Annotated in this window: 48 protein-coding genes (2 of these 48 cut by a window edge); 20 read left to right on the plus strand and 28 right to left on the minus strand. The window is 51.4% G+C overall.

Annotation, left to right across the window (positions count from 1 at the left end; genetic code table 11):
* From MKQ68_RS12265 to MKQ68_RS12295, 7 genes are all read right to left on the minus strand, one after another.
* A protein-coding gene (locus MKQ68_RS12265; protein WP_264283547.1) for a SusC/RagA family TonB-linked outer membrane protein crosses the window boundary here: on the minus strand, positions 1-893 show its 5' end (the start). Its footprint begins 2,344 nt before the window's first position; only the first 893 of its 3,237 coding nucleotides appear in the window; its start codon is at positions 891-893; the stop codon falls past the left edge of the window.
* A gap of 46 nt (positions 894-939) precedes the next feature.
* Positions 940-1,587 carry a FecR family protein gene (locus tag MKQ68_RS12270; RefSeq protein ID WP_264283548.1) on the minus strand — a complete coding sequence of 216 codons (648 nt, stop codon included), beginning with the start codon at positions 1,585-1,587 and terminating at the stop codon, positions 940-942.
* Positions 1,584-1,910: an anti-sigma factor gene (locus tag MKQ68_RS12275; protein ID WP_264283549.1), complete on the minus strand. Its 327-nt coding sequence runs from the start codon at positions 1,908-1,910 to the stop codon at positions 1,584-1,586. Before MKQ68_RS12275 ends, MKQ68_RS12270 begins: the two co-directional genes overlap by 4 nt.
* Positions 1,911-1,966: 56 nt before the next feature.
* Positions 1,967-2,533, minus strand: a complete 567-nt coding sequence (locus MKQ68_RS12280; protein ID WP_264283550.1) for an RNA polymerase sigma factor — start codon at positions 2,531-2,533, stop codon at positions 1,967-1,969.
* A 77-nt stretch (positions 2,534-2,610) separates the two neighbouring features.
* The gene (locus MKQ68_RS12285; RefSeq protein ID WP_264283551.1) at positions 2,611-5,508 is read right to left on the minus strand and encodes an exo-beta-1,4-galactosidase; all 2,898 of its coding nucleotides are present in this window, start codon (positions 5,506-5,508) and stop codon (positions 2,611-2,613) included.
* 186 nt (positions 5,509-5,694) lie between these two features.
* On the minus strand, positions 5,695-6,714 hold the full coding sequence (locus tag MKQ68_RS12290; protein WP_264283552.1) for an aldo/keto reductase: 1,020 nt from the start codon (positions 6,712-6,714) through the stop codon (positions 5,695-5,697).
* Positions 6,711-7,724: a zinc-binding alcohol dehydrogenase family protein gene (locus MKQ68_RS12295; protein ID WP_264283553.1), complete on the minus strand. Its 1,014-nt coding sequence runs from the start codon at positions 7,722-7,724 to the stop codon at positions 6,711-6,713. Before MKQ68_RS12295 ends, MKQ68_RS12290 begins: the two co-directional genes overlap by 4 nt.
* 246 nt (positions 7,725-7,970) lie before the next feature.
* Between MKQ68_RS12295 and MKQ68_RS12300 the strand changes: the two genes are divergently transcribed.
* Together MKQ68_RS12300 and MKQ68_RS12305 are read left to right on the plus strand one after the other, a co-directional pair.
* Positions 7,971-9,374, plus strand: a complete 1,404-nt coding sequence (locus tag MKQ68_RS12300) for an alkaline phosphatase (RefSeq protein ID WP_264283554.1) — start codon at positions 7,971-7,973, stop codon at positions 9,372-9,374.
* 142 nt (positions 9,375-9,516) lie between these two features.
* Complete coding sequence (locus MKQ68_RS12305) at positions 9,517-10,638, plus strand: glycoside hydrolase family 88/105 protein (RefSeq protein WP_264283555.1); 1,122 nt, start codon at positions 9,517-9,519, stop codon at positions 10,636-10,638.
* Between the two features lie 5 nt (positions 10,639-10,643).
* Here the strand turns inward: MKQ68_RS12305 and MKQ68_RS12310 are convergent, their stop codons facing one another.
* Together MKQ68_RS12310 and MKQ68_RS12315 are read right to left on the minus strand one after the other, a co-directional pair.
* The gene (locus MKQ68_RS12310) at positions 10,644-11,417 is read right to left on the minus strand and encodes a response regulator transcription factor (RefSeq protein ID WP_264283556.1); all 774 of its coding nucleotides are present in this window, start codon (positions 11,415-11,417) and stop codon (positions 10,644-10,646) included.
* Between the two features lie 10 nt (positions 11,418-11,427).
* On the minus strand, positions 11,428-14,562 hold the full coding sequence (locus MKQ68_RS12315; protein WP_264283557.1) for a ligand-binding sensor domain-containing protein: 3,135 nt from the start codon (positions 14,560-14,562) through the stop codon (positions 11,428-11,430).
* A gap of 417 nt (positions 14,563-14,979) precedes the next feature.
* Here MKQ68_RS12315 and MKQ68_RS12320 point away from each other — a divergent pair, with 417 nt between their 5' ends.
* The 6 genes from MKQ68_RS12320 to MKQ68_RS12345 all read left to right on the plus strand — a co-directional run bounded on the left by MKQ68_RS12320 (position 14,980) and on the right by MKQ68_RS12345 (position 25,078).
* Positions 14,980-16,071 (plus strand): TonB-dependent receptor plug domain-containing protein, encoded by a 1,092-nt coding sequence (locus MKQ68_RS12320; protein WP_264283558.1) that lies wholly within the window; start codon positions 14,980-14,982, stop codon positions 16,069-16,071.
* Positions 15,972-18,266, plus strand: a complete 2,295-nt coding sequence (locus MKQ68_RS12325) for a SusC/RagA family TonB-linked outer membrane protein (RefSeq protein WP_264283559.1) — start codon at positions 15,972-15,974, stop codon at positions 18,264-18,266. Before MKQ68_RS12320 ends, MKQ68_RS12325 begins: the two co-directional genes overlap by 100 nt.
* Before the next feature lie 11 nt (positions 18,267-18,277).
* Positions 18,278-20,206: a RagB/SusD family nutrient uptake outer membrane protein gene (locus MKQ68_RS12330; RefSeq protein WP_264283560.1), complete on the plus strand. Its 1,929-nt coding sequence runs from the start codon at positions 18,278-18,280 to the stop codon at positions 20,204-20,206.
* Positions 20,207-20,405: 199 nt separating this feature from the next.
* The gene (locus MKQ68_RS12335) at positions 20,406-23,090 is read left to right on the plus strand and encodes a glycoside hydrolase family 78 protein (protein ID WP_264283561.1); all 2,685 of its coding nucleotides are present in this window, start codon (positions 20,406-20,408) and stop codon (positions 23,088-23,090) included.
* A 214-nt stretch (positions 23,091-23,304) separates the two neighbouring features.
* On the plus strand, positions 23,305-24,084 hold the full coding sequence (gene dapF / locus MKQ68_RS12340; RefSeq protein WP_264283562.1) for a diaminopimelate epimerase: 780 nt from the start codon (positions 23,305-23,307) through the stop codon (positions 24,082-24,084).
* Positions 24,085-24,175: 91 nt separating this feature from the next.
* Positions 24,176-25,078, plus strand: a complete 903-nt coding sequence (locus MKQ68_RS12345) for a magnesium transporter CorA family protein (protein WP_264283563.1) — start codon at positions 24,176-24,178, stop codon at positions 25,076-25,078.
* On the opposite strand, the gene MKQ68_RS12350 is transcribed toward MKQ68_RS12345, so the two are convergent.
* Entirely contained in the window at positions 25,075-25,530 is a 456-nt protein-coding gene (locus MKQ68_RS12350) for an NUDIX hydrolase (protein WP_264283564.1), read from the minus strand. The two genes, MKQ68_RS12345 and MKQ68_RS12350, sit on opposite strands and share 4 nt — an antisense overlap.
* A gap of 7 nt (positions 25,531-25,537) precedes the next feature.
* On the minus strand, positions 25,538-26,311 hold the full coding sequence (locus MKQ68_RS12355) for a queuosine precursor transporter (RefSeq protein ID WP_264283565.1): 774 nt from the start codon (positions 26,309-26,311) through the stop codon (positions 25,538-25,540).
* 344 nt (positions 26,312-26,655) lie between these two features.
* Between MKQ68_RS12355 and MKQ68_RS12360 the strand changes: the two genes are divergently transcribed.
* A complete protein-coding gene (locus MKQ68_RS12360; protein ID WP_264283566.1) occupies positions 26,656-29,148 on the plus strand; it encodes a YfhO family protein in 2,493 nt (830 codons plus the stop codon).
* Positions 29,149-29,277: 129 nt separating this feature from the next.
* On the opposite strand, the gene MKQ68_RS12365 is transcribed toward MKQ68_RS12360, so the two are convergent.
* The 4 genes from MKQ68_RS12365 to MKQ68_RS12380 are packed head-to-tail and all read right to left on the minus strand — an operon-like array spanning position 29,278 to position 33,187.
* Positions 29,278-30,195 (minus strand): glycosyltransferase, encoded by a 918-nt coding sequence (locus tag MKQ68_RS12365; protein ID WP_264283567.1) that lies wholly within the window; start codon positions 30,193-30,195, stop codon positions 29,278-29,280.
* Between the two features lie 12 nt (positions 30,196-30,207).
* A complete protein-coding gene (locus MKQ68_RS12370; RefSeq protein ID WP_264283568.1) occupies positions 30,208-31,386 on the minus strand; it encodes a glycosyltransferase family 4 protein in 1,179 nt (392 codons plus the stop codon).
* Positions 31,387-31,391: 5 nt separating this feature from the next.
* A complete protein-coding gene (locus tag MKQ68_RS12375) occupies positions 31,392-32,327 on the minus strand; it encodes a glycosyltransferase family 2 protein (protein WP_264283569.1) in 936 nt (311 codons plus the stop codon).
* Complete coding sequence (locus tag MKQ68_RS12380; protein ID WP_264283570.1) at positions 32,327-33,187, minus strand: glycosyltransferase family protein; 861 nt, start codon at positions 33,185-33,187, stop codon at positions 32,327-32,329. The genes MKQ68_RS12375 and MKQ68_RS12380 overlap by 1 nt, the downstream gene beginning before the upstream one ends.
* 62 nt (positions 33,188-33,249) lie before the next feature.
* Between MKQ68_RS12380 and MKQ68_RS12385 the strand changes: the two genes are divergently transcribed.
* The gene (locus MKQ68_RS12385; protein WP_264283571.1) at positions 33,250-34,752 is read left to right on the plus strand and encodes a lipopolysaccharide biosynthesis protein; all 1,503 of its coding nucleotides are present in this window, start codon (positions 33,250-33,252) and stop codon (positions 34,750-34,752) included.
* Here MKQ68_RS12385 and MKQ68_RS12390 read toward each other — a convergent pair.
* From MKQ68_RS12390 to MKQ68_RS12405, 4 genes are read right to left on the minus strand one after another with little or no spacing between them, the layout of a single operon-like run.
* Positions 34,735-35,895 carry a glycosyltransferase family 4 protein gene (locus tag MKQ68_RS12390; protein WP_264283572.1) on the minus strand — a complete coding sequence of 387 codons (1,161 nt, stop codon included), beginning with the start codon at positions 35,893-35,895 and terminating at the stop codon, positions 34,735-34,737. The genes MKQ68_RS12385 and MKQ68_RS12390 overlap by 18 nt on opposite strands.
* On the minus strand, positions 35,896-36,597 hold the full coding sequence (locus MKQ68_RS12395) for a methyltransferase domain-containing protein (RefSeq protein ID WP_264283573.1): 702 nt from the start codon (positions 36,595-36,597) through the stop codon (positions 35,896-35,898).
* Positions 36,598-36,606: 9 nt separating this feature from the next.
* Entirely contained in the window at positions 36,607-37,515 is a 909-nt protein-coding gene (locus MKQ68_RS12400; protein ID WP_264283574.1) for a class I SAM-dependent methyltransferase, read from the minus strand.
* A gap of 56 nt (positions 37,516-37,571) precedes the next feature.
* Entirely contained in the window at positions 37,572-38,255 is a 684-nt protein-coding gene (locus MKQ68_RS12405) for a C40 family peptidase (RefSeq protein ID WP_264283575.1), read from the minus strand.
* On the opposite strand from MKQ68_RS12405, the gene MKQ68_RS12410 reads away from it, so the two are divergent.
* From MKQ68_RS12410 to MKQ68_RS12425, 4 genes are all read left to right on the plus strand, one after another.
* Positions 38,227-38,457 (plus strand): hypothetical protein, encoded by a 231-nt coding sequence (locus tag MKQ68_RS12410; protein ID WP_264283576.1) that lies wholly within the window; start codon positions 38,227-38,229, stop codon positions 38,455-38,457. The two genes, MKQ68_RS12405 and MKQ68_RS12410, sit on opposite strands and share 29 nt — an antisense overlap.
* 175 nt (positions 38,458-38,632) lie before the next feature.
* Positions 38,633-39,271 carry a (4Fe-4S)-binding protein gene (locus MKQ68_RS12415; RefSeq protein WP_264283577.1) on the plus strand — a complete coding sequence of 213 codons (639 nt, stop codon included), beginning with the start codon at positions 38,633-38,635 and terminating at the stop codon, positions 39,269-39,271.
* Between the two features lie 201 nt (positions 39,272-39,472).
* Positions 39,473-40,882 carry an alpha-L-fucosidase gene (locus MKQ68_RS12420; RefSeq protein WP_264283578.1) on the plus strand — a complete coding sequence of 470 codons (1,410 nt, stop codon included), beginning with the start codon at positions 39,473-39,475 and terminating at the stop codon, positions 40,880-40,882.
* A gap of 307 nt (positions 40,883-41,189) precedes the next feature.
* Positions 41,190-43,154: a PAS domain S-box protein gene (locus MKQ68_RS12425; RefSeq protein ID WP_264283579.1), complete on the plus strand. Its 1,965-nt coding sequence runs from the start codon at positions 41,190-41,192 to the stop codon at positions 43,152-43,154.
* Here the strand turns inward: MKQ68_RS12425 and MKQ68_RS12430 are convergent.
* Positions 43,151-43,570, minus strand: a complete 420-nt coding sequence (locus tag MKQ68_RS12430; protein ID WP_264283580.1) for a hypothetical protein — start codon at positions 43,568-43,570, stop codon at positions 43,151-43,153. The genes MKQ68_RS12425 and MKQ68_RS12430 overlap by 4 nt on opposite strands.
* Positions 43,571-43,670: 100 nt before the next feature.
* Here MKQ68_RS12430 and MKQ68_RS12435 point away from each other — a divergent pair, with 100 nt between their 5' ends.
* On the plus strand, positions 43,671-45,071 hold the full coding sequence (locus tag MKQ68_RS12435) for an aminopeptidase P family protein (protein WP_264283581.1): 1,401 nt from the start codon (positions 43,671-43,673) through the stop codon (positions 45,069-45,071).
* A 51-nt stretch (positions 45,072-45,122) separates the two neighbouring features.
* Here MKQ68_RS12435 and MKQ68_RS12440 read toward each other — a convergent pair whose 3' ends face one another.
* Entirely contained in the window at positions 45,123-45,485 is a 363-nt protein-coding gene (locus tag MKQ68_RS12440) for a hypothetical protein (RefSeq protein ID WP_264283582.1), read from the minus strand.
* A gap of 120 nt (positions 45,486-45,605) precedes the next feature.
* On the opposite strand from MKQ68_RS12440, the gene MKQ68_RS12445 reads away from it, so the two are divergent.
* Positions 45,606-46,109, plus strand: a complete 504-nt coding sequence (locus MKQ68_RS12445) for a hypothetical protein (protein WP_244845903.1) — start codon at positions 45,606-45,608, stop codon at positions 46,107-46,109.
* Here the strand turns inward: MKQ68_RS12445 and MKQ68_RS12450 are convergent.
* Genes MKQ68_RS12450 through MKQ68_RS12480 form a run of 7 tightly spaced genes read right to left on the minus strand, consistent with a single transcriptional unit; the run spans position 46,106 to position 54,620 of the window.
* Positions 46,106-47,377, minus strand: a complete 1,272-nt coding sequence (locus MKQ68_RS12450) for a sensor histidine kinase (protein ID WP_264283583.1) — start codon at positions 47,375-47,377, stop codon at positions 46,106-46,108. The two genes, MKQ68_RS12445 and MKQ68_RS12450, sit on opposite strands and share 4 nt — an antisense overlap.
* Positions 47,361-48,734, minus strand: coding sequence for a sigma-54-dependent transcriptional regulator (locus MKQ68_RS12455; protein WP_264283584.1), 1,374 nt, complete (start codon positions 48,732-48,734; stop codon positions 47,361-47,363). The genes MKQ68_RS12450 and MKQ68_RS12455 overlap by 17 nt, the downstream gene beginning before the upstream one ends.
* A gap of 22 nt (positions 48,735-48,756) precedes the next feature.
* Entirely contained in the window at positions 48,757-49,944 is a 1,188-nt protein-coding gene (locus tag MKQ68_RS12460) for an FtsX-like permease family protein (RefSeq protein ID WP_264283585.1), read from the minus strand.
* Between the two features lie 27 nt (positions 49,945-49,971).
* Positions 49,972-51,210: an ABC transporter permease gene (locus MKQ68_RS12465; RefSeq protein ID WP_264283586.1), complete on the minus strand. Its 1,239-nt coding sequence runs from the start codon at positions 51,208-51,210 to the stop codon at positions 49,972-49,974.
* A 23-nt stretch (positions 51,211-51,233) separates the two neighbouring features.
* The gene (locus MKQ68_RS12470) at positions 51,234-51,899 is read right to left on the minus strand and encodes an ABC transporter ATP-binding protein (RefSeq protein WP_244845908.1); all 666 of its coding nucleotides are present in this window, start codon (positions 51,897-51,899) and stop codon (positions 51,234-51,236) included.
* Between the two features lie 21 nt (positions 51,900-51,920).
* Positions 51,921-53,369, minus strand: coding sequence for a TolC family protein (locus tag MKQ68_RS12475; protein ID WP_264283587.1), 1,449 nt, complete (start codon positions 53,367-53,369; stop codon positions 51,921-51,923).
* 3 nt (positions 53,370-53,372) lie between these two features.
* Entirely contained in the window at positions 53,373-54,620 is a 1,248-nt protein-coding gene (locus MKQ68_RS12480; RefSeq protein ID WP_264283588.1) for an efflux RND transporter periplasmic adaptor subunit, read from the minus strand.
* A 222-nt stretch (positions 54,621-54,842) separates the two neighbouring features.
* Here MKQ68_RS12480 and MKQ68_RS12485 point away from each other — a divergent pair, with 222 nt between their 5' ends.
* From MKQ68_RS12485 to MKQ68_RS12500, 4 genes are all read left to right on the plus strand, one after another.
* Complete coding sequence (locus MKQ68_RS12485) at positions 54,843-55,373, plus strand: SRPBCC family protein (protein WP_264283589.1); 531 nt, start codon at positions 54,843-54,845, stop codon at positions 55,371-55,373.
* A gap of 36 nt (positions 55,374-55,409) precedes the next feature.
* The gene (locus tag MKQ68_RS12490; RefSeq protein ID WP_264283590.1) at positions 55,410-56,285 is read left to right on the plus strand and encodes a hypothetical protein; all 876 of its coding nucleotides are present in this window, start codon (positions 55,410-55,412) and stop codon (positions 56,283-56,285) included.
* Positions 56,286-56,398: 113 nt separating this feature from the next.
* The gene (locus MKQ68_RS12495) at positions 56,399-57,169 is read left to right on the plus strand and encodes a hypothetical protein (RefSeq protein ID WP_264283591.1); all 771 of its coding nucleotides are present in this window, start codon (positions 56,399-56,401) and stop codon (positions 57,167-57,169) included.
* A 16-nt stretch (positions 57,170-57,185) separates the two neighbouring features.
* A protein-coding gene (locus MKQ68_RS12500; protein ID WP_264283592.1) for a helix-turn-helix domain-containing protein crosses the window boundary here: on the plus strand, positions 57,186-57,671 show its 5' portion. 522 nt of this gene lie beyond the right edge of the window; 486 of the gene's 1,008 nt are visible here — the first part of the coding sequence; the start codon lies at positions 57,186-57,188; its stop codon lies off the right edge, out of view.

A 57,671-nucleotide genomic window follows, 5' to 3' on the forward strand; every position in this document is an offset into this window, starting at 1 on the left:
TCATCCGGCGCGATCAGTTTAAAGTCTGCACCGGGAATACCATCGATCACATAAAAAGGCTCTTGTGCAGCGCCGGTCCTTAAGGTAGACGGGCCGCGCAAACTAATAGAAGGCGCCGCATTCGGATCGCCGGAACGGCTCACTGTAAGACCGGCAACTTTACCCTGGAGCAATTGCGCAGGACTGTTCAAACCGCCGCGGTTAAAGGCTTCGCGGTTCACCGTACTCACGGAACCACTTAACAGTTTACGGCTTTGCGTACCGTAACCTACCACTACCACTTCTGTTAAAGCGCTGGAAGAAGCCGCCAGCAACACTTCGATGTTCAGCGTCTGATCGCCGGCCAATACTACACCCGTCATCTTCTGCGCCTGGAAAGACATGCAGCTGATCTCCAGGGTATACGTGCCCGCTGGTGCAGGCAGCACAAAGCGGCCTTCCGCATCGGATACCACGCCCTTATTCAGCGCGGCGATCTTCACCGTGGCGCCAGGTACGGGATTGTTATCTTTATCTTTAATTACACCGGTGATGCGACCCTGTGCCTGTACAGGCTTGTGGTACACCACGATGTTTTTTCCTTCTTCTTCGAACTTCAGTTGTTTCCTGCGCGCCAGTTCATCCAGCACGGTATTCAGGTTGCCTGCGATCTGTAAGTCCAGCCCTAACGCTTCGAAGTATGGACTGTCTTTATACACAAAACGGAATTGCGTTTGTTGTTCAATTTCTTTGAAGGCCAGCTTCAGACTGCTGTTACGCAGGTTCAGGCGTACAGGCGCATCCGTTACCGACTGTGCATCGGTGGCGGGATGGGCGGCCACGCTAAAGGTGGTGGCAAGTGATAATAGCAGCAGTATAAAACCGCATCGCTTAAATAATCCGGGCAGATTCATTATGCGTTATTTAATAATGTAAAAAAGTTAGCAGTAAATGGTTGGTCTAAGGACATGGTACGCCAGTGATGTAAACATCGCGGCCATTGATGCGATAAGAGAAATTGCCGTTCTTGCTTAACAGGCTTAGTACTTTTTCCAGCGGCAGGCGTTCAAATGCACCCGTGAAGCGGCAGTTGGCAGCGCCCTCTCCTTCCAGGTGTACCGTTACGTTGTACCAACGTTCCAAAGTATGGGCGATATCACCCAGGCGTTCGCTATCGAAAGCCAGCACCCCATCCTTCCAGGAGTAAGACTGTTCTACATGCGAAGGCTTGGTTACGTTGGCTGTGGCGGAGGACTTCACATAAGTAAGCGACTGCCCTGCAGCCAGCGTAGCGTTGGCCGCACCGGAGACTCTTACCCGTCCGGTAGCCACCGTTACCTTCATATCGGCGGCGGCACTGTAGGCATGAATGTTAAAAGAAGTACCCAACACTTCTGTGGTAAGCCCGCCATGTAATACTTTGAACGGCTTCTGCGGATCTTCGGTTACTTCAAAAAAAGCTTCCCCTTCAAGCGTTAACTCGCGACCGTCTTCATTGTATGCTTCGTCGTACGTAATACGGCTGCCTGCGTTCAGGTGTACGACAGACTGGTCGGGCATGGTGATCGTTTTACGCTCGCCGGCGCCGGCGGCAAATACATACGTCACGTGATCCCGTTTGCCGGGGAAGTGAGCCACCAGGCCGTGCCGGCGAGCAATAGCGTACAGGCGGCGGCCATCCAGTAGCGCAGTCGCACTACCTTTTTCGGTTGTAGTTTTTTCATTACCGCATCGATCCTCCGCTGGCTGTGATCATCAGCCGGGAAAGAAGCCTGCTGGTAACGCGTTTCCCAAAGCTCCGACCCCAGGCGGTCGGCCTCGTGGCGGGCTTCGGGCTGCGCCATCAGGGCAAGGAACTCCAGTTCCTCCGCTGCGGTTAATTGTTCGTCGACATACTTCCAGAAAAGTTGGTGCAGGCGTTGCTTGTTCATACTAATTAGACAATGCTAAAAAGCGGTATGGCCTATCCGCCTGTGTTAACTAAATATTAAGGCTGTAAAATGGGCGCGATCATCATGAGATAGATGAGCTCCGACATGAGCTGCCGGATGGTGCCGTAAGACTTGCCCAGCTGGTTCTTCACCGTGTGGGGAGAGAGATGTAATAAGGTGGCGATTTCTTCTACCGAAAGCCCATCGCGGGTTTTGAGCAGAAAGATTTCTTTTCGTTTAGGCGGCAGGTTGGCAATCAGATCGTTTAATATGCGCTGGTAATCGTTGAGCGTGATTTCCTGTTCCGGCGATACCTCCAGTGCTGCCATGCCGGCATACTGTTCCTCCCGCGCAAGACGGGCGGCTTTTTCTTTAATAACGTTGAGGGATTTGTTCTTACTTAAAGTGTGCAGCCAGGCACCGACAGCATCGATACTACCCAGGGTTTCGCGTGCTTCCCATAGTTTGATAAACACATCCTGCGTAATCTCTTCGGCCAGTTCCTGCGACTTTACCAGTTTAAAAATAAAATGGTAGATACGCGCTTCGTACCGCACCATTAACTCCCGGAAAGCCTGCAGGCTTCCTTCCGCGATCTTTGCTAACATTTCGGCTTCTGACATCTCCTGCATATTCATATCTTGAAAGCGACTGAGGAGCGTCAAAGTTAGGCTTGCATTGTTACCTTAATGTTATGTATCTATTTCTTCTGCCCCGAATTAGGCTTCAGTTCGTCAGGACTATCACGCGTATACTTATTGAACTGAATCTTTGAAGGACTCACCAGCAGATCGTTCACCAGCTCGTAGCTGACGTTGCCGGCAGGCTTAAAATCAGCAGAAGCCATGTACTTCATCAGGCTGTGATATAATTGTCTGGCCACCGGCTTCTCCGCAGGCAGTGCGTCATGCAGGTCGGCGCTGCACACCACGAGTTTACCTTTGCCTACCTGTGCTTCGAAGATGAGTCCCAGCGGGCGGTTTAGGAACCAGGTATCGATCGGGCGTACGATCGGGTTGAAGCCGGCCGGAAAATCCTCAAGGTTCATTACCTGCGACTTCTGCGCGATTTCCCACCATTGCAGGTCGCTGTGATAATCCGTGGGAAAATTTGCAAAGGCTTTATGTTTATCCTGTATGAGCAGGCCTGTTACATGCGGCGGCTTCATCTGGAACCAGGAGGTATTCCAGAATACAGGCTGGAAGTACATGGCCACCTCTTTGCCTTTAACTACTTTACCGGCAGCGTTGAAGAATACTTTGCCGCCTTTATCGAGGACTGCTTTGGTTTTGTCGTTCCATTCGGCGGTGTAATACACGTCAATTGCTACTTTGGGAACAGTAGCGGGGTAAACCCATATGTCCCAGTCATTGGCGTAGGGCGTGTTTTTGATGGCAACTTCGAGCGTCAGGCGCGTGGGTGTTTTGATCTGGGCGAGCGGCCATGCGAAACTGCCTACGGGAATGCCGTTGCCCAGTTCGATAGACGCGGGTTGCCAGGAGCCCTGCTGGAGTATTTGTCCGCGGCCGTCTTTGATCGTCCAGGTGAAGACCGACGCTGTTAAAGGCTTTGCGCTCCAATTCGCGACGGCGACGTCTACGGCTAATGTGTCATTGCTCGTGTAGACGAATTTGTCCAGCTTCGCCAGCGGCACTACGGTGTTGCAGAAACGCGAGAACTGTTGCGGCGTTACATAGCCTTTCGGTTGCCAGAAGGCGTTGAGTACGCCTACCAGCGCGGTGCCTTGTCCGGGGAAGTCTTGCAGGCCGAGCATCTGGAAGCCGCCGTAATCAGGTGTACGCAGCATCTTTTCGATTTCTGTTTTATAGGCCAGCACTTGCAACTTGCCCGAAGCTTTCAGGAAGTCCTTTGCATAGGCGGCCATGCCATGATCGGCGAGATCCTGCCGGAACAATTCGAAGTTCTTCGCGCGATATACGCCAGTGTATTTTTTGATCTCGGTAAAGTCGGGGAATACGCAGTACTGGCCGATTTCATGCGCGACGAACGGCACGTCGAACTTAGCGATGCCTGCGCTGAAGTCGGCGCGTGATTCGGGACGGGCGTCCCAGGCGAGGCCACGAACGCCGCCACGCACCTGGAACTGTGCGTTGGGTACTACCGGCCAGCTGCCGCCAACTGACATGCCGGTATAGACACGACGGTCATCGCGGGCTTTCCAGTAATCGACGAATGCGTTCAGGTAAGGCACCTGGTTGCCTGCTGGTTCGTTGCCGGCAGATAACATGCAAAACGACGGGTGATTACCGTAAGCCTCTACGATACGGCGGGTTTCGGCGTACAGGAAGCTGTCGATGAATTGTCCCAGGCCGATCTTTGGTCCGTGGTTGGGCCAGCTGGGGCCTTCGGGTTGCAGATACACCCCTTCCCTGTCGGCCGCTTCAAACGCTGCTTCCGGCGGACACCAGGAATGGAAACGCATATGGTTCAGGCCATGTGCTTTGATCGTTTTCATGACGTTCGTCCAGGCTTGTACATCCATGGCGGGATAGCCTGTAAGCGGGAACTCGCAATTATGCACCGTACCGCGCAGGAAGATGCGGCGGTCGTTGAGCATCATTGCCTTGCCTTGTATGTTGATCTGGCGCATACCGAAATCGGTTTGCTTCTCCGATAACGTACGGCCGTTATTCGTGAGTGATGCGGTGAGCTTATAGATGGCTGGCGTAAACTCGTCCCACAGCTGCACATTGTCGCCCATGGGAAGTGTTACGGTGATATCTGCGGTATTGTTTGCAGGTGCGTTAACTGCTACCTGTACGGGTGCTACGACATGTGATGTCTTTGTATTGAAACTATTTGCTTTGACGATGAGTTGTGATTGAAAAGCTTGTCCACTGGCATTTCTTATGCGCAACTTAACCTGTGCTTCTTTTTGTTTTATATCCGGATGCACGGCTACGGTTTCGATATACACCTTTTCCGTGGCGAGCAGCTGCATCTTACCAATAATACCATTCCAGTTGCCTTGCGTATGGTCTGTAACGCTGTGTGAATCCGGGCCTACCTTTATTTCATCGATGTGATTATCGATACGCATGGTAATGCGGTGCGCTCCAGGCGTCATGTAAGCAGAGAGATCGTATTCATGTGGCGCTACGAGGCTGTTCTGCGTACCCACTTCTTTATCATCTACCCAAATGCGCGTTTGAATATGTGCACGCTCCAGGTGCAGTACGATACGTTTGCCTTTCCAGCTCGCCGGGATGTTGACTTCCCGCTGGTACCAGGCAGCGCCTACATAATGTTTCGCAGGTGTAAGCCAGAAAGGGAAATGAATATTGCCAGGCTGCCTGTACTTCGCCAGGCGTGGATTAAAATAAAACGAGCTGTCATAAATACTGCCGGTCCATTTTGTCGCCAGCGTAATGTCATCCCCTTTTAGATTCTCGGCCATGGAGCCGGGAAGTTTGACCTGGTCGTTCAGTTTGCGGCTGAACCACTGCTCTTTGATGCCTTTATTTTCGGGATCTGTCTGGAATGACCAGGTGCCTTTCAACGCAATCACCGGGTCTTCGGTAAACGAAGCCATAACGAGGAACAGGGCCACCAGGGCCAGGGAGCGATAGATGTGCATAACGGCAAGGTATAGTGTTTCGGGCAGTTTTCATAGAGGAAGATGGGGTTAACCGATTAGGCAGAGCGAAGACTGGTGTGGAAGTTTGCTTCGCTCTGCTCCAATGACGATTGTGAGGAGCGTTTGTTTTTTATTTCGTCATTGCGAATGAAATGAAGCAACCTTCGTGCGTAGTCTTCGCTACGGTTAATACAGCCATCCTTCCACACCCGCATCTATCAAGCCTTCCGCCACCATGTCGCGCCAAAGCTGCTCCGGCACCACCACCTGCGTGGCTACTGCATTCGCGGCTACCCGCTTCGGATTCGTGGTATTTAAGGCCACACTTTTCACGCCGGGGGCGCGACGTCCGAAGGCAACACAGGCGGCTTCCGGGCGTACGTGGTGTAATGCGCACAGGCGGTACATGGCTGTACGCCATTCGTACAAGGCGGGATGCGTGTCCGGTGAGACGGGTCGATAATTGTAATAATCTAGTCCGGTAAGAAAACCGCCATTGAATACGGCGGAATTGATAACCGCAACTCCCTTCTCCGATAAGTGGCGCATGAAGGCGATCAGTTCCGGGGGATGGCTGTGTAAGGTCATACTGTTGGCGATCATCACCCAGTCGAGTTCAACCTCCTGCGCAACGTCGCGGATCACTTTCCAGCTTTTTGCGCCGATGCCGATGGCGGTTACTTTGCCCTGGCGTTTTAATTCGTGCAGGGCGCGATAGGCCTCCAGGATGTCCTGGTGGCGCTGCCTGCGGGCGGTTTCTGTTTGCGCGGCAGCTAAGTATTCATCGGGGTCGTGTACGGACACCCACTCGGCTTTATAACCATTCAACAATGCATTGCCTTGTTCATAGCAGGTGATAATACCATCGTAACTGATCTGCTGGATGGCATCATGCTTTAAATCCTTCCACACGCCGGGTTCAAAGGTGGGCTCGGGTGTGGTGAGGTCGGTGCGCAGCCAGCCTAATTTGTTGCTGACGATTACATCGTCCGGCTGCACCCCGGCGAGCTGTAATCCTTTACCAAGGCTTTCGAGCGACAGTCCCGCGCCGTACTTCCCGGCCGTATCAAAGACGAGCGGGCGCGGACCGTGTTGCACGCACTCGCGGAGAATCGTGTTCTTCACATCGTCGGGAAGCGCTACATAAAGGTTGCCCAGGCCGCTCGTACCGAATATCACTTCCGGCAGTTGTAATATCTTACTCATATCGTAATCATCGCTTTGATCACACCGTTCTTCGGATCGAGCCAGGAGGCAAACTGCGCCTGTACTTCGTCGAAGCCGACGCGGTGGGTAATGTAATTGGTTGGATCTACCTGGCCATTCTTCATCGATGCGATCACATGCTCGAAATCTTCGCGGGTCGCGTTACGGCTGCTCATCAGGGTCGATTCCCGTTTATGGAACTCGGGATGGCTCACGATCAGTTCTCCTTTTTGCAAGCCGACCAGTACATAGCGGCCGCCATGCGCGAGGTAAAGAAATCCGTTATTGATCGCACGCTGACTGCCGGTCGCATCTATCACTACCGTCGGGTAATCGCCGTTCGTGATGGCTTTCAGGGCCTCGTCTACGTTGTCGGTTGCAGCATTGATCGTATGGGGCACATTTAGTTTATGCTTACAGAAGTCAAGCCGCTGTGTATTAATATCCATCGCGATCACCTGCGCACCGGCGATCCTGGCAAATTCCATAATGCCTAAACCGATCGGCCCCGCCCCCATGACCAGGACAAATTCGCCTGGCTCCACGGCGGCGCGGCGTACACCATGTGCGCCAATGGCAAGTGGTTCTACCAATGCCAGTTCATCGAATGATAAGCCGTTACCGTGCACCAATGCGTACGATGGCACCTGCAGGTATTCTGCCATACCGCCATCGATATGCACACCACATACGGCGATCTGCGCACAGCAATTGGGTTTGCCACGGCGACAGGCAACACACTTGCCACAATTGAAATAAGGAATGAAGGTCACTGCCTCGCCGATCTCAAAGCCAGGCGCACCGTCTGCGGCCACCAATTCTCCCGCCAGTTCATGGCCCAATACACGGGGGTAATTAAAGAAAGGCTGCGAACCTTCGAAAGCATGCAAATCGGTGCCACAAATGCCTATACGGCGAATACGCAGCAGTGCATGGTATTTCTTCAGTTCCGGTTGCGGCGTGTCACTATAGGCCAGCGACCCGGGTGTAGTACAGGTAAGTATTTTCATAACGACTTCAAACCTAAAGGACATTTCCCGCGCAAACTTGCCTTAATCGGACTATTTTTTATACAAATCCGACTATTCTTCGACGGCATTTCGCGCCCGGCCGCATCTTCTTTCCAGTTCCGGCCTGGCGTAGAGTGACGGCGCACACCATGTATTCCCGGGCCGGACTTAACAATAGGATAATGTAAGAGCTGCGCTTCCGTGCCTAGATTTGCAACTTGGTTTTAAAAGATAAAGCACCTGCACATGAGAAGAAGAGACTTTTTCCGGAACGGTATGATCGGCGTACTGGGCACGCCACTGATAGCGCCATTCCGGTCCATCGCCCAACCGGGCCGCTTTGAGATCAATGGTAAATCCCAGGCTAAAAACATCATCTTCATGGTAAGCGACGGTATGAGTACCGGCACCCTGGCCATGGCCGATATGCTGCGCCTGCGTATGGACGGCCGCCGGTCTCACTGGATGTCGTTGTACGAACAAGGCAAAGCTACCCGTGCACTCATGGAAACTGCTTCTTCCAGCTCGCTTGTTACCGACTCTGCAGCGGCCAGCTCTTCCTGGGGTGGCGGTGCGCGTGTGCCGAACGGCAGCCTCAATGTAGGTGCTAACGGGGAAATATACACGCCCATCCTCCAGAAGTTTAAAGCAGCCGGCAAAGCGACCGGTTGCGTAACAACAGTGCCCATCACCCACGCCACGCCTGCCGGCTTTTGCGTAAACATGCGCTCGCGCGGCGACCAGGAAGACATTGCACTGGCCTATCTTCCGCTAAAGTTTGATGTGATGCTGGGCGGTGGCGACGCTTACTTCAACGGCAGCAAACGTAAAGATAAAAAGGACGTATACGCCGACTTCCGCAACGCGGGCTACGAGGTCGTAAATACCCGTACGCAATTAAATTCGGTATCACCCGGTAATACGAAGCCACTCCTCGGCGTATTTGCGGAGGATGGGCTGCCATATACCCTCGATGCGAAACAGACCAAAGAGGATGTTCCCACGCTCGCAGAAATGACTACACATGCCATCAATGCCCTCAACCGTAATAAGAAAGGTTTCGTGCTACAGGTAGAAGGCGGTAAAGTAGACTGGGGTGCACACTCCAACGACGCAGGCGCGATGCTGTACGATCAGGTGGCCTTCGACGATGCCATTGCCGCTGCGATCGCGTTCGCGGAGAAGGACGGCAATACGCTCGTTGTCATCACTACCGATCACGGCAACTCCAATCCAGGCTTGTTCTACAGCTCTAAAGCCAACGCAGGTTTCGATCGTTTGCAAAAGTTCAAATACACCAATGAATGGATATTGAAAGGACTGACGAATACGTCCACTGCGGCGCAGGTAATTGAGCGCATTGAGGCGGCACAAGGTTATGCCATCACGCATGACGAAGCGGCCGAACTGGTGAAACATTACCAGCAGCACAATGAAGACGGCGTATATAACAAAGCCAAACTGCCTTACAGGCCGTTAGCGCAAATCCAGACCAACTACATTTCGATTGGCTGGGGCAGTATGGACCACTCCGCCGACCATGTGGAACTGGCGATGTTTGGTCCGGGCAGCGCGCAACTAAAGCCATTTGTAAAGAACTACGAGCTGCACAACTTCATGTTAAATGTGACCGGGGTAGTGCGTAAATAAAAGAAATCAGCAAAGGCCGTCGATGTGACGGCCTTTTTCATTTGGCACTTTTTGCTGATTAATTGGTACGTGGTGTTGATAAAATGCCAGCCTTTCTGCCCATCTTCACCCCGAAGAACATTATAGCAAATCTGCCACGGAGATGAAGAACATACTAGTAAAATGCTTACTGGTGCTGATGCTGGCACCGTTGACGACTACTGCCCAACAAGATGAGGCCAACCGCGTAAAAGAGATCATCCATCGCGTAAATACGAACTGGCAATCGAGGCACAAGCCACAGGTGCGCTCCTTCTGGGACAATGCGGTTTACCATACAGGCAACATGGAAGCGTACTTTCTTACGAAAAACGAGCAGTACCGCCAGTATTCCGAAGACTGGGCCATACACAATGAATGGAAAGGTGCGAAAAGTAACGACACCGCGAAATGGAAGTATTCCTACGGCGAAACGGACGAGTACGTGCTGTTCGGCGATTACCAGATCTGTTTCCAGACTTACATCGACCTGTACAACATCGCCCCTGCCGATTACAAAGTGCAGCGTGCAAAAGATGTCATGCATTACCAGGTGAACACGCCACGCAATAATTACTGGTGGTGGTGCGACGCGCTGTACATGGTCATGCCGGTGCTTACGAAGCTGCATCAACTCACGGAAGACCCTGTCTACCTGGATAAATTATATGAATACTACGTTTTCTCCGACAGCCTGATGCTCGACCGGAAAGATGTGCTGTACTATCGTGATGCCAAATACATCTACCCTAAACATCGCAGCAGCAATGGTGGCAAAGACTTCTGGTCGCGCGGCAACGGCTGGGTATTTGCGGGGCTGGCAAAAGTATTGAAGGATGTACCGGATAACTACAAGCATAAAAAATTCTTCAGGAAACGTTTCCGGCAGATGGCGGCGTCCATTGCGAAACAGCAGCAGGCAGCCGGTTACTGGACACGCAGCCTGCAAGACCCTGCCCACGCGCCCGGTGCCGAAACGAGTGGTACTGCGCTCTTCACCTACGGATACTTGTGGGGCGTGAATAACGGCTATTTATCTGCAAAGAAGTACAAACCCGTGATCGCCAAAGCCTGGCAATACCTGGAGAAAACGGCGTTGCAGGAAGATGGCCGCATTGGGTACGTGCAGCCGATCGGTGAAAAAGCAATACCCGGGCAGGTAGTGAACGCTAAATCCGAAGCCAATTTTGGTGTAGGCGCATTCCTGCTGGCGGCATCTGAGTATGTAAGATTCCTCGAAAAATAAAATGATTACTCGCCCTTGGGCAGTTGGTTACGCTTCTGGTATTCCAGCGGCGTAACCCCATAAAACTTATGGAAGCTGCGGCCGAAGTTCGTGTGAGAATTAAACCCGACCATGTCGGATACTTCGTACACTTTGTACGTGCCGGCAGTCAGTAATTGTGCCGCTTTCTTCAACCGGCTGATGTTGATAATCTCCTTCGGACTGAGGTCTGACAAGGCCCGCAGCTTGCGAAACAGGCTGGTGCGGCTTACGTGCATCAACGTGGCCAGTTTATCGATATCAAGGTGTGGATCATCCAAATGCTGATCGATCACTTTATTCAATTCTACCAGGAACTGCTCGTCCGAACTCGTTTGCGCGATATTCTGCAACTTCGCTACCGGCGATTGCGCGAAGAAGGCCTGCAACTTACGGCGGTTCGCGATCAGGTTGGCGATCTGGGCGACCAGGTATTCTATCTCGAAAGGTTTTTCTATGTAAGCATCCGCACCCAGCTCCAGTCCTTCGATCTTGGATTGCAGCGTGTTCCTGGCCGTGAGCAGGATCACCGGGATGTGGCTGAATTCAATATTGGATTTGATGCGCCGGCAAAACTCGAAGCCGTCCATGACAGGCATCATTACATCGCTGATAACGAGGTGTACCGGCTGGCTGGACAATACTTCCAGCGCCTGTTCACCATCCGCAGCCGTTAATACCTCATATCGTTCACTCAACTCGTCGGAAATCACTTCCAGTAATTCAGGGTTATCGTCGACCAGCAACAATATCTCTTTCATGATGCTTTGTTTATGCAATTTCCGCCGCATGATGCTGCAGCGGAAGCTTTAATTCAAATACGTTCGTCCTTTTATTTAACTGTAACTCCAGCGAGCCATGATGCAGCTGCGCGAGCGAACGTGACAAGGCCAGTCCGATCCCCGTTCCACCTTTATTATCCGTGTCTTTAATGCGATAGAAGGCTTCAAATATCTTCTCCCGCAAATCCGTCGGAATAATGAACCCATCATTCTCCACCACCACACTGAAAGTATCTGGCGTACGTTGCAGCAGCGCCACCCGCACCTGGTTATCCGCATACTTCACGGCATTACTGAACAGGTTGTAAATGATCTTACTACAGGCCTCTACGTCTACTTCCGCAAACAATGTATGCGGCGGCAGGCATAACTCAAAATCAAGCTCACATTGCTCTATCAGGCTTTCGAAACTCTGATGCGTGGCGGTGAGCAGTTCATTGATATTCACGCGGGTGTACGATAGCTTAAACGCGTTGATCTCCATCTGCTGGAAGTTCAGCAATTCTTCCGTCAACTGCACCAGGCGGTCCGTATTTCTTTTGATGATGCCAAGGCTTTTTTCCACTTCGGGATTATCGTTCGTTTTTCGGATCACCTTTGCCAGTGGCAGTTTGATCAGCGTGAGCGGTGTACGGATTTCGTGCGCCACATTGGTGAAGAACGTCATCTTCGAATCCAGCGTTTCCTTCTCCTTTGCGAGCTGTAATTCCAGCAATTCTTTTTCCTGCGCTATTTCCAGCCGTTCGATCTTTCGTTTGTTCTGGTCTTCTACCTTACGATGATACGACGACAGCAACCAATAACCCAATAGGGCCGCTACCAGGGCGTACGCACCATAAGCCCATATACTGGCCCACCAGGGAGGCAGCACCGTGATACGTAAAACGGTTTCGCGCCCGTTCAGTACGCCACTGCTACTGGATGTTCGTACGCGTAAGGTATAATCGCCCGGTGTGAGTTGCGTAAAGTGGATACGCCGGTCTTTTTCAGGGTGTACCCAACCTTCTGATAATCCATCCAGCCGGTAAGCATATTGCAGGTCGCCCGGAGCGGTAAAACCCAATGCGGCAAAGTCGAGGCTAAAGGTTGATTGGTCATGTTGTAAGGTAATACGATCAAGGAACATGAGTGAGCGTTGCAACGGCGAACCCTCCTCTCCGATTACCACCTCCCGGTTGTTGATGCGCATACCGGTAAAGTACACCGGCGGCACGAAGCTGTCCTGCCGCATTTCCGCAGGATCGAAGCTGATAAGGCCATTCGCACTGCCGAAAAACATCTGACCTTTCTTATCCTTAAAGGCAGAAGTAAAGTTAAACTGATCGCTCAGCAGACCGTTCGCAGTGGTGTAAACGACTGCCGACTTCTCTTCGGTATTAAAACACACCAGTCCCTGGGTAGTGGTGACCCACAGGCGGCCCTGTGCATCTTCCAGCATAGCGAGTATGAAGTTACTGGGAAAACCTTCTGCCTTGCCATAACGGGTGAAGGTATGCGAACCGGGATTCCATTTACACAGCCCGTTCTCCGTGGCGAACCAGATCCGCCCGCGGCTATCTTCAAATATCGAATTGACTTTATTGCTCGCAATGGAGGTTTCGTCTGAAGCAGAAAAGCTAAAGTTCTCGGGTTTGCTGGTTTGCGGATCGAGCCGATACACGCCTTTATTCGAATTCGCCGTCCAGATGTCGCCGTGGCTGTCCTGCATTACATAGAGGTACCAGTCGCGTTCGGGCAAACCGGCAATGGGTACAAAGATCTCCTTTTCGCGGTCAAAGCGATACACCCCAATCGTAGTACCGACAAGTATATCGCCACCGGGTGTTTTATGGATACAGCTGGTAGTGGAAGATTTGAGTCCGGACTCAGGACTGGTTTCGTAGTGCTTCAGCAACTGGTTGGTGCGCGTATCAACGATGTCGATGCCATTCTCCAGTGAGCTTACCCATAGATGGCGGCCGTCCAGTAACAGGTTATAAATATAGTTATTAGAGAAGCCTTGGGTGCGGATGTTGACGATATGCCGTACGGCGTTGCCAGTACCGGCATCGAGTTTATTCAGACCCGCATCCTCTGTACCTACCCAGTAATTACCTCCCTCATCCTCCACGATTTCCTTCACCACGTTGCCACTGAAGGATGCCAGTGCCGGGTTGCTGAAATAGCGGCGGAAAGGCCAGAAAGACCTGGGCAGGTAGCCTACGCCCTGGTACAGCGTGCCTAACCAGATGCCCCCCTCCCGGTCTTTGTAAAACGAATAGATATTGTTATCCGGCAGTCCGCCCGGGTCGCCGGGGGCCTTCTTCAACACGCGCGATTCGTCTGTTTGCGGGTTATAGATAAATACACCCATACGTGTGCCGATCCACACTTCCGTAGGCGACACCTGCTGAAAGCAACGGATAAAAAGCCGTTCGGGATCCTCACAGCAAAGGTTTACATCGCGGGTTTGTCTGGTGTTGATATCGAATATCTTCAGTCCGGCCTTCTGCGTTCCTACCAGGATGGTGTTTTGCGGTGTGCATTGAATCCGGTCGATCCATAACGAGCGTTTAGCATGAGAAGCGGCGTACAGGTCATACGAGTAAAAACTGTCCAGCGGTTCGTCATATTGCTTCAGCAGTCCGTTTACCGACACCACCCATAACTTACCCTGTTTGTCTGCACTAATGCTGCTGGCGTAAAAATACCGCAGCGGATCAAACACCCGGTACTCCTTTGTACGTTCGTTATACCGCGACAACACGAAGCCGGCGAGCATCCAGATATTACCCTGGCCATCCGTCGTGATTTCATCGAAAGAATAATACTGGGACGTGAGCACAAAGCGGAACACGTCCTGCTGCGGGTCGTACTTGTAAAGTTCCTTTTCCGTAGCCGCCAGCAGATTGCCCGATTTATCGAGGTGTAATGCATGTATAGAGTTGTTGCCGCTGCTGGAAGTAGGGTGATCGGCGAAACGATATACTTTAAACTGGTTCCCGTCGAAACGGTTCACACCATCGCGTGTACCGAACCACATAAAACCGAGACTATCCTGCACAATATCCTGTATCGTATTATTGGACAAACCCGCTCCCACAGCGTAATGCCGGAAGTTGTACGCTTGCGCGCGGGCGGTCATAACGCAGAGGAATAAACTAAGAAAAAATAATAGCAGCTTTTTCGCCAACAAGACTAAATAGTTTTACTTTCGCCAGAATCAATGCTGAAAATAAGTGTTTTTCTGACATTATCCTTAACAGCATTGACTAAATATAGCAAAATCTAACATGCTATTCAACACAGTGAACGGAGAAGCGAAGTCCCCTAATGGCACTTTTTGTCGATTTTTTGGCACTTTTTGTCGAACGAAATCCATTTTTTCTGGCCAGTTTCACAGAACGATACGCACGCGTTATGATAGTACTACGACAACCAAAAAAAACGGGGATGCATTTTCCCTTTAAATACCTTTTCTAAACCAATCGAACAATAAACTGGCACAGGAAGCAAACAATCTTCTTCCACATTAACTATTTGAACAATTTAAATTCCCAGTATGGAAAATTTTACACGCAACAGGCTCGTTAACGCACGGCCGCTTGTAAGCATTCTTAACCGCAAAATCCCGTTAGTTACTTTACTACTGGCCTTCCTGTTTACGTCATCGGCGTTTGCACAGGAGCTTACAGTAACGGGAAAGGTGACGGATGCCCAGTCTAATCCCTTACCCGGCGTAACAGTGGCCGTAAAAGAAAGTAAACGTGGCGGACAAACAGACGCCAATGGTAACTTTAGTGTGAAGCAGGCAGTAGCCGGCAACACCCTGGTATTCACTTTTGTAGGTTATACGACCAAGGAACAGCCCATTACGGGCGCCGGTCCTTACACCGTAACACTGGCCGCCTCCAGCACCGACCTTACCGACGTAGTGGTAATCGGTTACGGTTCGGCCCGTAAGAAAGACCTTACCGGTGCGATCGCACAGATCCGCCCCGAAAAGCTCGCCGATCAGAACCCGAATACGGTACAGGACGTACTGCGTGGTACGCCCGGCGTAAGCGTTGGCCTGGACCCCTCTGCTAAAGGCGGTGGTTCTATTCAGATCCGCGGACAACGTTCGGTATATACCGCAGCAGGTCACAACGACCCGCTGATCATTCTGGACGGAATGATTTTCTACGGAGAATTTTCTGAGATTAACCCGGATGATATTGCGCAGGTCGACATCCTGAAGGATGCCTCGGCCTCGTCTATCTATGGTGCCCGCTCTGCGAACGGTGTATTGATCGTGACTACCAAAAGGGGCCAGAAAGGTAAACCAAAGATCAACCTGACTACAAACTTCGGCCTGGTAACGATGGGCGCTAACCGCCCGGTGTTTGATGCCAATGGTTACATGCAGTACCGTGAGGACTGGTATACTGCACCTACTTACGCTACCAACACTACCACAGGTAACTACGAAGCGTATGGTACCAGTGCTAACAAAGGATTTTATGCGGAGCCCACTGCGGAAAACCTGGCTAAATACGGGGTTACCATCGAACAATGGAGGGCTTTCACCTCCGGCAGCAATGGTACCGCTTCGGATGCAGAAATCTGGGCCAAAAGGTTGAACATGGGGGTATTACTCTCGCCAACTTCCTGAAAGGCGAAACCTTTGACTGGTACGATCAGTCTTTCCGCAACGGTTTTAACCAGGACTATAACCTGAGCGCGTCCGGTGCCAGCGATAATATGAGCTATTACATGTCGCTCGGTTACCTATCTAACCAGGGTGTAATTAAAGGCGATGACTATAAATCCATCCGCGCCAATCTGAAAGTGGACGGCAAAATCACCAAGTGGCTGGAAATCGGTGGTAACATCAACTTCCAGAACCGTACCGACGGTAACCTCGCGACAGACTGGGGCACGCAGATCATCCGCAACTCCCCGTTCGCCAGCTATAAAGATTCTACCGGCAAACTGATGGTGCACCCGATGGGCGACCTCATGGTGAACAACTATGGCTACAACTACGACTTCAACCGCCAGTATATGGACCTGCAGAAGGGTTTTACGGTGTTTAACGCTATCCTCACCTCCAAAGTGAAGCTGCCGTTCAACATTACGTACTCCTTCAATGCATCTCCCCGTTTCCAGCACTTCCGCGACCGTTACTGGGAATCTGCCAGCCATCCTGACTGGGGTGTTACCAATGGTCTCGTAAACCGCGAACAAACGCAGCGTTTCGACTGGTCACTGAACAATACGATCAACTGGGAGCAAACGTTCGCGAAGAAACACCGCGTAGCAGTTACCCTGGTGCAGGAAGCTGAAAAAAGGCAGTCATGGCAAGACAGGATCGAAGCCCGCGACATTCGTCCGAGCGATGCATTGGGCTTCCATGAAACTTTCTATGGCGATAAACAAAAGAGCAGTTTCAATTCAAATGACGTGATCGAGACCGCCGACGGTTTGCTGGGTCGCCTCTTCTACTCTTACGACGACCGCTATATGCTCACCACCTCGCTGCGTCGCGACGGCTATTCTGGTTTTGGTATTTCCAATCCAAGGGCCGATTTCTTCTCTGCTGCTTTCGCCTGGACTTTCACGAACGAAAAGTTCTTCAACTGGCAGCCGATGAGCATGGGTAAAGTGCGTATTTCCTGGGGTCAGAATGGTAACCGTTCCCTGGAAGACCCCTTCCTGGCGATAGCTAACCTGACAGCGGGTGTGGGTGCGACTACTCCGTACCTGGACCTCAACGGCAACCTGCAGCAATACCGTTACCTGATCATGAGCCGCCTGACCAACGTGAACCTCACATGGGAAAAAACAGAATCGACCAACTTTGGTATCGACTTCGGATTCCTGAACAACCGCATCACTGGTTCGGTTGACTACTACATCACGCCTACCGTGGACATGGTGATGATCCGCAGGCTGCCTGGGTTCTCCGGATTCAGCAGCATTGCATCCAACCTTGGAAAAGTGGACAACAGGGGCTTTGAGCTTACCCTGAATACAGAGAACTTCCGCACGAAAAACTTCAGCTGGAACTCGACCCTGGGTTTCTCCAAATACAAGAACACCATCAAACACCTCTATTACGAGTATACCACCACACTAGATGCAAATGGTAACGTACTGGAGGTAAAAGAAAACAGCGATATCAACAACAACTGGTTTATCGGCCAGCCCATTACCGCCATCTGGGATTACCGTATCAACGGCATCTGGCAGGCAAACGAAGCGGCGGAAGCTGCCAAGTTCGGTCAACGCCCCGGCGACCCTAAAGTGGCCAACAACCCTGCCAATGACCGCAAAAATGCGGATGGCAGCACTACCGCAGTGTTCAACAACGACGACAAACAGTTCCTGGGTCAAACCGCGCCCCCGGTAATGTGGTCACTGCGTAACGACTTCAACTACAAAAGCTTCAACTTCTCTTTCAACCTTTATTCTTACATGGGCCATAAGAGCAGGGATGCTGCTTATATGAACCAGGACAATGGTACCTCCCTGGTAACCAACCTGGCAAACGCCTATGACAAAGACTACTGGACGCTCGAAAATCCATCTAATATCGTGGCCCGACTGGATGCTAAAGGTCCATCAGGTGTGAACACACCCAACAGGGTGCTCGACCGTTCCTTCATCCGCCTGGAGGCCATCAGTGCAGGTTATACCCTGCCACAAAGCCTGGTTTCCCGCGTGAACATCGAAAAACTGAAAGTGTTTGCTAGCGTACGTAACGTAGCAGTTTGGCAGAAAGATAAAAACTGGGATTACTGGGATGTAGAAACTGGTCAGATGGCCCCCAGGATTTATTCAATTGGATTAAACGCAAACTTCTAAACCGTTGAGCGATGAAAAATGTACTCAAACATATCACCCATAACACCACTATAGCGGCGATGCTGGCGGTGGGCGCCGTTTGCATGATGCCTTCCTGCAGTAAGTCGTTCCTCAAACCGGAACCCACTACTTTCCTGGAGCCGGATGCAACCTTTACCACCCGTGGCGGTCTGGATGCGGCCGTTGCAACTGCCGACCGGCATTTACGTTCCTACTGGACCTACTTCGAGTATACAGACCTTAGCCTGCCGATCAGCACGGAGTACATGTTTTCCGATGTGGCCGTAGCCAGCAAAACCGACGATGGTAACATCTTCGTAGACATTGCCACCCGTCTCACACCTACGGACCTGCCCGAACGCGTGAGCTACTTCTGGAATGAAACCTATAATGGTATTAAATATGCCAATACCGTACTCACTTACATCGACGGTGTGAAGGAGTTCGACGAGGCCACTAAAAACCAATACCGCGGCCGCGCCATGTTCCACCGGGCGTTCCGTTACCTGGCCCTGTGCTTCCAGTTTAAGGACGTCCCCCTGGTGACGCAAATCCTGAAGAAGCCTAAAGTAGACTATCAGACCACTTCCCGGGAAGCCATCCTGCAGATGATTACATCCGACATGGAAAAGGCGGTGGAATGGGTGCCTGAGCAAAGAAATATGTCATTGGTCGGCCTGGTGAACAAAGGTGCCTGCCGCCAGTTGCTCATCAAATGTTACCTGGCAACAAAACAATACGATAAAGCCATCGAGCAGGCCGATATCCTGATCAACAACTCTGGTTATTCGCTGATGACTGCCAACTTTGGCAACTTTATCGCACCTTATTCGACCACCTGGCCTGTTACCCGCAACGTAATATGGGACCTGCACCGCCCTGAGAACAAGGCCATCTCCGCTAACCGCGAAACTATCATGGTGATGCTGAACCGCAATGGCGTTGACGCCGGGGTGAAAATGAACACCATGCGTAACTGGCTGCCCTGGCTCGATGGTACCAATACGCTGGCCCCTGATGGCAAACAGGCCGTGCGTTATGTAGCTACTTCTAACTCCATCTTCCGCGCCCAGTATGACTATACCCACGCGCTGGGAAGGGGGATCGCACACATTCGTCCGACCCACTATGCCACCAACTCTGTTTGGTACGTAAATGGTGTGAACGACGCCACCGATCTTCGTCATAACAGCACCGTAGGTAACTGGGCGAGGGTAGATTCCATGAAATACAACGATCCTTCCAGCACATGGTTTGGCAGAAACGTTCGTCTCTACCACCCTACCACCAACGCGCTTTTGTGTGCCGATACGATCCGTTGCTTCTTCGACTGGCCGCACTATAAATACTACGTAGAAGATCCGCTGGAAACACAGGCACGTAATGAGGCTAACCACCGCGGTGGAGCCGGCGACTGGTACTTATACCGCCTGGCGGAAACTTACCTGCTGCGTGCGGAAGCTAAATTTTATAAAGGAGACCCTACCGCAGTAAATGACGTAAATATCATCAGGCAACGCGCTGGCTGTACTCAACTGTTTACCACCGTTACCATCGGCGATATCATGGACGAACGTGCGCGTGAACTGAACATGGAAGAATGGCGCTTCACTGAAATGAGCCGCGTTTCTTACTGCCTGGCACACTCCGGCAAACCAGACGAATGGGGTAACACTTACAACCCGGAAACCCTGGACCAGAACAGCTACTGGTATCAACGTATACAGCACCACAACAACTACTATAACAAAGGTAAAGCTGTGGTAAGGAACCGTGCATACACAATGGCTCCGCACAACATCAACTGGCCGATCCCACAATATGCGATTGACGCCAACGGCGGCAGAAAACTGCACCAGAACCCGAACTACAGCGGGTATGATCCATCGGTAACGATGTTCACTTCCTGGGAGGAAGCTGTGGCAGATGAATCGAAATAAGCATTGTTAGTATAGAACGGGACCGCAATCGCGGTCCCCTTTCTTTTAGCCCACTTCCCATCGCGGGCTATAAACACGCAGCGCATTTTACGCGTGCATTTAAAAAACGTTTCGGCATTATGCCCGGGCAAATGGAAAGATAAGTAGTTGGCACAGGCAAGGGAAAAGTTTTATATTAAAGCTCCCAATTCCCAACGTCATGAAAAAAACATGCCTCTTGCTGATATTTACGGCCTTTACCCTGGCGACTTCAGCACAACTACGTGTACAGCTACTCCGCATCGAAAACCTGGTTAACCCGATCGGGCTTGATGAACAGCGCCCGGCTTTCAGCTGGCAGCTGGTATCCGGCAAACGCAATACTTTACAAACAGCGTACGAGATAAGGACAGGCGAGCGCATCAAAGGTGTGGGCCCGGTGTATAGTACCGGCAAGGTAAACTCCGGCCAGTCGGTACACGTGCGGTACGACGGTCCGGCGCTGGAGGCGGGCAAACATTACTATTGGCAGGTGCGCGTATGGGATAATAACGGTCAGGCCTCCGGCTGGAGCGAGCCTGCCTATTGGCAAACCGGCTTGATGCAACCCTCGGCCTGGAAGGCAAGCTGGATTACGCCGGGCGACACCGAAACGGTGCAACGCCCCTCCCCGCTGATGCGGAAAACCTTCTCCACCAATAAAAGAGTCGTATCCGCCACGGCGTACATCACCGCCCATGGCCTTTATGAAGCACAGATCAACGGTCAGCGCGTGGGCGACGCCTACTTCACACCGGGCTGGACCACCTATCAGAAACGCCTGCAGTACCAGGCATATGACGTAACCAAGCTCCTGAAACAAGGTGCCAATGCCATCGGCGTAACGCTGGGCAGCGGCTGGTACCGTGGGGATATTGGCTGGCATACGAATGTGTATGGGAAGGATATTGCCCTGCTGTTCCAGTTAGCTATTCAATATGCAGACGGCTCCTCCGAAAGCATTGTTTCCGACGGCAGCTGGAAGTCCAGCACGGGTGCTATCCGTTATTCGGAACTCTATCACGGCGAAATCATCGATGCCCGTTTACATAAAAAGGGCTGGGACGAAGCCGGCTACAATGACCAGGACTGGACGCCCGTTAAAACGGTCGACTTTTCCAAAAACCAGCTGATCGCCACTTATAACGAACCTGTTAAAAAGCACGAAACCTTTAAACCGGTAGGCGTGATCCATACCCCTAAAGGTGAACTGGTACTTGACTTCGGGCAGAACCTGGCAGGTTGGGTCGTCATCAAGGCAAAAGGAAAACGGGGCGATTCGATTATCGTATCCCATGCAGAAGTGCTGGACAAGGCCGGCAACTTTTACACCGAGAACCTGCGCGCGGCGAAGGCGAAAGACATCTACGTGCTGGCCGACGACCAGGAGCACATTTTTGAACCGCATTTTACCTGGCACGGTTTCCGGTACGTGAAACTGGAGGGTTACCCCGGCAGCATTCACCCCGACAACTTCACGGCAGTAGCGCTTTACTCGGCGATGCCGGAAACAGGCAGCTTCTCGTCTTCCCATAAATTACTCAATCAGCTACAACACAACATCGAATGGGGCCTGCGTGGCAACTTTCTCGACGTGCCCACCGACTGCCCGCAACGCGACGAGCGCCTGGGGTGGACAGGTGACGCGCAGGCGTTCTTCCGCACGGCGTCGTTCCTGCGCGGCGTCGATAACTTCTTTTCAAAATGGATGAAAGATGTAGCCGCGGAACAAACGCCGGAAGGCAGCGTGCCCAAAGTGGTGCCTAATATGTTAGGCCCGCAACAAGGCGGCTCCGGCTGGAGCGACGTGGCTACCATTGTTCCCTGGAACATGTACCTGGCGTACGGAGACAAACAAATCCTGGAAGACCAGTATCCCTCCATGAAAAAGTGGGTCGATTTTGTGACCAGCAAAAGCCCCGGGCATTTGTGGAAAGACGGGCATCATTACGGCGACTGGCTGTTTTACAGCGTAAACGACGACCGCGACGGCCGCTCCGCCATCACCGACCGCCACCTGATCGCCCAGTGTTTCTACGGGCACTCGACCCAACTGCTGATCAACGCTGCTCGGGTACTGGGTAAAAACGACGACGTAAAAACCTACCAGGCCTTGCTCGACAATATCAAATCTGCCTTCATCAATGAATACACTACACCCAACGGCGCCCTCGTCAGCAATACGCAAACCGCTTATGTACTGGCTTTACAGTTTGACATGCTGCCCGAACAACAACGCGCACAGGCAGCAGACCGGCTCGTCGCCAATATCAAACAATACCGCAATCACCTGACCACCGGCTTCATCGGCACGCCTTACCTCTGCCACGTACTCAGCCGTTTCGGTCATACGGATATGGCTTATACTCTGCTGCTGCAGGAAAGTTATCCCTCCTGGCTGTACCCCGTGAAAATGGGCGCAACCACCATTTGGGAGCGCTGGGACGGCATCAAACCGAATGGCACTTTCCAGGAAGCGTCGATGAACTCCTTTAACCACTACGCTTACGGCGCGATCGGCGACTGGATGTACCGGGTAATGGTGGGGTTGGATACGGAGGAAGATGGCCCCGGGTATAAAAAGATCACGATCAAACCACACATAGGTGGCGGCCTGGAGCATGCCTCGGCTACTTACCAGACGAACTACGGTGAATTGGCGGCAGGCTGGAAGAAGTCCGAAGGCCAATTCACACTCGACGCGACCATTCCGCCTAATACCACCGCTACCATTTACCTGCCTGCGACCCCGGCGGATAAAGTGACGGAGAACGGCGTGGCGCTGTCTCAGCAGTCGGTGGACGGGCGGCTGATCGTGAAAGTAGGTTCGGGGAGCTACAAGTTCGTGGTGGCGGGTGGTAAATAGGCTGTTTCGCCCCCGGCAGGCCGCTAATACCGGTGCTGCCTGCCGTCTACGGGGACAGATAGCAAATCAAAGCGCTGCCTGGCAGTTGACCGGACATCACTGCGGCCCGCAACCGACAGTGACCACCAGCAACTAACCCTGCTCCCCGCAAAAAAGGCCGCCGCAACTTGCACCCTTTGCTTTTACAACTCTCTGCCGTAATTTTACAACTGATATGAACATTCACTTTTATAAATACCAGGGCACCGGCAACGATTTTGTGATTATGGACAACCGTGACGGCGCCTACGACCAGCTGACGAACGAACAGGTACACTTCCTCTGCGACCGCCGCTTTGGCGTGGGGGGCGACGGACTGATGATGCTAAACAAACACCCGGAGTACGACTTCGAAATGAAGTATTACAATGCCGATGGCAAACCGGGCAGCATGTGCGGCAACGGCGGCCGCTGCCTTACGGCCTTTTCGAGGAAGATGGGCATCCCTGGTGAAAAAGTGACATTTATTGCCTCCGACGGCCCGCATGAAGCGATTTTCCGCGAAAACGGCTGGGTGGAGCTCAAAATGCAGGACGTAGACTGGGTAGAAGCCGGTCCGCTGTACTTCTATCTTAACACCGGCTCCCCGCATTTCGTAAAACCGGTGGATGATGTACAAAGCCTGGACGTGTACACCGAAGGTCGCGGCATACGCTACAATGAGCGTTTTGCGGAGGTGGGCACCAATGTCAACTTCGTGCAGCAGCTGGAAAACGGCATCTTTGTACGCACTTACGAACGCGGCGTGGAAGACGAAACCTATTCCTGCGGCACGGGCGTAACAGCAGCGGCGCTTACCTCGGCAGGACAGGAAGCGAAAACCTACACGGTACCGGTGCAAACCCTGGGCGGACCACTGGAAGTACGCTTTACCAAATCGGGCGAGCGCTCTTTCCACGACATCTGGCTTTGTGGCCCGGCTACGCTGGTGTTTGAAGGGAACATTAATATTTGATCAATTTATCGCCTGCGGGCTATTGCTAATTGTATTTCCCTACCTTTGCGCCCGAATGATCCAGTATTTCAAAAATGTTAATGCCATAACCTTGGAGATCCAGGAGCCTGAGAACGGCGCCTGGGTAAACATCACACCGCCCCTTAAACAGGCGGAGTTTGAGCAGCTTTCGGAAGAACTGGACATTCCGCTCGACTTCCTTACCGACTCCCTCGATATCGACGAAAGGAGTCGTTATGAACTGGAAGACAATGTGAAGCTGATCGTTATCAAAACACCGACGGAAAACAATTCCATCAACGAAAGCGACAGCTATTACATCACGATCCCGATCGTGATCATCCTTACGCACAACCAGATCCTCACGGTCAACTCCTTCGACAACGCGGCGATCAAAAAATTCCTGAACACCTTCCACAACCGTCATCCCGAAAAAAGGAATATGATGGTATTGAAGATATTCGAGAAGGTGATCATGAACTTCCAGGATTACCTGAAGGAAATTAACCAGCGCCGCAACCTGCTGGAGCAGCGACTGTACGACTCTAACCGTAACGAGGAATTGCTGGCCCTGATGCGCATCCAGAAAAGCCTGGTGTACCTTGTCACCGCCCTGCGTAGTAACGAACTGCTCCTGATCAAACTGGAGCGCACAAACTTCCTGCAATTAAATGAAGACGAGAAGGAGTTCCTGAGCGACCTGATCGTAGAAACTTCACAGGCGTTGGAGATGGCGAACATCTACACCAACATCCTTAGCAGCACCATGGATGCCTTTGCGAGCATCATTTCCAATAACCTTAACCTCGTGATGAAACGCCTTACGTCCATCACGATCGTACTTACCTTTCCCGTACTCGTGGCCAGTGTATATGGCATGAACGTGGAAATCCCACTGCAGCACTCCCCGCACGCTTTTTACATACCGGTTATCCTGTCGATCATCATCTCGGTGGTAATGAGCTGGTACTTTATGAAGAAGAAGTGGTTCTAGGCGTATTTCTTTTTTACAATTTCGGCTAATACTTTATCGATGGGCAGCGTTACCGTGTCCGACGAGAAGTCGTTCCAGTCGACCCAGCGTACGCCTTCGAGTTGTATCGTTTTGTCTTCGGGTATCTCGTAATCGAACGGCTTGGTGCCTAATCGCGCCGTGAACGGAGACGTGGGTTTTACGAGGTAATAGATCGACAGTATCTGCGAGGAATTATCAAATGCATTTTTCTGGTAGAAGTCAGTGGTGTAAATGTGTTCTACCACTTCAATGTCCTGGTTAAGTTCTTCCTTCCACTCGCGCACCATGCAGTCGATGGTGCCCTCTCCTATTTCCAGGCCGCCGCCGGGGAACTTGGTATAGAATCCCCCGCGAATGTATTCATCACTCACCAATACCTGCTTTTGCTCATTGAGCATAATGCCGTATACTCTTACATTGATATAACTCATAACACGATTATTTTTCCATGGCAGATGCTTTCATCTGCGCAGCAGTTTCCTTACCCAGATACCGTTCAATGGGCCTTTCTATCCAATAGATCACCGGCGTTAACAGCACCGCCACGACGAACTTGTATACATAGTTCACACACATCACCGTGATCAGTTGCGGCCAGGTCCAGTTGCCGAACACCTTAAACGCGATGTACAGCACAATGAAACTATCTACCAGCTGCGATATTACTGTCGATCCGGTGGCCCGTAACCACAGATGTTTCTCGCCTGTTTTTTGTTTGATCTTATGAAACACCGTTACGTCCACGATCTGCGCTACGAGGAAGGCAGTGATACTACCAATGATGATGCCCATCCCCTGTCCGAATACGGCGGCAAAGGCGTTCTGGAAGTCAGGCACACCTTCGTCTACTTTGCTGGCAATCCACCAGTCAGCCGGCGGCGTACCAATCGAGATATAAAACATCAGGAAAGCGTAGGAAATCAGCGCCACGGCCACCCAGGAGATTACCTTCACGGCCTTTTTACCATAATACTCGTTCACGATATCCGTTACCACGAACTCCAATGGCCAAAGCAGCACCCCACAGGTAAGGCTGAACGACAAGCCGCTCTGCCCCATCAATGTAAAAGTATGCACCGGTAAGCCCAGCCAGGCTTCGAGCACAAAGATTTTTCCCCCGATCGATTCTGCGATAAGGGCATTGGCCACGAAGAAACAGGCGAAGAAGACGAATAGCCGCGTTGGTTTATGCTTAATTATATCCGCGATCATATACTATCAAAATGATTGAAAGGAGCAAAATTAGCAGATTCGATATAAATATATAAGGATGCACTTCCTTCCAGCGCAGCTTTTTAAGTAACAGCCCGGTAAGTACGATGAGGATGGTGACGACATTGAGGTACGGAGACACTAAAAAGCCAAGCACGGCGGCTCCTTTGGTGAGGCCTCCCAGTGATTCGGCGTAAGCGGTGCGCTGGATAATATAACAGAAGACGAAGCAAAGATTGCAGATAAATGTAAACTTTAACAGGAATCGTACCCAGCGCATATTGAAATTTCGGATAAATTACAGTTATTTTGGTTCTTTAAAAAACTAAACCTAAAAAACAGCGATGAAGCAGAACTGGCTGAAATCCATATTACCGCATGTATATGCTATCCTGATCTTCCTTGGCATTTCACTCGCCTTCAGCAGTCCGATACTGGACGGCCAGGAGCTTCGCCAGAGCGATAACGTGAGCTGGAAGGCCAGCAGCGCCGAGGCTAAGAATTACATGGACAGTACAGGCATTCGTCCCCTGTGGACGAACAGCGTATTCGGCGGCATGCCGACGTACCAGACGTTTTTGATGACGGATAACTACACCGCTGCCATTCAGCCGCTTGTTACCTTCTACCTGCCTAAACCCATCAACTTCCTGATGCTGGCCATGTTGGGCTTTTACTTCCTGCTTAACGTCATGGGCTTCCGGCACTGGATTACGGTAATTGGCGCTATCGCGTTCGGACTTTCCTCCAACAGCCTGATATTCATCGCTACGGGTCACGATACCAAAACATTGTCGATCGCTTACCTGCCCTTTATCCTGGGTGGTATATTGATGACTTACCGCGGCCGTTTACTGCTCGGTGCCATCATCACCTGTCTGTCGCTTTGTCTCATCATCATTTGTGGTCACTACCAGATCGTGTATTACACGCTGCTGCTGGTGATCGTACTGGGCATCGGTCACCTCGTGCAGGCGATCAAAACCAAAACAGTAGGTAAGTTTGCGCTTACGACCGGCATCCTGTTACTAGCGGCAGGCATGTCAATCCTGCCATCTACCGTAAGCCTGTGGACGACCTACGAATACACGAAATTCAGTACCCGCGGCGAATCTACGGGATTAACCAAAGTAGGTCAGGCGCAGCAGGGCCCTACACTGGACAAAGGATTAGATAAAGAGTATGCCTTCGCCTGGAGCCAGGGTATTTTCGAAACACTTACGACGTTGGTGCCTAACCTGTACGGTGGTTCTACTTCCGAGAAGGCAGGCACTTCTTCCGCCACCTACGAAGCGGTACGTAAAATCGGCGCTACGCCGGAACAGGCGGAGAACATTGCAGATAACGCACCATTATATTGGGGCCCTCAGCCGTTTACCGAAGGACCCGTATACTTCGGCGCCGGCATCATCTTACTCTTCGTCTTGTCACTGCTGGTCGTGAAAGACTGGAACAAATGGTGGATACTGGCAGCGGTGATCCTCGGTGTAGTTATGGCCTGGGGTAAACACTTCTCTTTTGTCAACTACTTACTGTTCGACTACCTGCCTTTCTATAACAAGTTCCGCGCACCTTCTACCTCGCTGGTGATCCCACAGGTACTGGTGCCATTGATGGCTTGCTGGGGACTGAACGAGATCGTTTCCGGTGCGCTCACTAAAGAAGCGGCGCTTAATCAACTGAAAAAAGCGGTATACATCACCGGTGGCATTTGCGTAGGCATCCTGCTGTTATCTTATGTTAGCTTCTCTTACAGCCCTGGCGACCAGGACCGTGCACAGGCCATGTATTCACAGATGACAGGCGGCAACGCACAGGCAGTGACCGAACTGGTACAGGCTACGGAGGCCGACAGGGCAAGTGTGCTTCGTACCGATACGCTCCGTTCCCTGTTCTTCGTACTCGCGCTGGCCGGTTTTATCTGGCTGTTGCTGAAGGACCGCGTGAAACCGGTGGTTTTCTTCCTGCTCGTGGGACTTTCCATTGGCCTGGACATGTTCCTCGTTGGCCACCGTTACCTGAACAAAACGAATTACGAAACGTCGTCGAACTACGCCGCTATATTTGCGCCCAGCCCGATCGATCTGGAAATAAAAGCCGATCCGGATCCTTACTACCGCGTGTATAACACCACCGCACAGGAAGGTCCGTTCAACGATGCGCTTACTTCTGCGAATCATAAATCAGTAGGTGGCTACAGCGCTGCCAAACTGATGATCTACCAGGACCTGATCGAGCGCCAGATTGGCCGTGGCAACATGTCTGTGCTGAACATGCTTAACACGAAGTACATCATCTTCCGCGACGAGCAGGGTAAACTGGGCTACCAGCGTAACCCCCAGGCACTGGGCAACGCCTGGTTCGTAAACAGCGTGCATTGGGCGAACACGCCGGATGAGGAAATGAACCGGATGGACAATTTCAATCCTGCGGATACTGCGGTGATCAATAAGAAATTTGAAGCAAATCTGAAAGGCTATAACTTCGGTAAAGACTCCGCCAGCACCATCCATCTTACTAAATACGGACTGAACAAACTGGAATACCAGAGCTCCAACAGTAAAGATGGTTTGGCGGTATTCTCCGAGATCTACTACCCCAAAGGCTGGAACATTTATGTAGATGGCAAACCGGGCGAGATCGTGACGGCGAACTATGTGCTGCGTGCCGCGAAAATACCGGCAGGTAATCACAAGATCGAAATGCGTTTTGAACCGAGAACCTACGAAGTGGGCAACATGATCACTAAATGGTCTTCCATCTTTGTACTGGCCATCTTCGTACTGGCCATTGCGCTGGAAATAAGACGTGGAATGAAACAACCGATCGCGGCGTAAACACTGCGTACCAACATATAGAAAGAGGCTGCTTCGTTGGGAGCAGCCTCTTTTTTTATTTCAAGCCGGCCGTTACAGGCCGCCTGTTTTCGTCATATGGTAATGCTTGTTTTCCTGCGCGCTGCGATGCTAGAACCACAACCTTGCCTTCGTCTTCTTCAGATAATCCCTCGTACGAGTCCCTAACTTAATCCCCTTCTCGCTGGACGGGATGTTCAACACCATCTTCCAGCCCCGGAACCAGCCTTTGAAGTCCCACTTCGTCTTCTTCAGGTATTCGAGTGACCACATGAGGGACGTGGAGCCGAAGTACTGTAATGGCAGGTAGCGATAGGCTACTTTGGCCTTATTCACCCACAGCATACGCATCTTATCGGCATGCGGCGTACGGCCTAAAGGCGATTCGTTATGATAGATCACCACGGAGGAATTGTACACGATCGCGTAACCTTCGTTGAGCGTGCGGTAACACAAATCATATTCCTCCATGCCGTAAAAGAAGTCGGCGGGATAGGTACCCACTTTATCGTACACCTCTTTTTTGATCGCATGCCCGCAACCAATAAAGTACGAAGCGAGGAATTTATCTTTATCCTTATACGCTTCAAACTGTTTATGCGGGAATGCATTCTGCTGGATCATTTTCGTACTGGCGTACAACACTTTAAAACTCAGGATGCCCACAGGCCTGTCCTGCCCGTAATCGGCTTCAAACGCTTCCATTATGCGGATCAGCGCATCTTCATCGCGGAAGAACGCGTCATCGTCCAGCGTGATCACGATCGGTGCATGGGCCATGGAAATGGCCAGGTTGCGGCCTCTTGCCACGCCGAGGTTTTCCGGGGCATCTACATAATTAAAGGGAATCTGCGGATGGGTGGCAATGAAGTTCGTCACCTCGCTGTAGTCGGCCGACGATGCGTTATTAACGATGATCACACTTTCCAACAGCGCCGCCGCATCGCGCAGGCCGGCAATGTTGTTGAGCAGGAACAGGGTATCGTCCGGCCGGTTGTAAGTGATAATGATGATCGACAACGGTTTCAAGCTGATAAATGTTTATGTCAGTAATGCGCGATAGCTTTGGGCAAAGGCTTCCATGCCGAAGTGCTGCCGCGCGTAAGTGATGTTGTTCGTCCTGAATCGTGCCAGCAGCTCCGGGTCATTCAATAACCGTTCCACGCGCTCCATCGCTGCTGCCACTAAATCCCCGTCTCCGGGAACTAAGAACCCGTTTACGCCATCTTTCACATGCTGCGGAATATCGCCCACCGGGGTGGAAATGATCGCCAGTCCGCGTGCCATTGCTTCTTCTACCACCATCGGGAACCCCTCGAAGGCGGAGAGCAATACCAATACATGATGACTGCGGTAAATGCGGTCAATGTCCGCCGGATCGCTCTTTTCGCCCAGCAACTGGTAACTGGCGGGTGGAAAGCTGTCCAGCAAGCCGTTCATATTACCCATGAAAGCAAACGTAACAGGCAGGCGGCGCTCGTACAATCCTGCTGCGAGCTGGCCTAACAGGTCTACACGCTTCTGCACCACATCGCCCCTGCCGGCGTACAGGCATTTCAGAGGCGGGTAGGGAGCCATGAGACTGTCCGTCGCGGGTAAAGGTATGCCGTTAATGATCAGTTTAATTTTATCAATATAGGAAGATGGGATGCCAAACTTCTTATACAACGCCTTGTGTGCATCGATCGCATCCTGGCTGATCATCACGGTAGTATCGTAAAATGGCAGGAACGGAATGCGGATATACGAAAAGCTGCATAACAGGTGGATGAGCTCTACCTGCACAATGTCTTTCCGCACATGCGGCGACAGCTTGTACCCGAAGTTGCACTGCCCGTTAAACACGCGCGGTTTGTTCGGCTGGCTGTTGATATACTCGGCCACAATACCCCGCCATACCAGGTTTTGCCAGTATTTCTTCTTGTTATCTGTATAATGCGAAATTTCCTTTAGCGTGATGTTAGGGCCTTTGAAGAAAGGCAACATCGCCTCACTAACCGATTTACGGGTAAAAAAGATAATGATCTTTTTATCCGGGAACTGCTGCACGATGTCGCTGTTCACTTTTTCCGCCCCGCCGATATGATAAAAGGGGAAAAAGAAGAACAGGTCGTACGATTCGCCCAACGGGTGTTTACGCGCATAACGGCGCCCCCACCATGCGAAGGGGAATATGAAAATCGCTTCTATCCATCTTTTTAAAAGCAGTAGTTGAAACATGGCGTTTATTTACGGGGACGCCCAGCGAAACTGAGTCCCACTAATATTTTATTCAGCGCCCCGATCCGCAATAGGCGGAAAGGGAAAGGTCGCTGGCATTTCAGTATATATTTCACGACCGCCGGCGTTTCGCCCTGCATACCAGCTTCATATAGTTCATGCTCGCGTCGCACACCGAGGTTACGCATCAGCCGCCAGAAGAAGTCGTATACATACAAGCTTTGCAAAGACTGCTCGCCGGTTTTACGCAGCAAGTAAAAGTACTCCGGTATTTCCACCGTACGCACGCCATGGCAGGATTTGGTGAGTTGCAGGTCACTGATGCCGATATTCACCAGCACCTCGTCCAGGTACACGAAGCCGGGTTTATGCCGCAGCAGATTGATATAAAAGTCCACATCCACCAGCCACTGCAAGCGCACATCGTAGCGGTATTCCGGGCGATTGCGGTGCATACAGCCACTGGGCGGACCAATAAAGTTTTTCTGGAACAGGTGCACGGGATCCTGCTTCAGCAGCTGCCTGTAAAACGTGCTGCAATGCACTTCCCGCTCCTTTCCCGGATGGTCGATAAAACATTCACGGAACGCACTGAAGACGAAGTCGCATTCCGGATGCTGGTCTAACGCTTCGGCCATTTTACGTAGTGCGTCGGGCGTGGTGAACCAGTCGTCGTCGTGCATGATTTTGATATACTCGGCATCCGCCTTATCGTAACACACGTTCCAGTTGGCCGGCATACCTTGCGCGGGCGTGTTGCGGTAGTAACGGAACGGCAAACGGCCCTGGTATTCCTGCAACAGCGCTTCCACGGCGGCGTCCGGACTGTCATCCGTTACCACCAGCTCCCAGTCCGTGTAGTCCTGCATGACGAGCGAGTCCAATACCCGGCGGAGGTATTGCACGTTTTTATAAGCCGGTATGCATACTGCAACTTTCATCAGGTGCGTTTTTTTAAGGAGATGGAGAACAGGAAGGCGACCATGTAAGGCCATTCGGCGGGCCGCCACCAAACACCTGCGGCGGTACACCAGCGGAGTTTCATGCCCGCTGAGAGTTTCTCCCGGCGCATGCGAAGCATCCAGTTACGGGCGGCTTTGCGTTCCATGGCCGGTTCGGGAGTGAAGCCGGTGGTACAGGGTACTGCTATACGGTTCACGGAACGGTGAAAACGCAGGTTCTCGCGCATCCAGGCGTCGCCGAAGCTGCCGTAGGAAAAGTGCACGAGGTCTATATCGAACAGCACCGCCACTTTATGTGCAGCGGATACCCGTAAACTCAGGTCAATATCGTAAAAGTGAAACCCTTTCAGCTCGTCCTGGTTGAAAGGAAATTGTTTCCAGGTGGATTTACGCATGCAGAGGAACACCCCGTCCAGCGTACGCACCGGGTGTACAGGACCTTTGCCTACGGTGACCATTCCTGTACTTCCATCCGGTTTACGCTGCCCGATGTGGCAAGCCTCGAACGGGCCGGCACCACTCCACCAGCCTGAGGGAACAGCGCTTTTATAGGCATCGCCTGCCAGTCCGGCCAGCGCCAGTGCGGGATCATGAGTGAAATGAGCGAGGAGCGTTTGTCCCCAGTGTTGGGAGAGAAAGCTAACATCGTCATGCACGAAGCAGAGGATCGGGTATTTAGCGGCGCGGGCGCCATCGTTGTAAACTTCGCAGATGCCGCGCGGGTTTTCATTGTTCAAAACGGCCAGCAGCTCATATTCCACCCCAATGGTGGCGGCTATGTTCTGTGTCACTTTTTCTAACCGCTCTTTGCCGGCCGCGCATATAATTACTGATATCATGTACCGGTATAATATCGCTAAATTACGAACTTTCCCACTAAATACTAGTAAATTGCGGCCCAATGGGAACAATCGGTAAACAGAGTATCACCTCCTCGCTCATCACGTACGTAGGCTTTATTGTAGGCGCAGTAAACACCTGGATCTTTACAGCGAATGGCTACTTCACTCCCGATCAATACGGCCTCACCCGTATGATTTTTGAGTTGGGTTTCACCCTGTTTGCATTGGCGAGTATGGGCAGCATCTCCATCCTGTACCGGTTTTACCCGTATTACCGCGACCGGCTCCCCTCCCGGGAGCGGGACCTGTTTGGCAAAATGACCATTCTCGGACTGGCAGGCTTTGTCGCGGTGAGTATCGCCCTCTACTTTTTTCACGACCTGTTTATCCAGAAGTTTGCGGGCAATGCCGCACTGATGGTCGATTATTATTACATCCTTTTCCCCTTCACCCTTTGCCTGCTATTATTTTCCCTGCTGGAAGCACAGGCCTGGAACCTGCGGGCCTCTATCGCCACGGTGTTTTGTAAGGAGCTGGCTTTGCGGTTACTCACTTCCCTGCTGATTGGCGTACTGCTGTTGCACTGGCTCAACTTCGACCAGTTCATCTGGCTGTTCTCCATGCTGTATGGTATGATCGCGCTGGGGCTATTCGTGTACCTGCAAAGGAAACACGGGCTGGTATTCACTTTAAAGACCAGTTATGTTACGCAAAAGATGGCGAAGAAGATGGTGCCCTACTCGTTCTTCATTACCGTCGTATCCTTCTGCAGCATCTTTGCTAAGACATTCGATACCATCCTGATTGCCAGTGTACGCGACTTAAGTTATGTAGGCATCTTTTCCTACGCCACTTATCTTACCGCCATCATGGAAGCACCGCAACGCGGACTCATCGCCGCTTCCACCCCGGTGATCGCACAGGCCTGGAAGGATAAGGACCTGCCACGCATCAGCCGCATTTATAAGAAGTCGGCTATCAATATGCTCATCTTTTCCGGCTTTATGTTTGCGCTGATCGCACTTAATTTCAGTAACTCTATCCTATTTCTCAAACAAGATCCGGCTTACCTGAAAGGGCAAACCGCCTTCCTTATACTAGGCCTCACCAAAGTGCTGGAAACCGGTACTGGTCTTAACTCACAGATCATCCTCACCTCCCGTTACTGGAAAGTAGATTTCCTGAGTAATGTGATCCTATTGGTGGTACTGATCCCGCTGAACTACATGCTGATCAAGTCGATGGGTATTGATGGCGTGGCGCTGGCGACATTTATTGCCTATATGATCTTTAACGTGCTGCGTTTCGTATTCATCTGGGTAAAGTTTGATATGCAGCCTTTCACCCTGGCCACCCTGTGGGCCGTAGTAGTAATCGTAGCCAACTTCTTCATCGCCAAACTCATACAGGTTGATAGTCCCCTGCTGGAAGCGGTGTTGCAATCTATCGTCTTCGTGGTTTTATCCGGTGTAATGATCGTGAAACTGAAAGTATCGGAGGATGTGAACCGTGGTGTGGATATGGTTGTCGCCCGCGTGAAGGGATTACTGAAGAGAGGTTAACGCACGGAATTGCTGAAGGATTACTTCATCGGAAGCATGCAACTGTAACGCCTTCTGGCGCGCGCATGCACCTTTAGCTGCAATAGCTTCCTGCTGATCATATAGCCGCAAAATTGACTGTGCAGCCGCATCTACCGAAAAACCCGGTATCAGCCAGCCGGCATCGTCCTGCACAAACTCGGGCATACCGCCTGCTCCTTCGTAACAAATTGCCGGCACCTGCATAAACGCAGCCTCCAGCACGACTAGTGGATAAGGATCTTCCCGGGAAGATAAGAACAGCAGGTCGAACGCCGCCGTGTTATAGTAATGATGCGCTAACGGACCGGTGAAGATAGCTGCCTTCTGTAGTCCCGTCTCCGCCAGCACGGCGTCCAGCTCTTCTTCCGCCTGCGCATGCTCGAAATTGCCGATCCAGCGGAACTGTATACGCGGATTCGCCGCCATAACAGCAGCGGCCACACGCAGAAAGATGTCGGTACCTTTACGGTAACTCGCCACTCCCATACCGCCTATCAGCATATCGTGATCTCCTATATTAAAGCGCCTGCGCAACCCGGCCCGATGCTCCCTGATAGCACTTTCGTTGCTCAGCAGCTTTTCATCTACGGGAAAGTAGTACGCCAGTGGCATCAGCACTTCCGCAGGTACATTAAACTTGTGGATCAGCGAATCGCGCACTGCGAGCGAGGGATAGGCCACCCGGCGGGCATCGTAAACAGAAGCATTGGCCAGCCCCATTTTCAGGTAGTCGGCCACCACGGCTTCCAATTCGTGGGCGTAAGTAATGACAGGCTTGCCTGTACCCAGCACCGCCTGTATCAGGTCACCATTCACGACCGTATTGCTGATCACCAGGTCGGCCTTGCGTACCATGGCGCGGAAGCGTCGCATATCCAGCCGGTTACGCACGATCTCACGGAAACGTTTAAACGGGTTGCCTTTGCCATAGCCTTCCGGTTTCAGCACCAGTACGGTAGTTAACTCCCCGTACTTCGTCACCAAAGGGCCGCCGCGCGCTACGACCAGCTCCATGTCCGCCTCGCCGTGCTTTTTCAACAAAGCGATCAGGTTCAGCAGCAGGATGGGTGCGCCGCTCAGGTTGGAAATGTGCCCGATGAATACGATCCGTTTGCGGTCCATTTACGCGTTCTTTTCTACCAGTATAACGTTATTCAGGTACATCTGGCGGTGTTTTGGCAACAGGCTGCTCAGTATCGTGCCGCCAATATTCGGCACCACGATAAAAAAGAAGAAGAAAATATAGTTGATGAGGGGGATCTTCTTAAACAACTTCATGTACCAGTGATCGTAAAAGTACAATACGGTCAGCTGGTGCAGCACTTCGACGAAATTGCCGCTCTTGTCGAGCGTTTTCACCGTAAAACCGTTCTTTTCGAACAGGTGTTTCAAAGCGAAGTGGGTGTAACGCGCATAGTCATTCGGCACCTCATGCTCTTTCCATACGAACGGGCAGGTAATGAGCATGGTACCGCCGGGCTTCAGTACGCGGTGCAGTTCTTTCAGAATATCTTCGAGGTTAAACACATGCTCGAACACTTCGCTGCTCAGGGCACTGTCGAACGTATTATCCGCGATGGGAATGGTTTTGCCATCGTACATCACGTCTATCTGCTCATTGTCGTGCGGGTGGCCTGGATTCACAAAATCCACGCCCACGTATTCCTGTACGTTAAAAAAGGCACGGTAAGGTTTGGAGCCGCAGCCGAAGTCGAGCATCTTGCCCTTCATCGCGCCGCTGTATTCCTGTATCTTACTCACCAAACCTTTCCTGATGAAGTAGTAAGGGTGAAAAACCGAAGGTTTAAAATCACTGCTAACCATATATGGGTGCTATGCTTTTTTAAAAATGCCGATAATATTTCTTCCTTCAATAGCCGGCGAGCACACCCGCATCAACACTTTATACAATGGCCGCGGGGTGATGCGCATCAACTGATAAAGCAGGGGGTTATGTTCCCGGTAATGTGCTTTTTGTACTTCGAACCACTTTTTATACTGTCCGAGTTTGGGATGCAACGGTTCCACGATGATCTGCTCCACTCCCAGCCCGAACCACTTAGGCATCTGCCCGAAAGCTTTACGTCCCCATAACCCGGCATGATGCGGCGGCAGGTTTAACGTATGCCAGCTGTCGTAGCGGTACAGGAAAGGGTTGTTATTCGGTACGCCGATGATCAGCCTTCCTCCTTTCCGTAACAGGCTTACGCAGGCCGTTAAAAAGTCGTGCACGTCGTAGATGTGCTCCAACACCTGGAAGGCGCACACCACATCATACTTTCCCGGGAAACGGGCCGCATGGTCCTGCACCGATTCCCCGTCCATACTCAGCCCCTGGGCCCGCGCGTCGGCAATGCCTTCGGGATTGAGTTCCAGACCGTGTGCGATAATACCCTTATTTTTTAACATTTTCAGAAAAACGCCGTCGCCCGCACCTACCTCCAACACCTGTTCGCCTGCGTTGATCTGCCCGGTTGCGTAATGGTGCTCCCATTTAGCTTCCGGGTAATATTCCTTCTGATTGCGTTGCAGGTCTGCATAAAAGGCGCCGTCCCCAAAAATGTTTTCGGGCCAGTAAAACCGGTAGCCGGTATCGCCGCATTCATACAATCCGACTTCTTTAATGCCGGTAAAGAAACGCTCCACCGACACGCCCTCATGGCGGTACTCCTCTATGATCCTGCTGCTGGGAAAGGAGGTAATGAGCGAAACGTTTTCGCGCCGAGTAACCGGACTTTGCATATGCCAAACTAAATTTATCGCCCATCGCTCGGGGGCTGGGTAATCAATGATGCTGCTTAATTTAAACGGCCGCCGCCAATAAAATACTTCTTCCAGTAGTCTTCATTCAGGGTACTGATCATCACCCCGGAGCTTACGGATGCGTGTACAAAACGGTCATTCTCGAGGTAAACGCCTACATGCGATACGCTCTTACGGTTAATTTTAAAGAACACCAGGTCGCCATACTGCAATTCCTTGCGCGAAAGCTTACGCGACTGGTTGTAAAGGTCGGCCGAGTTACCATACGAAATACCGGCTTTAAATACTTCGAGCAGCATATTGGTCGCGAAGTGTGAGCAGTCGATGCCGCTGCGAGTGTTGCCCCCCATGCGGTACGGGGTGCCCCACCATTCTTCTATAAAGTTGAATAACCGCTCGTTGGTCACCTCCTCCACGGCCACATCCAGCAGCTGGGCATACTTAAACTGCCAGCTGGCGGCATTTTCTATATCCGCCCCGCTCCGGCGATCGTCGCGCGAGCGGGTGTTGGTATTACGGCCATTGTAACGGTGGGTGGTGGTTTTCGCTTCGCGGGATATGCTGATATCGTCGATGAAGGCTACCTTGTCGTTTTTCGCCGCCGGTTTTTCCGTACCCTTTTTACCTGCAGACGTGGTTTTCCGGGCGCTGCTACAGGAAGCGAGTACCAGGAGGCAAAACGACAGTTGTATGAGTAAATTCCCCTTTCTGATCATCATTTTCACGCGACATGGTTTTTCTAAAAGTCTGCAAAATATAAAAATCTGCGATAATGAAATAGATCAACAGTATACAAATAATATTTTTTTTGAAGCCGTTGCCGGAAAATGGCGCCTGTGGCCCCCGGAGTATACCCCAGGAAATCACGGCCAGCTTAGCCCGGTAACAGCCGGCATGCTCCAAACGATGCCTGCCGCGTAAATGTTGTTCCCTGCCGGATATCGTTGCACAAACGCGGCAAATTCCTGGCTGTTTGCGTGTTGCTGCCCAAACGCATTCCTGATTTACGTAAACTTGTACCATTGTGCCCGGACGAGCACAACCTTCTGCGTACCGCGCCTGTTATGAAGGATAAGGAAGCTTAAAAACTATACGTATGCAATACAAAATGGAAAAACCCGTACACGGCGAAAACGGTACGGTAAAATATCAATGCACGATCGATTGGCGTAATGGTTCTTTTTTGGTAGATGAACCGCTTACCGCGGGCGGACAAGATCTTGGCCCGGACCCATACACGCTCATGCTGGCTTCCCTGGCCTCCTGTACGATGATCACTTTACGCATGTACATCGAGCGAAAAAACTGGAATGTGCCGCGCATTATCGTGAACGCTAATCTCTGGCAGGAAAAAGTGGAAGACCGCACCAAAACTACCATGGACCGCGACATTGCTTTTCCCGGGGCAGAGCTGGATACCACGCAGAAAAACCGGCTGCTCGAGATCGCGAAGAACTGTCCTATTTCGAAATTACTCGAAGGCGAAACGATCGTACGTTCTTTCGTGCTGCATGAAGAAGATATCGAAGAAAAAATCAAATACAGTAATGACGACATCACCGTATTATGGAAACCTTCTTTCTGCAAACATGCCGCACGTTGTGTAAGCCAGTTGCCAACCGTGTTTGATGTAAAAGCGAGACCATGGATCAACCCACATGGCGCCACTACCGAACAAATTATCGAACAGGTGAATCGTTGCCCGACCGGCGCGTTGACTTACATCAGAAAATAGCCTTTTCTCCGTTCAAAAAAAGGATAAGCGGTATTGGTTTTTTCAATCCTAAACGAATTGTAAATGGCATAAAAAAATATCTTTATATTTTGATGAATGAAGCTCGCGAATGCCCTATCTTGCTGCTTTATAGCCGACGACCTCTTTTTAGAGAAACGAAAAAAACCGGCCATTCATCAACTGAAAAAGCGAATGATTTTAATGAAAAGAAAAGTCAATTTTAGCGTATGGACGGCAATGCTTGCGGGCATTCTTTTATTGCCTTCCGCCGTTACAACAGCACAGACCATCAGCGCGGAACAATTGCGCAAGGACCAGCAGGATTTTGTGAACCTTGGCTTCGGTATGTTTATTCACTATGGCATTGCCACGTACGTAAACGATGACTGGGCAGATCCTGATGCACCGGCCTCCTTATTCAATCCTAAAAAACTGGATGCAGAACAATGGGCAAAAGCAGCAAAGTCAGCGAACATGACCTACGGTTGCTTAACCACCAAACACCACAGCGGCTTCCCTATCTGGGATACCAAAACCACCGATTACAACGTGATGAACAGTCCGTTGAAACGCGACGTGGTGAAAGAATACGCCGATGCTTTCCGTAAGAACGGGCTGAAAGTAATGTTGTATTACTCTATCCTGGATACGCATCACGAACTGCGCCCCGGCCAGATCACCAAAGCACATATCGGGATGGTGAAAGAGCAATTGCGTGAATTGCTCACCAACTACGGTACGATCGACGCCATGATCATCGACGGATGGGATGCACCGTGGTCCAGGATTTCTTACGACGACGTTCCTTTCGAAGAAATTTATATGCTGATCAAGTCTATCCAGCCCCGTTGCCTGGTGATGGACCTGAATGCAGCGAAGTATCCTGCTGAAGCCCTGTTTTACACCGACATCAAGTCGTACGAGCAGGGAGCCGGCCAGCACATCTCTAAAGAGAGCAACAAGCTGCCCGCCCTCTCCTGCCTGCCGTTGCAGTCGAACTGGTTCTGGAAAACCAGCATGCCGCGTCAGCGTATGAAAAACCCGGAGGAACTGGTGAACAAAATGCTGGTACCCTTTAACCAGGCATACTGTAACTTCATCCTGAACGTAGCGCCTAACCGCGACGGTCAATTTGACGACAACGCCCTGGAAGCCCTGAAACAGATCGGCAAGCTGTACAACAAACCAGCTACCCTGCCTTCCTTCCCGGAAGCGGCCATGCCCATCATTTCGCACAACAAGGCGAAATTTCAGCCCGCTAACACCAGCTGGAGCAACGACTACGCGATCATGGACTTTGGTAACGACGACCGTTTTGGTACTGCGTGGAACTCGCATCCTTCGGTGAAAAAGCCCTGGTACGAAGTGGAGCTGTCTGGCGACAAAGGTGTAAACCTGATCACCATTACAGAAGATGGCAACATCACCAAATATCGCCTCGAGTATTCCGTAAACGGTGTTTGGAAAACACTGGTAAACGGTACCGATGCCGGCAAAGTGAAAGTTCACCGCTTTAACCGCGTATGGGCCGATAAAGTGCGCATCGTGATAGAAGAATATAAGAACACTCCGTCGATCAACGAGTTTGGTGTGTACGATGAACGTAAATAGCTATTAACAATCTATTAGGAAAAAAGGGAAGCCGATAAGCTTCCCTTTTTTATTGCGCCACACTTAATGGAATACTTTTTGAACCCCTACCTGAAACTGTTTACTCCATTATGTCATTAATAACCGCTTAACAAAATTCCACATCGGCCCTATTGTACAGGTTGGAAATTATTTTTAAAATTGGACGAGTATTACAACACCACCGAAGAATAAGAAAACGTAAACCAAATCCGAGAGAGCGCTCAATTGTCAGTAACCGAATTACAAAGACCTACGACCGGACAGCGCATTGTTTTAAAACCTTTCTATGATTGATGTGATTTCACCCGCGCGCATTGTGCTTGTGTATGTTATTTTAAGTTTGCTATGGATCTATTTCTCCGACACGATGTTATTGTATGTGTTCGAAGACCCCACCGCGGCAGCGCTTACACAGGTACAACATTTTAAGGGAGCCGGCTACATCCTGCTCACCGGCGTGCTGCTATTGTGGCTACTGAAAGGCTATTGGCACCGCATTAAAGAAACTGACACGGCCTACAGCCGCATTTTCGAAACGAGCCCGCAACCAATGTGGATCTTCGACAAAAAAACTTACGCTTTCCTGGAAGTGAATGACGCCGCCCTGTATGCCTACGGCTACTCCCGCGACGAATTCCTGAATCTCACCATTCTCGACATTCGCCCCACGGAAGACATCCAGAAAATTATGACCAGCCAGGTCACCACCAAAGAAGGTTACCAGAAGGCGGGCATGTGGCGGCATCTGCGTAAAGACCGATCCATTATGTATGTAAACGTACAAGCTTACGGCACCAACTTCCAGGGGCACGAGGCTGAAGTGGTTTGCGTATGGGATATGACCGAAAAATACCTGGCGGACGAAGCCCTGAAGGAGCAAAAAAGGGTATTATCCACCATCATCAACAGCACCGAAGATCTCATCTGGTCTGTAAACAAACATAAACGTTTCGTCGCCTTCAATAAACCGTTCGCCACGATCATCGGCCAGATGGCCGGCCGCCCTATCGAGGTGGGTGACGATCAGCCGGTGGTAGAAAGCGAGGCACAGTTCCAGAAATGGCAGCAGTTGTACGACCGCGCGCTGGAAGGAGAAAAGATCGTACTGGAAGAAGAACGCTTCATGCCCGACCTGGGACAAGTATTTACCGAAACTACCTTTAACCCCATTTTCGAGGGCACCGATATAGTGGGCGTCGCCTGTTTTGCCCGCGATGTTACAACTACCCGGCAGCAAGCCATCCAGCTGAAGAAAGCCGTAGAGCGCTACGACCTCGTCAATCTCGCCACCAACGACGCCATCTGGGACTGGGACCTGGCGGAAGATAAAATCACCTGGAACGATAACGTACTGCTCACCTTTGGCTACCAATACATGATCGACGATGCCAGTCACTGGAAAGAACACCTGCACCCCGACGATGCAGAACGGGTGATCGAATCCGTATTTGGCGCCATCTATGAAGGAAAAACCAACTGGTCGGCCGAGTTTCGCTTTAAAACGGGTAACAATACCTACCGCTACGTGATCGCCCGCAGTTATATCATGAAAAACGATAAGGGACAAGCCGTACGTATGATTGGCTCCATGCGCGACATACAGGACCGCAAAAGTTCCGAGGAAGAAATCAGGAAGTTGTCGCTGGTGGCAAGCCTCACTTCCAACCCGGTGATCATTCTCGACCACGAAGGCCGCATCGAATGGGTGAACAAAGCCTTCGAGCTGCTCTCCGGTTATACGCTGGAAGAAGTAAACGGACAAACACCACAATCGTTCCTGCATGGGCCGGATACCAATCCCGACACGGTAGAAGAGATTCTGCGTTGTATACAACAGGGACGTAATTGTAAGGCAGAAGTGCTGAATTACAGCCAATGGGGCGAGCCGTACTGGGTGATGGCAGATATTACGCCAGTAGTAGACGATGAGGGCAAAGTAGAAAAAACCATTACGATACAAACCAATATCAGCGAGCAAAAGAAGTTCGAACAGCAGCTGGAAACAACCAACCGGCACCTGATGGAAGTCGCCTACATCAGCTCCCACCGCCTGCGCCGGCCCGTGGCATCCTTACTGGGTGTAATGGCCCTGTTCGATAAACAGAACATGAACAACCCGGAGAACGGGCAACTGGTGAGCTACATTGAAAAACTTACCCAGGAAATGGATGCGATGCTACACGAACTGGCAGACAAGTGTAACCAAATTTACCTGAACAGTCACCAGCAGGAGGAGCCGACAGAAAACTAACTGCCCGGCGCTACCGGTTTATTCACCCGCACGAGCGAGATATCCTCTCCTTCGGCGTTGTTAAAAACCACCGATATGGTATAGAGCACCGTAGGCGGCTCGTCCTTTAAACGATAGTAACAATCACAAACGATCAGCGTAAACTCCTCATTCGGTGTAACGGAGATGAACAACTCCGCTCCCTGCTTCAGGGTGGCACGGGCTTCCCGCGTCATATCTTTTACCAGGGGCCTTAGCTCCGGCCGCGCCTTCAGGGTGTCGGGCTGGATCATGTTCAACGCCTTTTTTGTTTTGCCTTTCTCCACATAGGTAAGGAACTGCGTGGCAATATCCACCTTCTTTTGCATAGCCTCGATCTGTGCAAAGGACTGCATCGTTATTAACAAGGCGGCCGCCACCGCCAGCATGTGTTTCATATACCGGTTCATAGGACTGAAGGTAGCGAATATTGTTAATTGCCCCGTATTTTCTAAATTTGGCCGGTTCAAGCGGACTTCACCATTAAAAAAGAAGCGAATGCATTTTAAACTTTTTCCGAAAGCTACGTATAAACGGCGCAGAGAGGTATTGAGGACGAACATCGGCAGCGGGCTGATACTGTTGATGGGTAACGAATACAGCAGCATGAACTATAAAGACAACACCTTCCCCTTTCGCCAGGATAGTACGTTTTTGTACTACTTCGGACTGGATGTGGCCGGACTGGCAGGCATCATTGATGCCGAGTCGGGTGAGGAAGTGATCTTTGGCAATGAACTGAGCATCGACGATATTATCTGGACGGGCGACCTGCCTACCGTTCGGGAAATGGCGGCGGAAGTCGATGTACGTAATACCGCTCCCTATGCGGAGATCGGCAATTATGTAAAGAAAGCTTTGTCGGCGGGCCGCACGGTACATATCTTAAAACCTTACCGGCCGGAGAACAAGATCCGCCTGGCCGAATGGTTAAGCGTGCCGGTAGCGGAAGTAGATCAAAAAGTATCGGTTAAACTGATCAAAGCCGTTGTAGCGCAACGTTCTCATAAAGAAGCGATCGAAGTCGCTGAAATAGAAAAATCCGTTTCCATCAGCGTAGACATGCACCTGGCTGCCATTACCGGCACCCGCCCGGGCATGAAGGAATTTGAAGTGGCGGCCAGGGTAGAAGCCGTAGCCCTGGCTGCGAACGGCCGCCTGGCTTATCCGACGATCCTGAGCATTGACGGTGAGGTATTACACAATCACTATCACGGCAACACCATTGAAGACGGGGATATGGTATTGGTAGATGCAGGTGCTGAAAACGATATGCACTACGCCGGTGACCTGACCCGTACTTACCCCGGCGGCAAACAGTTCAGCAGCCGTCAGGCCGAGGTGTACAACGCCGTACTGGCTTCTATGGACCATGCCATCAGTCTCCTGAAACCAGGCATAACGTATATGGAAGTACACCGCCAGGCGAACGTAAAATTGCTGGAAGGCCTGAAAGCCATCGGCCTCGTGACCGGCGATGTGGAAGAAGCGGTTGAAGCCGGCGCCCATACCCTCTTTTTCCAATGCGGCCTCGGTCACATGATGGGGCTCGACGTGCACGATATGGAAGACCTTGGCGAACAGTACCTGGGGTACACGGATACGCTCATCAAACGCACCGACTTCGGCTGGAAATCGCTCCGCCTCGGCCGCGAGCTGGAGCAGGGTTTTGTGCTCACGGTAGAACCCGGTGTATACATCATCCCACAACTGATCGATCGCTGGAAGGCAGATAACCAACTGCCGCAGTTTATCAATTACTCCCTGCTGGAGCAATACCGCGACTTCGGTGGCATCCGCATAGAGGATAACTTCCTGATCACCGGGAACGGCCACCAGTTGCTGGGCAAATACCTGCCTAAAACACTGAAAGAAATAGAAGCGCTGCGGAACTACTAAATCCCGGCTAATTAAAGGAAGCTGCGGTCACCGGTGGTGGCCGCAGCTTTTTTAATAGATCGTAAGGAAAGCCGTGTAAATAATATTCACATTAAACGTTGCATAGCCCGCATCGGTGGTCACCGAGTTACCATTCAACGTAAACGTACGCGTGCCGGGTGCGGATGTATACACGTTGATCGTGTAATAACCAGGCGTGAGCGGCCCGTATCCCATACCCGTACCGGGGTTAAGGGTGGCGCTCAATGAAGTAGGGCCATACACGTACAGGCTGCCGTAATAGTTGGGGCTGTTCATTACATTTAAGCCGATGCTATCAAACACCTTTGCAGGAGCAGAAGCCTGGGTCGTGCTGTACTGAAGCGGAATGGCGGCCAGTACGCAAATGAATACGCTGAGGAGTAGTTTTTTCATAACAATGCAGTTTAAGTGAAACGGAATGAGGGGTACAATCGACTCACAATGTAACCCGTCTGACTGCAACCGAATTGCGGCCGCCAACGTAATCCCGTCACTTATACCTATCTTTACCGGATGATTAAGGACGATGCCTCTTTTAAAATCGCCGTGGACTTTATCTGGTCGATAGGTATTCCGGTAATATTTACCACCCTACCCGAAGGTACTTTTCTCCCCGGCGCGCTCATTCAAAACGGGCACCTCATCATCGATACAGATAAACTCCTCTACCCGGGAGATATTCTCCACGAAGCCGGCCACATCGCCGTTGTTCCCGCCGCAGAGCGTGGCACCTTGCACAACGACAACATTCCCTTACGCATGCACCGCGAAGCCGAAGAAATGATGGCTATTGCATGGTCGTACGCCGCATGTTTATATCTTGACATCAGCGCTTATTTTGTATTCCATGATCATGGTTATAAAGGAGGCGGCAAAGAAATAGCCGACAACTTCAATGATGGCCGCTACATCGGGGTTTCGATGCTGCAGTTCGCCGGCATGTCTGGCGAACCGAAGCAGTCGGCCGCTTTAGGGCTACCGGCTTTCCCTGAGATGGCGAAATGGTTGAGGGATTAGAGTTTAATCGTAAACCTCGTATCCCCCACCCCGTAGGTTTTTAACGCAAACGTATACCCATGATTCAACAAAATCTCCCGCACCAGGGTAAGGCCTATTCCCTGGCCGTCTTTCTTTGTGCTGTAAAACGGGGAGAAGAGTTGTGCAGCCGCTTCGTCCGCAATACCGCTACCATTGTCTGCGATCACGATTTCGCACGGCGAAGGTTGCGAGGTAATACGGATTACGCCGTTTTGTGACACCGCTTCCAGGCTGTTTTTGAGGATGTTGATAAACGCCTGTTCCAGCAGCTGTTCATCCGCTTGCAACAGCCATTCGCCGGCAGGCACATCCAGTTCGATCACTGCATGTTTCTCGGTTGCCCTGGCCTCCATAAGGCGGGCGACGGAGCGTAACAGACGGTGTATGTCGATCGTCCGTTTGGAGGGTTCGGGCAACTTGACCAGGTCGGCAAAGTTGCGCATGAATACGTTCAGGTTCTCATTACGGGCGATCGCTACTTCCATTGCTTCGCGCAGCTGAGGGAAGAGGGTATCTGCTTTGAGGGCAGAGCCGATGATGGAGTTGACCGGACCGACGGTGTTGTTTACTTCATGTGCCATCATGCGGATCACCTTTTCGTACACCTTTTTTTCGGTGGCCAGTATTTCCGCCGTCAGTTCTTCGATCATCACGAAGTGGCGGGGAAAGCCGCGGTCGATGAAGTGGGATTTCTGTATTTTATAAGTGTGAAAACTATCGAGGGTTACCGTGCGAGCTTCGCCGGATTGCAGGTTACGGGCTTGCAGGAACATGGGATGCGCCAACACACTGTCTTCGTTATATTCACGCAGGCCCATCAGCTGTAAGGCTTTCGGATTTACCTGCTGCACGTCGCCGTTGTAATCGAGGATCATAATGCCCGTAGGCGATGTACTTACGAGCTTTTCGAGGAAGTAGTGCTGTTCGGCCTGCTGCACCCGTTCGCTGCGCAGCTTTTCGATCATTTGGTTGTATACGTCGATCAGCTGGTCCATTTCATGTTTGCCCGTGTGTACGAACTTTACATTAAAGTCCTGGTCGCGGATGGCATCTACGCCTTGCATTAGAGTCTTGAGCGGGCGGATCAGCTCACGGTATAACCGCCAGGCGATGAGGGCCGACAATATCACCAACCCTTCCGACGCAATAAACAGTATCTTTTTCTCCCGGAATACGAAGTAACTCAGCACCAGCGTAAGCCCGTGCAGGATCACCACGAAAAGAATGTACTTAGTCCGAAGTTTCATCGTACGGAATGTTATATTTTTCCAGGCGCCTGTACAGCGCACTGCGGGTTAATCCCAGCGATACCGCTGCCTTGGCTACACGATGCTGATGAAACAACATGGCGCGTTTGATCATCTCAATTTCCAGTTCCTCTAACGTGATCGACCCCACGCCCGGTAATTGCAGGTTGCCCGTTTTCACCGGCGACAGTTCCAGCTGCGATTGAAAATCCGACTGGTCCAGCTGCTCGCCGCGGCTCACCAGGATCGTACGTTCCACCAGGTTTTTCAGCTGGCGGATGTTGCCCGGTAAGGGCAACCGTTGCAGCCATTTCATGGCAGACGGCGTTACGCGTACATCCGGGCGCTGGTAAATCTCTTTCAGGTTATTGATGAAACTGTTCACCAGCAACGGAATATCTTTCGGTCGCTCGCGCAGCGCAGGCAATTTAATAGTAATGAGGTTGATACGATACAGCAGGTCTTCCCGAAACGTGCCTGTGGCTGCCATATCATGGAGGTTTTTGTTCGTGGCGCATACCACGCGAACATCCGTCACCTTGGTGCGACTGCTGCCTAACACTTCATACGTGCGGTCCTGCAATACGCGCAATAGTTTTACCTGGCTGCCGGCGTCGAGGTCGCCAATTTCATCTAAAAAGATCGTGCCCTTGTTGGCCAGTTCAAAGCGGCCTACCCGGTCGTAACGCGCATCTGTAAAAGCCCCGCGCATATGCCCGAACATCTCGCTTTCGAACAGGCTGGTAGAGATGCCGCCCAGGTTCACTTTCACGAACGGCTTGTGGCGGCGCTGACTGTTGTGGTGAATAGCCTCGGCGATCAGTTCTTTACCCGTACCACTTTCGCCCATGATGAGCACCGATGCATCTGTAGCAGCTACCCGGCCAATCGTTTCCAGTATCTGCATCATCGCCGGATCTTCCCCGATGATCTGCCTGAAATTATATTGCTCGTCGAGCTGGCGGCGCGTGCCCTGTAAAGGTTTGCTGGTGCGCAGGTCCAGCAGTGTACGGATACTTTGTAACAGGCTGTCGTTGTTCCAGGGCTTAGTTACAAAGTCGTTGGCACCCAGTTTCATGCCCTGCACGGCCAGTTCTATGCTGCCCCAGCCGGTAATGAGAATGATGGGTACCGTGGCATTGAGCTGGCGCAGCTTCTGAAGCAGCTCCATCCCCTCCCGGCCCGAAGTGTCCAGCGAGAAGTTCAGGTCCAGCAGGATCAGCGAAGGCGGCGTGTTTGACACCACCCGCAGCGCTTCTTCCCGGGTGCCTGCTGCGGAAGCGGTAAATCCCTCCTGCTGCAATAACAGCAAGAGGGACGTACGCACCGCTATATCGTCATCAATAATTAAAATCATCTGGTCGTAAAAATAACATTATTTAATCTTCATGTAAAGCGATGGCCGGGTAAATGGCAGCCGCTTCCCGGCCGGGATAAATGGAGCATATAAATACGAGCACATAAACGAACAAAGTGGCCAGCAGCATGCCCGTCACATATACACCCGACGGCAAATTAAACACATCGAGCAGGGGAAACTGCACGGCGAAGAATAAGCCGAGTAAGATGGCGATCGTCGTCAGTACCAGCATCTCTCCCATGATCTGCCACGACACATTGCCTGCAGTGGCCCCGATGGCGCGGCGCAACCCTATCTCCTGCCGGCGGCGGCTGATATTGTACCACAGCACCCCGAACATGCCCAAGGCCACGTTAATCACGAGGAAAGCCGCAATTACACCGGCCGTTACCACGGGGATGGCCATTTCACGGTTCTTCCGTGCCAGCTGATTCGGCAAACGCTGTATTTCAATCGTAGCACCTTTGAGCGTCGACGTCAGCCGGTCGTGAACCTGTCCTTCGAATGCCGCATCTACCGATGGATCTACCCGCAACAGCAACATGCCTGTCCAGCTATAGAAACCAGTATCGGCACGTTCGTAAATACCGACCTTCGGCGTTGCGTAGTCGCCTTCATGTTTCATGTCCTTTATCACTCCCACTATCACCCTTCTGTCGGTACCATCCATACCAAAAACCACTTCTTTACCAACAGACTCGCCATTGGGGAACATTTCTTTTTCCAGCAGTTCATTGATCACCACCGGCTTGCGCGTACCACCGGCATCCTGGGCAGCATACCAGCGACCCTTCGTTACTTCCAGCTGCAATACCTCCGGCAGATCGTCTTCCGCCTGGTAATTCATCGCACTGTATTCCCGGTCATTATACTTAAACGTATTACCGTTTATACTGTTGGAAAACGGTGTGTTATAGCTCATATAAGCCGCGGCCCGAACGCCCGGTGTGGCCAGCAGCTGTTTCTTCACACCGGTGAGTATCATCATCAGTGAATCTGCCCGTGAAGTGCCGGGCTTGTGATTGGAAATATTGATGCTCCATACATTTTCATGCCGGAAGTTACGCGGGTGTGCGTAGTTGCGGTAGTAAAACACCCCGGCCGAAAAGATGCCGAATACTACCAGGTACGCCACCATAATTTCCAGGATCAGCAAAAAGTGCTGCCGCTTTTTATTCCAAATCAGTTTAAAAAAGTGACTGATCATTTTGTAATTTTTTAGTTTAAACAGATCTTATACCGCCTTCAACGCCCGCACCACCTGTAACCGCGACATCCGCCAGGCCGGGTACACGCCCGACAGCAGGCCGAACACGAGGCACATCAGCAGGCTGATAAATAGCACCTTAAGATTGAGCGTCAGGTCGGCATTGGGAATGAAGCCATTCGTATTAAAAATGGTGATCGCTATCCAGGAGAACAGCAGGCCGATAAGGCCACCGATCAGTGTGAGTATCAGGTTTTCGATCACGAACTGGATCGCGAGCACATTGGAGGATGCGCCGAACGCCTTACGCACACCGATCTCCGACGAACGCTCCATGATACGGCTGGCGTTTACGTTCACCAGGTTAAGCGTGGGTAGCAGCATGAACAGGAACAGGCCACTATAAATAATGATCATAAATTTCAGGTAGCCGTCCCCGCCTGCTTTTGTGCGCATGATGCCCCGCGTAAAACTGACCATATACGGATCTGCATGCACATCCACCTGGCTCATATCACCATCTCCTTTCAGCTTCGATGCCATTGCCTGGAACTCGCGTTGCATCGCCGGCACCTCGGCCTCGGAGCGGGCCACCAGCGTCATCAGGTAACCACCATGCAAACGCGTGCCTGTCAGATCACTTTTACCCACAGTGAAAGGAAGGTACATATCTCCCGAAGTATACCTGTCAGACCCCGGCGCATCTTTCACAACACCGATCACCCGGAATTTATCACTATCCGCATGTATATCTTTACCCACCACATTACTTATATCACCAAAGTACCGCTCCTTCAACCCCTGCGAAATCACCGCCACCTTCTCACTGTTATCGACCTGCTGTTGCCCGTAAGCCTTTCCTTCCAGGAAATCGAAATCAAAAGCCCGGAAGAAATCGGCGTTCGTATGTTTCACAGCGATGGCTACCTTTTTGGTACCCAGGTAAGTATTAAAAGTGCCGCCCTCCGTGGTCATGACCGCAAATTCGGGCGTGGCCAGTTTGCTGATATACGTTTTATAAAAATAGTAACTCATCGGACCACTATTCGTCCACCCTTTTTCAGGGTTGGTAAGCATGATGCGCGGTATATACAGCGTACGCGCCCGTTTCGTGTCGGGATACCCCGGGTCGGCAAAAAAGTCGTACAACGACGTGAGCGACATCAGTATCGTGAGCGTTAAACTGATACCAAAGAGGCTGATGAACGTAAAGAACTTTCGGCGCTTCAGCACGGCGATGGCTATCTTAAAATAATTTTTCAGCATAGAAATAGTTTGATCTGATCAAGTTATTGTACCTGTGCCCCGTCGAACAGCCTTACCAGTCGATGCGTGCGGCGCGCCATCTGCTCGTCGTGCGTTACCATGACGATCGTAGTACCTTCGTTTTTGTTCAGGTGCAGCAGGATGTCCATCACCTCGTTGCCCATGGCACTATCCAGGTTACCGGTGGGCTCATCCGCCAGTATGATTTGCGGCAGTCCGACAATAGCCCGCGCAATGGCGACACGCTGTTTTTGCCCGCCCGACAACTGGTTCGGGAAGTGTTTCAGGCGGTTGCTCAGTCCTACCTTGGCCAGCGCCTCTGTCGCCAGGCGTTTACGGTCGGCCGCTGTGGCTTTGCGGTAGAGTAACGGCAGTTCCACGTTATCGAGCACCCGCAGGTCGTTGATAAGGTGATAACTCTGGAAGATGAAACCGATGTGCCGGTTCCGGAAGTGTGCAAGTTGTTTGTCGTTCAGCTTTTGGGTAGATTCATTGCTGATACGCACATCGCCGCGCGAGGGCACGTCGAGCAGCCCCATGATATTGAGCAACGTACTTTTTCCGCAGCCGGAGGGGCCCATGATCGACAGGAACTCACCTTTGGGCACTTCCAGGTTAATCTTGCTGAGGGCCTGCGTTTCTACCGTATCGGTGCGGTATACTTTTTCGATGCTTTGTAATGTGATCATTATACAGGTTGTTAAAATGGTTTACTGATAAGTGATTTTTTCTTGTTTTTCAAAATCGTACAGCGACAGATAACGCAGTTCGTAATAAGCGCCCCAGAAATCACCCAGGGCCGTAATATAATCCCTTTTTGCCTGGTCCTTTTCCTGGAAGGCGATACTGAGGTCTGTGATACTCAGATCTCCCAACGAATAGCGGCTATTGGCGATCTGGTATTTTTCAGATGCGATAGAGTCTGCCGTGGCGCTCAGTTTCACCTGTTGCTTCATCATTTCGAACAACGTTACCTGCGTGGTCACCAGGTGCGAGAACGTTTGTTTGTCCTGCTCCACCTCGTACCGCGCCAGCTTCAGGTTCGCCTCCGCCGTGCGGGAACGCGAGCGGGAACGGCCCCAGTCCAGCACGGGAATCGTAAACTGCAACTGTACCAGCTGCTGGTTTTGTGGCGATTGATACACCTTGTTGATATTCGTGGCACTGTTGGAAAAACCGAGATTTGCGGTAAGCGTGGCATTGAGCCCGTTATTTCCTTTCGCCTGCGCCACATCGCGCTCTGCTTCTACCACCTTGCGGATAAAAGCAATGGCATCCGCGTTATTTTTATACGCCTGTTCCAGCACCTGTTCCGCCGTTACCTCCATCGCAATACCTGCGGGCGGCAAGTCCAGCGCAATGCGCCCCACCTGTTGCAGTCCCGTATACGAGCGTAGGTTCAACGTGGCGATCTCCATTTCGCGGGCAGCGGCACCGAGTGACTTCTCTGCCTTGAGGTGCTCAAGTTTCAGTTGCAATATTTCGTTACGGGAAATCTTACCCAGCGCAAACTTCTCGTCCGCAATTGCCTGCAGCCGTTTTGTGTTGGCGAGGTTCGTTTCCGCAATCTGGTAATTCACCTGCGACAGCAACAGGGCGAAAAAGTACTGGCTCGCATTTACCGCCACCTCTTCCATATCTGAAATAAACTGTTGGCGGCTCTCCTGGTATTTGAGCGGTTCGATCTTTTTATCCCACTTCAGCTTATTGAACTGGAACAGGGGCTGCTGGTAACCGAGCGTGTAGGGCACCGCGTTATACAACGTATTGTTGCGGTCAAAATCATCGAAGCGTTGCAACTCCGTGGCGCCGTATATCATGCCACCTGTAGCCGTAATACCCTGGCTGAAAGAGAGACTGAGCGCCGAGTTATTATTATGCACCGGCTGGAACAGCACCGTACCATTCGGCTGTAACACCTGCGTGTAGGTTTTCTGAAAGCCCGGCAGCGTGCCCTCCAGTTGTAACTGCGGCGCGTAATTCGAGCGGTACGTACGCCACTGCCAGTACTTCGTTTCCTTCATGGTGGCCGCCTGTTTCGACGCGATGGAGCCCTCTTTGGCCATCTGCACCACGGCCGCCAGTGACAGGCGCAGCGTGTCCTGCGCGTTAGCGGAAAGCGCGGGCAACAGCATCCATATAAAGTATAAATAGCGCATGGTTTAAGGGATAATGTTCACTTCACGGGTGTTTGCAAAATCGCTCATGTCGGATACGATCACCGTTTCACCGGCACGAACGTTGTCCTTCAGTTCAACGTAATCCACGTTGCTAAGGCCCAGCGTCACCTTGCGACGAACGGCCTTATCGCCTTCCACCACGAAGAGCTGCGCCGTTTTGCCGGCACCGAAGGCCGCGCCGTTCGTTACGCGTAACACATTGCGGTGGGCGTCGGTCACGACATACACATCTACCTTTAAATTGGGACGCAGCAGGCCTGTGTCTTTGGCCGCCAGGTGTACATCGAACGTTACCTGCCCGTTTTTGACCGCCGGGTAAATGTTGCTGATCTCGCCGCGTAGCTGGCTTTGGTTGATGCGCACGATGACCGGCATGCCGTTATGTAACTGACCGAGATACGTGTCCGCCACGCTGCCGCTGATCTTGAAGCTGCTTAAATCGGCGATGCGTAACAGTTCTACCCCCTCGCCTACTGAGGCGCCAATGTTGCGGTTCACCCAGGTAACTACACCGTTGCGGGTCGCGTTCACACTGGCAAGGTCTTTCTTCCGGCCCAGCTCCTGTAATTCGTGTTGTTGTATAGCCACTTCAATTTCCGATTCACGGATCTCTACCTGCATGGTTTGTTGTTTGCTGCGGATCTCATTTTCGAGCTGCGTTTTTTCGAGCTGCGCCACTTTGAGGTCCATCTCCGCCTGCTCAACATTCTCGCGCGTACCGCCGCCTGCCTTGTACAGGCGTTTGGTGTTCTCCACTTCCGCCATCAGGCTGTTAATGCGCAGCTGTTTAATATCGTTGCTCGACTTCAGGTCGAAATAACTTTTATCGAGTTCCAGTTTCAGTTTGCGGAGATTGTTTTGTTTTGATTCCAGCATAAAACGGCCCTTATCGTAGGCTGCCTGCACCAGGGCTTTATCCAGTCTTAGTATCGGTTGCCCGGCCTGCACCTTGGCGCCGGCATCAATGAGTACTTCGCGGATAGCCGATTGTACCGGGCTGGTGATGATCTCTTCGAACTCGGGCAGTACTTCGCCGGAGGCCGTGATCGTGTTTTCGACATCGCCGGTTTCCACAACGGCAGTGATGATCCTTTTGCGTGGCACAGATGATTTGAAAAGGCTTCGGGTGCCCACTACGGCGGCGGCGATCAGTATCACCGCTCCTGCGATGATGAGCGTCCACCTTCGCCGGCTGCGGGCTTTTACTTCGGCTGATATTTCCTTGTCCATTTACGTATTTGGCCATAAGCATTTCAATACAAATGCCAGAGTTAACCATCTTACTATCAATAAATTACAGGATTCTCCAGATCAAAAACTGTCCGATTCCGGACAAACGTTCCGGTATTGGAAGAATGTCGCAATCGCCCCCCGATAATGTCGTACGGGTAAACCCCCGTTTACATTTTGCCGTTATATCTTTGTGTCATCACAAACCTTAAAACCTACATTATGAAAATTTTAAAATGGATATTGATCGTTGTCGCCGTGATCGTTATCATCCCCCTACTGGCTGCCGCCTTTATGAAAAAAGATTACACCATTGTACAGGAAGTGGTGATCAACAAGCCTAAACAACAGGTGTTCGACTACGTGAAATACGTTGACAACCAAAATAAATTCAACAAATGGGTACTGGCCGATCCTGCGATCAAGATCGTGAACAAGGGGACAGATGGCACCGTGGGATTTGTACAGAGCTGGGACAGTAAAGAGATCAACAGTAAAGGTGAACAGGAAATCAAACAGATCGTGGAAGGCGAGAAAATCGAGTCCGAACTGCGCTTCGAAAAACCCTTCCCCGGGGTATCGCCAACCAGCCTGCAGACGGCTTCCATGGCTGATAATCAGACCAAAGTCACCTGGACCTTCCACGGACATATGTCCTGGCCCCTGAACATTATGCGTCCGATGGCTGTGAGTATGATGAACACCGACCTGCAGGAAAGCCTGGGTATGCTGAAGAAGCAGTTGGAACAATAGGATATTTTTCCTATATTCCATTACCTTTATAGTCCTATGAAACCACTAAGCCGTTTACTATTACTCCTTGCCATACCTTTTTATTTCAGCTGTAACACAGGACCTGAAAAAAATGACTGGAAGTTCCAGGTGTGCGACCGTATTGCCCGCAGTGATCTGCAGCAGGCGGCCGAACGCCTGGAAGGCTTTAAAGGCACTCCCCGCCGGGCCACTGACAGCGTATTTGGCACCTACCTTAGCGAAGTGACCGTTAACGACACCATCGTGAACGAATACCTTTTTTCCCAGGGACAGGTGAAACGTGTTAACACCACCGCCGAAGGTACTGCTGCCTCTATCCGGCTGGATTATGATGGCAAAGGCAATATCATCTCCCTGGAAAGACTACCCGAAGGACAAAAAAACGAGTTTACCTACGACGGCAGCGGCAGGCCTGAAAGCCATGTATATACCGCCGGCAACGATACACCTCCCGAAAAAACCATTTATAAATACTTCCCCGGCAACGACAGCCTCTATATTTACCACGAAGGCCGTGGCGTAGAGAAACTGTATCTCACCGAAACCGATACCGTAGTCGCTGTATTGCGCAACTTTGAAGATAAAGGCGGCCTGTTACTGTCGCAGAAGAGCGAGTACTACGACCGCAAAGTCAGGATCGTGGAAATCAATTACTTCCGGCAAACAAAATTGTACCTGCGTACCCGTTATGAGTACGACCACCGCGGTAACGTAACCTTCCGCCTCAGCGAGCGGGAAGCCGCCGCAGAAAGCGAAAAGCTGCTCGCCGAACGCGCCAGCTCCTACCGGTTCGAGTATCACTACGACCAGCAAGGCAACTGGACCCAGAAAGTAAGTCGCCAGCTCGACGGCAATTGGATGAGTACCGAAACCCGGAAAATTGAATATTGATGATTTCCGGAAAAGCCATATATTAGCAGACGTTTTTGAAAAAACAACAACCAATTTAACTCCATTAGCTTTGAAGGCAATCAATGTAAACCCAAATACATTCATCCTATAACGTGACTGACATCCACTTTCACCAGGAACGGAAGAAGTTCAATTTATTGAAACGACTCCCACGCATTACAAAGAGACCTTTTACCAGCCGTAAGGCCGTAAAAGATGTAACAACAGCCGGCACCGCCGCACGTAACATTTACCGGGCAATAGCTGAGGTCATAGAAACCTCTCACGACCCCAGCTTTCAACATCGCCTGCATGAGGCCATGCATAAAGTAGTGTTGGCCGACAAAGGCAACCCGCCCGGCAAAAAAGAGCTGAAACTCGCGAACCTGAAACGGTTACGCAGTATGCGCATCTTTAAGAACAACGCCATTACCGTTAAAACCAAAGTAAAGCGTAACCGTAGCGGTACCATCGATGTGTTTATCCAGCAACCGGGCCTGCAAGCCCCTGCTGCCGTCACCTACATCGAGTACCGTGCTGTGGCCGTTTGCCCTGATTACAGACATCGTTATAGCCGCATATTGATTTCGAACCCTTACATTTTGTCAAAAGCAGAAGAATTGCCCGACCTCACCCTGGAGCTGCAGTCTGCCAGCTGCCGCCCCTGTTTGGTGATACTCGAAGCCCGCGCATATAAAATGCGCGGGGGCAATTTGCTTCCGGTAGACTTCACCGACCATAACGCCGCGGACATCATCGCGGTGTTGCCTGCAGTGAAAAAGATCGTGTTGCGGCGTAAGGACCCGAAAGTGTCGGAGAAGACCGCGGAGTACTGGAATTATGTGTCGCAGCGGAAGGGGTTTGGGGGGATGCAGCAGAATTAATCACAACCATTCCACTATGAATTTCCATTTCCCCGGAAACGACGGGTTGCGCGTAAGCCATCACGCGATCCCACACACTTTTTACAACATATTCAGGTACTGTGATGTAATGGAAACCGAGGGCGCATTCGGCCGCATTTACCAGCAGTTCGATAAGGGTGAAAAAAGCGAAGTCGCTTTACACGATATCAACTTTACCTCTACAGCTTCAGCCACGATGCAACTCGATGCGCCCGCAGTTATACTCAATTATGTGTTTAGCGGCCGGGGCGAGGCTTCGCACGCGCAACTGGGCAGTTTATGGCAAAAGCAAAACACCTCCAGCCTGTGGTACTTACCAGCGGGTAACCACCATTTCAACATCAAAAAAGGCAATTGTACTTCCATAAAGCTAAAGGTGAGCCTTCACCTCATCGCTGCACTGGGGCAGGATAACCCAGACATACGCAAGTTTTACGAATGCGCCGTATCCCTCAGTCCCAACGGCTGGCGGCTGCCTTAT

The organism is Chitinophaga horti (genome assembly GCF_022867795.2).
GTDB classification, from domain to species: domain Bacteria; phylum Bacteroidota; class Bacteroidia; order Chitinophagales; family Chitinophagaceae; genus Chitinophaga; species Chitinophaga horti.

Coding starts and splice junctions, on each gene's coding strand:
- MKQ68_RS12490 (WP_264283590.1), top strand. CDS start 55,410: ATGAAACCACTAAGCCGTTTACTATTACTCCTTGCCATACCTTTTTAT.
- MKQ68_RS12355 (WP_264283565.1), bottom strand. CDS start 26,311: ATGATCGCGGATATAATTAAGCATAAACCAACGCGGCTATTCGTCTTC.
- MKQ68_RS12375 (WP_264283569.1), bottom strand. CDS start 32,327: ATGAAAGTTGCAGTATGCATACCGGCTTATAAAAACGTGCAATACCTC.
- MKQ68_RS12440 (WP_264283582.1), bottom strand. CDS start 45,485: ATGAAAAAACTACTCCTCAGCGTATTCATTTGCGTACTGGCCGCCATT.
- MKQ68_RS12295 (WP_264283553.1), bottom strand. CDS start 7,724: ATGAAAATACTTACCTGTACTACACCCGGGTCGCTGGCCTATAGTGAC.
- MKQ68_RS12460 (WP_264283585.1), bottom strand. CDS start 49,944: ATGATCAGTCACTTTTTTAAACTGATTTGGAATAAAAAGCGGCAGCAC.
- MKQ68_RS12330 (WP_264283560.1), top strand. CDS start 18,278: ATGAAAAATGTACTCAAACATATCACCCATAACACCACTATAGCGGCG.
- MKQ68_RS12425 (WP_264283579.1), top strand. CDS start 41,190: ATGATTGATGTGATTTCACCCGCGCGCATTGTGCTTGTGTATGTTATT.
- MKQ68_RS12435 (WP_264283581.1), top strand. CDS start 43,671: ATGCATTTTAAACTTTTTCCGAAAGCTACGTATAAACGGCGCAGAGAG.
- MKQ68_RS12380 (WP_264283570.1), bottom strand. CDS start 33,187: ATGATATCAGTAATTATATGCGCGGCCGGCAAAGAGCGGTTAGAAAAA.
- MKQ68_RS12410 (WP_264283576.1), top strand. CDS start 38,227: ATGAGTAAATTCCCCTTTCTGATCATCATTTTCACGCGACATGGTTTT.
- MKQ68_RS12445 (WP_244845903.1), top strand. CDS start 45,606: ATGATTAAGGACGATGCCTCTTTTAAAATCGCCGTGGACTTTATCTGG.
- MKQ68_RS12305 (WP_264283555.1), top strand. CDS start 9,517: ATGAAGAACATACTAGTAAAATGCTTACTGGTGCTGATGCTGGCACCG.
- dapF (WP_264283562.1), top strand. CDS start 23,305: ATGAACATTCACTTTTATAAATACCAGGGCACCGGCAACGATTTTGTG.
- MKQ68_RS12315 (WP_264283557.1), bottom strand. CDS start 14,562: ATGACCGCCCGCGCGCAAGCGTACAACTTCCGGCATTACGCTGTGGGA.
- MKQ68_RS12430 (WP_264283580.1), bottom strand. CDS start 43,570: ATGAAACACATGCTGGCGGTGGCGGCCGCCTTGTTAATAACGATGCAG.
- MKQ68_RS12335 (WP_264283561.1), top strand. CDS start 20,406: ATGAAAAAAACATGCCTCTTGCTGATATTTACGGCCTTTACCCTGGCG.
- MKQ68_RS12310 (WP_264283556.1), bottom strand. CDS start 11,417: ATGAAAGAGATATTGTTGCTGGTCGACGATAACCCTGAATTACTGGAA.
- MKQ68_RS12420 (WP_264283578.1), top strand. CDS start 39,473: ATGAAAAGAAAAGTCAATTTTAGCGTATGGACGGCAATGCTTGCGGGC.
- MKQ68_RS12370 (WP_264283568.1), bottom strand. CDS start 31,386: ATGTTTCAACTACTGCTTTTAAAAAGATGGATAGAAGCGATTTTCATA.
- MKQ68_RS12320 (WP_264283558.1), top strand. CDS start 14,980: ATGGAAAATTTTACACGCAACAGGCTCGTTAACGCACGGCCGCTTGTA.
- MKQ68_RS12275 (WP_264283549.1), bottom strand. CDS start 1,910: ATGAACAAGCAACGCCTGCACCAACTTTTCTGGAAGTATGTCGACGAA.
- MKQ68_RS12400 (WP_264283574.1), bottom strand. CDS start 37,515: ATGCAAAGTCCGGTTACTCGGCGCGAAAACGTTTCGCTCATTACCTCC.
- MKQ68_RS12450 (WP_264283583.1), bottom strand. CDS start 47,377: ATGAAACTTCGGACTAAGTACATTCTTTTCGTGGTGATCCTGCACGGG.
- MKQ68_RS12465 (WP_264283586.1), bottom strand. CDS start 51,210: ATGCTGAAAAATTATTTTAAGATAGCCATCGCCGTGCTGAAGCGCCGA.
- MKQ68_RS12325 (WP_264283559.1), top strand. CDS start 15,972: ATGGAGGGCTTTCACCTCCGGCAGCAATGGTACCGCTTCGGATGCAGA.
- MKQ68_RS12285 (WP_264283551.1), bottom strand. CDS start 5,508: ATGCACATCTATCGCTCCCTGGCCCTGGTGGCCCTGTTCCTCGTTATG.
- MKQ68_RS12360 (WP_264283566.1), top strand. CDS start 26,656: ATGAAGCAGAACTGGCTGAAATCCATATTACCGCATGTATATGCTATC.
- MKQ68_RS12290 (WP_264283552.1), bottom strand. CDS start 6,714: ATGAGTAAGATATTACAACTGCCGGAAGTGATATTCGGTACGAGCGGC.
- MKQ68_RS12385 (WP_264283571.1), top strand. CDS start 33,250: ATGGGAACAATCGGTAAACAGAGTATCACCTCCTCGCTCATCACGTAC.
- MKQ68_RS12405 (WP_264283575.1), bottom strand. CDS start 38,255: ATGATGATCAGAAAGGGGAATTTACTCATACAACTGTCGTTTTGCCTC.
- MKQ68_RS12475 (WP_264283587.1), bottom strand. CDS start 53,369: ATGCGCTATTTATACTTTATATGGATGCTGTTGCCCGCGCTTTCCGCT.
- MKQ68_RS12395 (WP_264283573.1), bottom strand. CDS start 36,597: ATGGTTAGCAGTGATTTTAAACCTTCGGTTTTTCACCCTTACTACTTC.
- MKQ68_RS12485 (WP_264283589.1), top strand. CDS start 54,843: ATGAAAATTTTAAAATGGATATTGATCGTTGTCGCCGTGATCGTTATC.
- MKQ68_RS12415 (WP_264283577.1), top strand. CDS start 38,633: ATGCAATACAAAATGGAAAAACCCGTACACGGCGAAAACGGTACGGTA.
- MKQ68_RS12350 (WP_264283564.1), bottom strand. CDS start 25,530: ATGAGTTATATCAATGTAAGAGTATACGGCATTATGCTCAATGAGCAA.
- MKQ68_RS12470 (WP_244845908.1), bottom strand. CDS start 51,899: ATGATCACATTACAAAGCATCGAAAAAGTATACCGCACCGATACGGTA.
- MKQ68_RS12455 (WP_264283584.1), bottom strand. CDS start 48,734: ATGATTTTAATTATTGATGACGATATAGCGGTGCGTACGTCCCTCTTG.
- MKQ68_RS12480 (WP_264283588.1), bottom strand. CDS start 54,620: ATGGACAAGGAAATATCAGCCGAAGTAAAAGCCCGCAGCCGGCGAAGG.
- MKQ68_RS12300 (WP_264283554.1), top strand. CDS start 7,971: ATGAGAAGAAGAGACTTTTTCCGGAACGGTATGATCGGCGTACTGGGC.
- MKQ68_RS12390 (WP_264283572.1), bottom strand. CDS start 35,895: ATGGACCGCAAACGGATCGTATTCATCGGGCACATTTCCAACCTGAGC.
- MKQ68_RS12280 (WP_264283550.1), bottom strand. CDS start 2,533: ATGTCAGAAGCCGAAATGTTAGCAAAGATCGCGGAAGGAAGCCTGCAG.